A 57,671-nucleotide genomic window follows, 5' to 3' on the forward strand; every position below is an offset into this window, starting at 1 on the left:
AGGCGATGCGAGTTTGGGTCCCGGCCGCTCTTTTCGCCGGATCCCGAGGGGGTGTCGCCCCATCCGGCGCGCCTTCTTTGCCTACTTTCTTGGCAAGACAAGAAAGTAGGTCGCCTCCCCGCAGGGGAGGTGAAACTGCCTTTGACTTTGACTTTGACTTTGAAGACCTTGATTTGGACTTGGACGCCAAGGCCCTTGACGTCAAGCAGCCAACATTAAACCCAAAGTTAAACCCACCTACCTAACCGGCCGCCCAACCAACGGATAATTCGGATCGTTATACCCATGCGTAGAAGCATGCCCCGGCCTGACCAACCCATCCACCAACACCTCCTCCTCCCCCGAAACCCCCACCCCCACCGCCCCAAAATAATCCTCGAACTGCGCCAGCGTCCTCGGCCCCGCAATCACCGAACTGACAATAGGATTAGCCAGCACCCACGCCGTAGCGAACTGCCCCAGCTTCAGTCCGCGCGCCTCGGCGTGCGTCTTCAGTGTCTGCGCGATCACCAGCGATTCCTCGCGGAATTCAGTCTCCATCATGCGGCGATCGGCGCGGCCCGCGCGCGAATCCTGCGGCGGTTGCTGGCCCGGCAGGTACTTGCCGGTCAGCACGCCACGCGCAATCGGGCTGTAAGGCACCACGCCGAGTCCGAAATGCTGGCAGGCCGGCAGGATTTCCACCTCGGGCATGCGATTGAGCAGGTTGTAATAGGGCTGGCAGACAACCGGACGCGGCACGCCCAACTGGTCGCACAGCCGCGCGATCTCGGCGATACGCCAGCCGCGGAAGTTCGACACCGCCCAGTACCGGATCTTCCCCGCGCGAACCAGATCTCCCATCGCGCGCACGGGTTCCTCGAGGTTTTCACCCGCGTAGTCGCGATGGAGGTAGAGGATGTCGAGGTAATCGGTCCCCAGGCGGCGCAGGCTTTCCTCCGCCTCGCGCAGGATCCACACGCGCGAGTAATGCGAATGATTGGGCGCGGCCTGCATCGGGTTGCCGAGCTTGCTGGCCAGGATCCAGTCATGGCGGTCGGCGGCCAGCAGCTTGCCCACCATGCGCTCGGAGCCCCCCTTGCTGTAGACATCCGCGGTGTCGATGAAGTTGACGCCGTGCGCGCGGGCGCTGTCCACGATGCGGCCAGCCTCGGCTTCGTCGGTCTGGTCGGCGAACATCATGGTGCCCAGGCACAGCGCCGATACCTTCAGGTTGCTGGCGCCCAGGCGCCGGTATTCCATCTTGAACTCTGACATTGCATTCTTCCTTGATGCGGCGAGGGGAGGCCGGGTGCGAAAGCCTGAGAGCTTACCCCTTGCGAAGAAATCCTGCCTGCCGCACCAGCAGGCAATGCCCTCGGGCCGTGCCTATGCCAGAATGCTAGCCATCGTGATCCGGCGCCGCCGGGCGAAATCTAAATCCGACGACCATGCTCAGCCCATCCCTAATCGCGGCGATCGTGCTGGTGTTTCATATCCTCGGCGTCATCGCCGCCCTGCATGCGGTGATGACGGTGCRCACCGCCCCCGGCGCCATTGCGTGGGCGGGCTCGCTGGTGATGATGCCGTACTTCACCCTGATTCCGTACCTGATCCTGGGCAGCAGCAACTTTGCCGGCTACGTCAATGCGCGCCGCTTCAACAACGACCGGCTGCGCGAGGTGACGCACGACATGGATGCCGGCGAGCGCGAGGCGCGCGATGCCTGCGTGGTGCATTCGCCGTCCCAGGCTTGCCTGCGCGCCTTGCCCCGGCTGACCGGCATGCCATGCCTGGCCAACAACGCCGTGCGGCTGCTGGTCAACGGCGAGGCAACCTTCGCCGCGATCTTCGCTGCCATTGCCGCCGCGAAGAAGGTAGTCATCGTGCAGTTTTTTATCGTCCATGACGATGACCTGGGCCAGGCGTTGCAGCGCTTGCTGTGCGAGCGGGCCGCCGCGGGTGTCAAGGTGTATTTCCTTTACGACAGCATCGGCTCGCATGCGCTGCCGGGCAGCTATGTCAAGCGCCTGCTGGCGGCGGGGGTCGAGGCGCGCGCCTTTGCCACGCGCAAGGGCTTCGTCAATCGTTTCCAGCTGAACTTCCGCAACCATCGCAAAGTCGTGGTGGTGGACGGCGAATGCGCGTTTACCGGCGGGCATAACGTCGGCGACGAGTACATGGGCCTGCAACCGCCGCTGGCGCCGTGGCGCGATACCCATATCGAGATCCGCGGCAGCGCCGTGCTCGATATCCAGATGGTGTTTGCCGAGGACTGGTACTGGGCCGCGCGCGAAGTTCCGGTGCTGCTGCCGCCGCCGGCCGCCGCCGCCGGCGCCATGACCTGCCAGGTGGTTCCGTCAGGCCCGGCCGACGCGCAGGAAACTTGCTCCCTGTTCTTCGTCGAGGCGATCCAGGCGGCGCGCTGGCGGGTGTGGATCACCAGCCCGTACTTCGTGCCGGACGAGGCGGTATTCGCCGTACTGCGGCTGGCGGTGCTGCGCGGGGTGGATGTCCGCATCCTGTTGCCGGCGCGGCGCGACCATCTGGTGGTCTTCGCCGCCTCGACGCTGTACGCCTACCAGGCCATCTGCGCCGGCGTCAAGATCTATCGCTACCAGCCGGGTTTCCTGCACCAGAAGGTCATCCTGATCGACGACGAGGCCGCGGCGGTGGGCAGCGCCAATCTCGACAATCGCTCGTTCCGGCTGAATTTCGAGTTGATGGTGATGACCGCAGACCGCGGTTTCGCCGCCAGCGTGGCGCAAATGCTGGAACAGGATTTCGCGCTGGCGCGGCGGATCGACCGCAACGAGTACATCGGCGGGCCCAGGCTGCGCAGGGTGGCGATGCATGTGGCATCCCTGTTCGCGCCGATTCTCTAGTGTCCGGCGGCTATACCTCGGCCTGTGCGGCCTGTTTCGAGGTGCCAGTCTGCCAGTCTCGCCGCATGATGATGTACGTGAATGAGGTCGACCAGCCGATCAGGATCAGGCCCACCAGCGGCTCGATACTGGCGATCAGGCGCGTGGCCCCGACCGGCGAGATGTCTCCGAGGCTCTGCGTGGTGAAGGTTTCCAGCGAGAAATAAAAGTACACGATGGGCGCGATCGGGCCCGGGCCGGACAGCCCGCCCAGTCCGAGCGCAGAGCCCGACAACCAGTACCCTACCGCGAACACCAGGGCCTCCAGGATATGGGCAACGATGATGCATACGATCAGCACGCCCACATTGACGCGCCCGGTCCAGCGGCGGGGATTCATCCCCGACAACAAGCGCAGGGCCTCGTAATGCATGGCGACGACGGTCACTGTCAGGACGCTGGCGCAAGCCAGGGCCAGCAGGTCGTCGGTGGTGATTCCCATAGGCTTCCCTCGTCAGGCCGGGAACGTTGCCGTCGGTCGCGGCACGCTCACAAACTGTTTGGAATGTAATGGGGGATCACAAGGAAAGCCAGCCCGCGGACGATGCGCGGCCAAACGGAAAGCGGCGGCGCGACCAGGCCACCATGGGACCGGGCAAGGGAAATTTTTGCCACGGTTCCTCGGCTGCAGCCCGGTAGATCCGGTGAAAAGTACCGTATTCGGCATCATAGAGACGAGAGTGCGAACTGCCGTGCACCTGGAACCTTGCCCTCCAGGATGAAGTGGACGTCCCAGACATCGAAAGCCTGGCCCGGCACGCCGGACGGCGCACCAGCAGAATCAAAGCAGCCTGGGCAGGCCGGCTCAATCAAACTCTACGTAGATCTCGCCGCGCGGGCCGTCGTAACCCAGGCGTGGCAACTTGCCGTGCTCGCGGCTGGAGCGGGCGAGAGCGCGGAGCTCGGCCTTGCGGGTGGGCTCGCGCAGCATGCGGCGGGCACCGGTGCTGATTTCGGCGGGGCCGCACTCCGGGTTATGGCACTCGAACCGCACCCACTGCCCGTAGCTGCCGCGACGGGGCTGGGCTTTGGCCTCAGTGCCGCAAAGAGGACAGGTTTCTTGTTTTTCCTTCATAGGCTGATTCTATCGTCGAGACCATGCCGGACATTGCGAACAAGTGTGCGCAGTCCAGTGCCGCGCGGCTGCCCCTCTTCCGGGGGGATCGCCAGACGCGAGGTGAGTGCTTCTCACGGTGCAGACAACAGCCGTGCCACAGGCAGGCAGGCGAATCAACCCGCGCGGTACGCGTCGAGCCGGTTGTACAGCGTCTTGAGACTGATGCCCAGCGATTGGGCTGCCTGCCGCTTGTCGCCGTCGAAGCGCGCCAGCGTGGCGAGGATGATTTCGCGCTGGGCGTCGGCCAGCGACGTCCCGATGCGCACGTTGACGAAACCGTTCAGCGTCGCGGGGCGGGGCGGCTGGGTAGAGAGATTGGGGTTGGCGATATCGACGACACGGTCGGCCAGGATAAAGGCACGGTAGATGGTGTTCTTCAGTTCGCGCACGTTGCCGGGCCAGCCGTAATGCCGCAGGCGTTCCAGGGCGGTGGAAGAGAAGGTCTTTTCCGTCCCCTCCATGGCATTGAATTCCGCAAGGAAGTGCCTGGCCAGTTGCGCGATGTCCTCGCCGCGCTCGCGCAGCGGCGGAATGTGCAAGGGAAACACGGCGAGCCGGTAAAGCAGGTCTTCGCGCAACTGGCCGGCGCGCACGGCTTCGACCGGGTCGCGGTTGGTGGCGGCGAGAATCCTCACGTCGCACACGATCTGCGCGTCGCCGCCCACGCGGTGGAAGGTGCGCGTCTCCAGCACCCGCAGCAGCTTGATCTGCATGTCGGGCGCCATCTCCGTGACTTCGTCGAGGAACAGCGTGCCGCCGCGGGCCTGCTCGAAGTACCCGGCCTTTTGCTGGATGGCGCCGGTAAAACCGCCTTTCTCGTGGCCGAACAATTCCGACTCGATCAGCGTGGCGGGAATCGCGCCGCAATTGACCGCGACGAACGGCCCGGCCCGGCGGGCGCCGCGCTCGTGCACGGCACGCGCCACCAGTTCCTTGCCGGTGCCGCTCTCGCCAACCGCCAGCATCGTGACCTCGGTAGCGGCCACGCGGTCGATCTGCGCCAGGAGTTGCCGCATCACGGGCGAAGAACTCTGCCACAGCAACGCCGTGGGCCCGCCCGGGATAGCGCCACGGCGCGGCGCACCGCTGGCCGGCGCGGCAGGACGAGGGGAAGGGGCAGGGGGGTCGCAGCTTGTCATCGGCAACCAAGGGAGGGTTCAGGCTAATCCTATCGCCTGCGTTGACCTGAAGCCACTGTTTTGATCGGCTGGCACGCTTTCGTGCATTTGGTCCGATCCGCGCGTGAAGTTGTCAGACAGACACGGGTACCGCTGCCGGTGAAGCCTGCCTAGAATAAGACGTATCCCCGGATTCACCCTTGGCCCCGAGACGCATGCTAGCCGTATGTTCAGACATAGGGCCCGCGTTGTGTTTGCCGTCGCCCGCATGGAACATGCCGGAACGACGCACCCGGATTGCGCGCGGTCCCCGCGGCGCACCGGTGGCGTTGTACGCTGCCGATACGGAATATATGCCTCACATTCTGATCGTCGATGACGATGAAAATACCTGTGCTGCACTGTCGGAGATCGTGGCGACTGAAGGCTTTACATCGGCCACTGCCGGCGATCTGCGCGAGGCCTGCCTGCAAATCGGCTGGCAGATGCCCGATGCCGTGCTGGCCGACCTGAAGCTGCCCGACGGCAACGGCATGGACCTGTTCAACGAGGTCGGCACCGCAGGCGTCGAAATGATCCTCATGACAGGCTACGCCAGCGTGGAATCCGCTGTCGACGCCTTGCGCCGGGGTGCAACCGACTACCTGGTCAAGCCGATCAACGTGACACGGCTGCGCACCATCCTGAAACGCATCGCCACCACGGGCGACCTCAAGGCAGAGATCCACTCGCTGCGCGGCGAGTTGCGCCGCTACGGCCGTTTCGGCCGGCTGCTCGGCAGCTCGGAGGCCATGCAGGTGGTCTATGACCAGCTTGGCAAGGTTGCACCTACCGAGGCCACCGTGCTGCTGGTGGGAGAGAGCGGCACCGGCAAGGAACTCGCCGCGCAGACGCTCCACGAGCTATCGGCCCGCCGGCGTCAGCCTTTCCTGGCGGTCAACTGCGGCGCCATTTCTCCCGCGCTGATCGAATCCGAGATGTTCGGCCACGAGCGCGGCAGCTTCACTGGCGCCGAGCGCCAGCACAAGGGCTACTTCGAGCGAGCCGACGGCGGCACGCTTTTTCTCGATGAAATCACCGAGATGCCTATCGAACTGCAGGTCAAGCTGCTGCGCGTGCTGGAATCCGGCGCCTTCATGCGGGTCGGCACCAACCGCGAGCTGCAAGCCGACGTGCGCGTGGTGGCCGCCACTAACCGCAATCCGGAAGAAGCCGTGGCCGACGGCAAGCTGCGCGCCGACCTCTATCACCGGCTCAATGTGTTCCCGATCGAATTGCCGCCGCTGCGCGCGCGTGGCGACGATGTGGTGCAGATCGCCAATACGCTGCTGGAACAGATGAACGGCGAGCACGGCACCCAGCGCCGCTTCGCCCCGGAACTGTTGGACAGCCTGTTGCTGCATGCGTGGCCGGGCAATGTGCGCGAGCTGCGCAACTTCGTGCAGCGGACCTACATCATGGCCGACCGGGACTTGATTGCCGATGCCCATGTGCCGCTGCAGGTGGCGGCGGCGAACCCGGCCGCCACCGCCATGGTGTCGGTGCCGGTGGGCATATCCCTGGCGGACGCCGATCGCCAGTTGATCTTTGCCACGCTGGAGCAATGCTCCGGCGTAAAGAAGCATGCCGCCGAGATCCTCGGCATCAGCCTGAAAACCTTGTATAACCGCCTGGAAGAATATGCCTCGAAAGGCGAGCTACCCGAGTGGCTGCGAGCCAATGGCGCGGGCGCCGCGCAGAACGGAACCACGGCGCCGAACTAGCGTGCGGTGTGCGTGGCCTGGCCCGGCACGCGTCAAGCCTGCCGGACAAGCGCCTGATTGCGGCTTTGGTCCGCGCGCATGCGGCGGTTTCACCGCGCGGTATGCTAATTGCATGGCAACCGGGTGAGCACACCGCCCGCACAAGGTACCGATGTCGCAGCAACCCAACTCCTCCGAAGACCCCGGCGCACCCGGCCAGCCCGCATCCCGCGACGCGCATGAAACGCATGATGCATGCGAGCCACCGGAACCGGTCCAGAGCAGCGCCGAAGTCGCCACGCTGATCGGCCAGATCGCACATGACCTGCGCTCCGCGCTCAACGGGGTGCAGAGTTGGGCCTATGTGCTGGACCACTCGCTGGACATGCCACCCACCCCGGCGCAGCGCGCGCTGGCCGGTATCCGCACCGGCATGCTGCAGCAGCTGGGCCTGATCGAACACATGGAAGAGGCCGTCGCGCTGCTCACGAACGACAGCCCGCCGCAATGGCAACGCGTGGATCTGCTGGCGGCGCTGGAAGCGGCCATGGACGCGGCACGCTCCATGGCGCAAGCGCGTGCCGTGAACCTCGCGGCGGTAGATGTGGACAGCCCGGATGGCACCTCATCGAACCACGCATTTGTGATCGATGCCGACCCGCGCCGCCTCGAACCGCTGTTGCGATATCTGCTGCTGCATTGCATCCGCCACGCGCGCAGCGCGGATACCGTCGAAGCACACCTGAAGCCGGAAGCCGGCCGCATCCGCCTGCGGATCACCGAGAGCCGGGCTCCCAGCGACGCCCGCAGGGACGAGCGCATCGCCGTGCTATCCGACTTCTTCAGCAGGCGCCCCGCCGAAGGCGGCGCATCGGCGCCGCGCCAGGGTACCGCGTTGCTGCTGGCAAGGCGGCTCGTGGAAACCCAGGGCGCGCACATCGTGGCGGAAGGACAGGGGTGCTCCACGGACGGTAGATCCATATGCGTCGCAGTGAGTTTCCCGGTCCATGCGGAGCGGGGCTGATCTAGCCGGGACCCCGCAGTTTTTACCGGCTTCGGCATAAAGTGCATGGTGCCCGCATGCGCGGGCATCGTCTTATTTGCATGCCGTTGTGCCTTGCGTGGCGAACCGGTGGCTCCCGCAGGCCGTCATTCGCTGATTCCAGCAGAGGCAGCCACGGCCGCCACAGGCGGGGCCCCGGTGTTCTGCGTCCACTCAGGCGCGCTGCGGCGGGGGCGCTGGCAAATCCCCTGGAGGCGGGTCGCTGACCGGCGCCGGCGGATCGGGATCGGGCACTGCCGGTTGTGGAACGTCGGGGTCGGGTGGCGCCTGATCGGGTTCGGGCGTGATGTGGAACTGAATCCGCATAGGTCTCTCCGGGGTCTGTAGCACGGCCGGTAGCGGCGTAAACCGGGCCGCGGTCGATAGGCAAGGGCGGGGCAAGCGCCTGGCTCAGGCTCGGGCTCAGCCGGCTTCCCCCGGTTCATCCAGGATACGCGACAGCGCCTCCAGGTCCACCGGCTTGACCAGGTGGCGATCGAAACCCGCCTGCGTTGTACGCTGCCGGTCCGCCGGCTGGCTGTAGCCGGTCAGCGCCACCAGGCGTACATGCTGCAATTCCGGGATGGCCCGCAGGCGCCGGGCGATCTCGAAGCCGTCCATGGCCGGTATGCCGAGGTCGAGCAAGATGACGTCGGGCCGGGTCTTGGCCGCGCGCGCGATGGCGGCGGGACCGTCGATGGCGGTCACCACCGTGTGCCCCATGGCTTCGAGCGTAAGGGCTATGGCCTCCAGCGCGTCGATGTTGTCGTCCACCACCATCACCGTGCGCGGCGTGCCCGGCCGGGACCTGAGCTTGCCGACTTCTGGCCGCCAGCTCTGCCAGGGCTGGGCGGGCAGTTCCACCACGAAGGCGCAGCCAAGGCCAGGGCCGGCGCTCTCGGCATGGACATTGCCGCCATGCAGATTGACAAGCTTTTGTACCAGCGAGAGCCCGATACCCATGCCTTCCTGTCCGGCGGCGGCAGGACGCTTGTCGCCGTGATGCGCCGTGGCCGGATCGAAGATGGCCTGCAGCGCTTGCGGCGACAGCCCGGGTCCATTGTCCCGCACCTTGATGGTAAGCAGGCTGCCGTCGCACGTAACCTCAAGCGCGAGCTGGCCGTCCGGCTGCGTATAGCGCGCGGCGTTGTGCAGCAGGTTGCTGAAGATCTGGGTCAGCCGCACGAGGTCTCCGCGCACGGGCATCGGTCCTTCCGGTACGCTCAGCCGCAGCGAGTGGCCACGCGTGTCGATCAGCGGCCGCACGGCTTCCACAGCGGTGCTCAGCGCCGTGCGCAACTCGACAATATCGTTGCGCAGCACAATGCGGCCCTGGGTGAGGCGCGAGATATCGAGCAGGTCGTCGACCAGCCGCGTCAGGTGATGCAGCTGGCGGGCGATGATGTCGCGGGCCTTGAAGGTCTCCTCGCGCGTGGGCGCGCACCGCATCAGCAGGTCGACCGCGCTGCGCATCGGCGCGAGCGGGTTCCGCAGTTCGTGGGCCAGCATGGCCAGGAAATGGTCCTTGCGGTGGTCTTCTTCCAGCAGCATGCGCTCGGCGCGCTTTTGCGGCGTGATGTCCTGGCAAATGCCGGCCACGCGATAGAAGACGCCCGCCGTATTGGAGACCGGGAACGCGCGCGCGCGGACTTCGCGCACCTCGCCATCGCCCCGCACCAGCCGGAACTCGGCATCCATACGGCCGTCCGCCATCATCGCGCCGAAGGCCACTTCCATGCGCTCGCGGTCCTCGGCCTGCACGCAGTCCAGCCAGGTGCGCGGGTTGTGCTTCAGTTCCTCCATCGGACGGCCCCACAACCGCGCAAACGACGGGCTCATGTACAGGAACTGGCTCTCCGCCGGATCGAGGATCCACAGCGCATCGGAAAGGTTCTCGGCCAGCTGGCGGAACAATTCCTCGTTCTCGCGCAAGGCTTGCGAGGACTGGCGGAAAGCTTCCTCGGCCTTGCGCATGCGCAGCAGGGCCTTGATGCTCGACACCAATTCCTCCGCTTCCACCGGCTCGATCAGGTAACTGTCGGCGCCACCATCGAGCGCCTGCACGCGGTGGCGCGACTCGGTTAGCGCGGCGGAGGTCTGCAGCACCAGCGTACTGGCGGTTTCGGGATCGTTCTTGATCAGCCTGCACACTTCCAGCCCGTTGATGTCGGGCAGATTCACATCCAGCAGCACCAGGTCCGGGGCGTGCTGGCGGATCAGCGACAGCGCGGCCTGCCCGCTCGCAGCCTCCAGCACGGAGAAGCCCGCGCGTTGCAGGATGCGGCCCTTGACGTAGCGAGGCCCGTCGCTGTCGTCGACATTGAGGATCAGGGGCCGCCTGGCGGCTTCTGGAGAGGGCAGAATGTTCATGGCAAGCTCAGCGATATTGGGTATCGAACGAGACGGCCGGACGCGTGCGCGCGGGGTCATGGGCGGGGATCATCGGCGCATCCACGGGAGACGCGCCGGTGATATTGATGATGGCAGGTTCGCCTGCAAGAGCTTGTAAGAACTACAAGGAAGTCCGGGCTCTCATCGGTAGATTCTGCATGTAGTGTTCGCGCCACGATTTTCCCCTTGCTGAGCGCAATGCCTGTCGTTCCTTTTGCTGGCCAATGTTGGCGGGCGAGCCGTGCAACCAAGCCAGTCCGCTACGGCTCATGTGGCGGGCGGGATCGCAAAAATCGTGCAAAAGCCGTGCCCGCGTGTAGACACCAGGACACCAGGGGGACGCCCGCAAGGCGGCGGCAAGGGACGGCGTCACAGGGTGCCGTGCCACCCGTGAGGCCGGCGCCGCGCAGCCATAAGCGGCCGGATTGCCAAGTGCAGCAGGCGCGACCATACTGGCCGTTCCGCAGTGTCAGAGCCAGAACGAGCCCAACGCCGATGCGCCAGGATCCTCCCCACCCGCCGAACTCCCCGCAGGAAAGACCGACCGCTGCGCATGACCATGACCATAAACACGGCGGCAGCACGCTGTCCGAGATGGACCTGCGTGTGCGCGCGCTGGAATCGCTGCTGGTGGAGAAGGGTTACGTCGACCCCGCCGCGCTGGACATCTTGATCGAGACCTACGAGCAGCAGATTGGCCCGCGCAATGGCGCGCGGGTGGTAGCCAAGGCCTGGAGCGACCCGGCCTACAAGGCCTGGCTGCTGGCGGACGCCACTGCGGCGATCGCCTCGCTGGGCTTCAGCGGGCGCCAGGGCGAGCACATGATCGTGCTGGAGAACACGCCGGCGACCCACAATATGGTGGTGTGCACCTTGTGCTCCTGCTATCCCTGGCCCGTGCTTGGACTGCCGCCGGTCTGGTACAAGTCGGCGCCGTACCGCGCCCGGGCGGTGATCGATCCGCGCGGCGTGCTGCGCGATTTCGGCTTCACGCTGCCGGATGCGGTGCAGCTACAGGTGTGGGACTCCACAGCCGAACTGCGCTACCTGGTGCTGCCCATGCGTCCGGCGGGCACGGATGGCTGGAGCGAGGAAGCGCTGGCCGCGCTGGTCACGCGCGATTCGATGATTGGCACCGGGCTGCTACCCGACATGGTGGCGCCGGCAACGGCAAAGGAACCGGCATGAACGGCGCGCAAGACCTTGGCGGCATGCAGGGCTTCGGCCCGGTCCGCCCCGAACCCGGCGAACCGCCGTTCCACGCCGAATGGGAGCGCCGGGTACTGGCGCTGACACTGGCCATGGGCGCGGTCGGCAAGTGGAACATCGATACCTCGCGCGCGGCCCGCGAAAGCCTCCCGCCGGCGCGGTACCTGGGCAGCAGCTACTTCGAGATCTGGTTTGAAGGGCTCAAGGCCTTGCTGCTCAAGACGGGCCTGGCCGACGCCGGGGAGATCGCCAGCGGGCATTCCAGCGCGGCGCCGGTCCCCCTGGCGCGCGTCCTGGAAGCGGAGCAGGTAGCGCCCGCCCTGGCACGCGGCTCGCCCAGTGCCCGGCCGGCCACGGCGGAGGCGCGCTTCCACCTTGGAGAGCGGGTCCGTACCCGTCAGATGCATCCCGCCGGCCATACCCGGCTGCCGCGCTATTGCCGTGGCCGGCAAGGCGAGATCGTGGCGGTGCATGGCGCCCATGTCTTCCCCGATGCCAGCGCGGCCGGCGCCGGGGACCAGCCGCAATGGTTGTATACGGTGCGCTTTACCGCCAGCGAACTGTGGGGCGCCGATACCACCGCGGCTTCGGTCAGCGTGGATTGCTGGGAGCCTTACCTGGATCCGGCGGAGGCTGCCCATGGCTGAGCCCATTGCCGCCCCGCCGGCGCCGCCGGCCACCTTGCAAGCCATGCGCGCCGCGTTGCCGGCCTTGCCGTGCGACAGCACCGGCCCGGTCTTCCGCGAGCCATGGGAAGCCCAGGCCTTCGCCATGACGCTGGCGCTGCATGAACGCGGCGCCTTCACCTGGACCGAATGGGCAGCCAGCCTCTCCCAGGTCATCCGTGATGCCCAGGCCAACGGGGACCCGGACACCGGCCAGCATTACTACCTGTTCTGGCTGACCGCGCTGGAACAGATCAGCGCCGCCAAGGGCCTGGTCGACCAGGCCGCGCTGCTGGACCGGCGCGACGCCTGGATCGCCGCAGCCCGGCGCACCCCGCACGGGCAGCCAATCGAGCTTGGCTGAGGCCGCTCGCGGCAGCCTGGCCTCGGCAGCGTTATGCTTGTTTCCTGCCCGGCGCGCAGCGTGGAGCCGGCTTGCCGGCCGGGAGGTTCAAGGCGGACTTCCAGGCGGACAGGCATGGCTGCTTCGAGCACCGGATCAAGTGCCGAATCACGCGCCGCCTGCGGTCCGGCCCCGCTCGTGCTACCGTAGCGGGCTAGACGCTGCAAAGCGCCCCGATGCCGTGCCACCAAGGCCGGCGCCAAACTCCGACTGACATGACTGACACAGAGATCCAGCTGATCGGCTCCGCCCGCCTGCCGACCCGCTTTGGCGAATTTACCGCCCACGCCTTCAAGGGTGCCGTTTCGGGCACCGAACACCTGGCGCTGAGCGTCGGCGATATCACCGGCGAAGCCGTGTTGACCCGCCTGCATTCCGAATGCCTGACCGGCGACGTGTTCGGCTCGTGCCGCTGCGACTGCGGCGAGCAACTCGACCTGGCGATGAAGAAAATCGCCGAAGAAGGGCGCGGCATCCTGCTCTACCTGCGCGGACAGGAAGGGCGCGGGATCGGCCTGGGCCACAAGATCCGCGCCTATGCGCTGCAGGACGGCGGGCTCGACACGGTCGACGCCAATCTGGCGCTGGGCCAGGAAATCGATAGCCGCAACTACGCCTTCGCCGCCGACCTGCTGCATCAGTGGGGCGTCAAGTCGATCCGGCTGATGAGCAACAATCCCAAGAAGAAGCAGGCCCTGGAAGCCGCCGGCATCACGGTGGTGGAACAGATGCGCCACATCGTGCCGTCCAACGCCGAGAACCAAAAATACCTGGAGACCAAGCGCGAGCGCATGGGGCACCTGCTGGACTGATCGCGGCAGGCTGAGGCTGGACCAGCCCCGGTGCCAGGCCGACTGCGAAGAAGGGCCTGAGCAACTAAAAGCGCACAAAATCGGCAAGCTAACCGATTTATCCGGCTACACTTTCGTCTCAGCGCCACCATCCACAGCCATTAGCCGGTTCTCAACATGCTTGCCCAGATTCAACGCAGTTGCGGTGAAAGCGCGATGCGCCTGCGCCGGGTGCTTGCCAGGGAAGTTCATCTAGACATCCGCCAGCCGGCGCAGGTCAAGCGCATCCGTCTGCTGGGCTGGCTCGCCTTCATCGGGTTTCCGACCTTCTACGTGGTCTGGAAATTCGTCTTCCCCCAGCCGTATGAAAGCCTGACCCTGCGGCTGGTGGCGATGGTGATGTGCCTGCCACTGATCGTAAGCCGCGACTTGAGGGATAAGAAGTGGCTGCCAGTGCATTTTTGGTTGACGTTGACATACGCGTTGTCGTTCTTCTTCGTCTACATGTATTTGATGAATCACGGCAACCTGGTCTGGTCCCAGTCGCTCGTGATTGCCGTCATCATCCTGTTCAACTTCAGCGGCTGGCTGGGCGGCRCCACCTCGCTGGTGCTGGGTACGGCGGCGGCCTGGCTGGTCTATAACTACGTCACCCCTCCCCCCGCGGCGCTGCTGGCGGTGAACTGGCCGATGGAACTGCCGATCATCGGCTTCACCATCTGCACCATCGCCGTGCTCAAGATAGACCAGCGCATCCTGATCCAGGAAAAACTCGACGGCATGGCGATTGCGCTAGGCACCGTTGCCCACGAACTGCGCACGCCAATCCGCAGCATCGGCTCGACCGCGCTAGGCATGGGCCGCTACCTGCCAGGCCTGATCCGCTTTTACGAGGAAAATGAGACGCCGGAGAACTCGCTGAACCTGCCGCGTGCGCATTTCGGCTTGCTCAAGGATGCCTTGCCACGCATCCAGATGGAAGTCGACCGCATGAACCACGGCATCGACGTGCTGCTGGTCAACGCGCGGGTCAAGGCGCAACAAGGGCCCAGCGAGCATTTCCCGCTGGGCCAGGCGATCGAAGAGGCGCTGGCGCGCTATCCCTTCGAACCTGGCCAGCGCGACCTTGTGCATGCCGACCTGACGACGGATTTCCCTATCCACGCCGACCAGAAGCTGATGGTGATGGTGCTGTTCAACCTGCTCAAGAATGCCCTGCATGCATTGGCGCGGGCAGGGCACGGCGAGATCCGGCTGAGCCTGGAGCTAGGCACCCGGCGCAACCGCCTGATCTTCCGCGACACCGGCACAGGCGTGCCGGAGCGCGAACTGTCGTCCATCTTCAAGCGCTTCCATACCTATCCACGCAACGAGGGCACGGGCATCGGTCTGGCGTTCTGCAGGGAGACGCTTGAAGCCTGGGATGGCCGTATCCACTGCAGTTCGGTCGAGCACGAATATACGGAGTTCGTCCTCGAATTCCCGCCAGCCACGCCGCGCCGCGAAGGCGAAGGCGCGGCTGGCTGAAGGCCGCGGCCTCTCGCCGGCGCTCAGGCCGTGCCGTGCAGCGCTTCCAGCGTCTCGTGCAGCACGGACTGCCTGGCCATCGGCGGCCGTGCCACGGCCGCGCGCGGCTTGCGCTGGGAGGAACGCCAGCCCGCCAGGTTCACCTCATCGCGGATTTCCGCGCACACCTGGATCAGCCGCTCGATTTCCACGGCGGTCAGGCAGGCGTGCATGGTCAGACGCATCAGGGCGCGGTCGCGCGCCGTGGCCGGCGCGCAGAACACGGCGCCAAAGATGCCGCGCGATTGCAGGGCATTGCGCAGCACCAGGGTTTGCTCCTCGGTGCCGGATTCCAGCGCAATGATCTGCTCGGAACCTGCCGAGACGTTGTAGCCCAGCCCGGACAAGGCATTGCGCACCTGCGTCGAGACCACGTGCAACTGTGTGCGGCGTTCATCCGCCTCGGCAATGAAATCCGCGGCGGCGTCGAACCAGGCCAGTTCATGTTGCAGCAGGCCCGAGCTGAAAATGGCCGGGCGCGATTCCGCGGCGAAATAACCCTTGAACGACGACGGGCATGTGACCAGCCCGGCACGGCCGCCGAAGGCCTTGGCCAGGCTGGCGGTCTGGAAGTGAACCCGGCGCGAGAGGCCGAGCTGCGCTACCAGCCCGGCGCCGGCCGGGCCATGGGTGCCCAGCGAGTGCGATTCGTCGACCACGATCACGCTGCCCGTGCGCTCGGCCACCTCCACGAAATCTGCCAGCGGGCAAAGRCTGCCATTGGTGCTGTAAACCGAATCCACCACGATGATGCCCGGGCCATCCTTGCGGATCTGGCGCTCGGCGTGCTCGGCATCGTTGTGCATGAACGGCACGGCACGCGCACGTGCCGCGTGGACGCCTTCCCATAGCGACATATGGGCCAGCATGTCGAGATAGACCGGCGTGCGTTCATTGGCGATGCTTTGCAGCAGCCCTACATTGGCCGCCCAGCCTGACTGGCACAGGATGCTGTCCTCCGCGCCGCTGAATGCCGCCAGCTTGCGCTCGAGCCGGCTGGTGGGATTGTCGCCGTACTGGAAGACCGCCGACATCAGCAGTTCGCTCTCCGGCCCGCGCATCGCGGCCGTCTGGGCCCTGACCAGCTTCTCTTCGCCAAGCAGGCAAAGGTAGTCATTGCTGGAAAAATGGACGGCATCCGGTCCGGGTTGCCGGCCGTGCAGCAAATGGCTGCCGCCCCAGCGCTTTTGTACCCGCTCGACCTCGTGGCCCGCGACCCGCTGGGTGACGAATTCAGGCCAGGCGGCCACCGAGGCAGCGTGGGAGGTACGGTTAGTTTGCAGGCAACCCGAGTCCATATTGATCATTACATTCCCCTAGGAGGTACTCCGACAAAAAAGTCGGCCGGATGGCCGAAGACTGGTCGTGGCAACGCAGGCGCTGCCCGCGCCCTTTGTTTGCAATGTATTTCCGGGGCGGGCAAGGTGCCTGTTACGTCTTTCGAAATTCGAGTTTCGTGCTGCGCCGACAAGCTATTCTGCCGTGTGTCGGGGAGTTCGCCTCGTTCACTCGCGCACGACTGGCGTGGCAAAACCACGCTTGCGGTCACGCGAGGGCCGAGGCGGCTGTATCCGCGGGGTGGGAGGGACAAAGATTCAGCGGAAGATATTTCTCCAGGGCGGGTCCCGGCGCCCGGCGGAACAGCGCCGGGAAGCCAGTGGTGCTGCCGTGGCTGGCGCCACTCAGTAGATAAAGCGCTTAATAAGCCACTTCACTGCAGGGCTTGGCGGGGACCGATGCATGGCCAAGGTACAGCGTGGCCGATCGCAACGACCTTGCCATCTTGGAGGAAACCGGCAAGGGTGAGGATGTGGCCAGGAGAAAGCACGCGGGTGCGCTGCAGGAACAGGAACAGAGCTTCGATATCCGCGCACCGGTGGAGCGCCAGTACCAAGGCGCACCGCGCAACCGCGACCTGATCAGCGACGTGCGCAACCGTTATCGCACGACCTGAGGCCTGGCGCCCGGCCAGGTCGGCCGGCACGGTGCTCACCCTGGATTGGCATCCCCCCCGAAAGCCTTCTAAGATCAAAGTCCACCCCATCCAGGACCAGACGATGAGCAAGCCCGCCGCCCCGGCTCCGCCGGCATCACCAGCGCCCAAAGTTGCACCTGAGCCCGCCAGCAAGGACGACCATGTGGAAGACGAGTTGGACGAAGCGCTCAGGGAAACCTTTCCCGCGAGCGACCCGATTTCGGTGGACCATGGGAGCCCGGCCCGGCCTCGCAAATAACCGGCGCGCCGCGCCGCCCGGGCCGGGTGTGCCTAGACCAGTTGCCGCAACTGCGCGACGACCTTCATCAGTTGCCCGTGCGCGACGATCACGCCGGACTCGTCCTGCAGGGCTTGCTGGTAGCGATCGCGAAACGCCGGGTCGCTGTTGGGGCCGAACAGCTTCTCGGTGGCCGCGGCGACCGYGCGGCAGGTTTCATCGTGGTGCTCGGGCGCATCCAGCTCTTCGTCGATCTCGATAATCAGGCGTGACAGCGGATCGAGCCAGCGAAAATAGGTCTCCTCGGTCACAACCTGCACGAACAGTCCAGCCGGGATCGGGCCATGCAAGCGCTCGTACTCCGTGCGATTCAGTGCGATCACTTCCTTGTGCACTTTCAACAGAGCGGCACGCAACGCACGCAGTCCACTGCGGCGATCTTCCTGCTTGGCGAGGAACTGTTCGTGTGGCATATCCCTTCTCCTATTCCCATTTCTATTCGCGTTCCTGTTCTTCACGGCCTGGAGCGCGGGGGCCGCCTTGCGGCCCGCTAGTCAGTATAGGCAGGTGTGCAAGGCTGGCGGCAGCCCTGCACACTCGGGGGCATCCCTGATGGATTGTTTGCGAAATCACTGAAACCGGGCGGCTTCCGCCATGGGTTGCGGGTGATGGCCTGCCTTCCGGAAAGCCTTGTTTTCGTACATGGAGGCATCGGCCTCGGCAAGCAGCGCGGCGATGCCATCGTGGCGTGCCGGCTCGAACTGGATGGCCCCCACGCTGAACTCGATGGCATAGCCACGGGCGGCGTGCCGGTTGAACGCCGCCATCTCAGCCTCCAGGCGTGCCAGCGTGGCGCCGCACACGGTGGCATCGGCGCCGGTGAGCAATGCCACGAACTCATCGCCGCCCAGCCGGCCAACCACGTCCGAGTCGCGCAGGGCGTGGCGCAGTTGCGCCGCGAATGCCGACAGGGCACGGTCGCCCTCCGCGTGACCGAAGCGGTCATTGATGGCCTTGAATCCATCCAGGTCGAAGAACAGCAGCGTGGCAGACTTTTCCAGCCGCCTGCAAACGCTGAGCGCGTGTTGCGCCAGCGCGCAGAATCCACGGCGGTTGGACAGCAGCGTGAGTTCGTCCATATTGGCAAGCTGGAGCGCGGCAAGCTCCTGTTCGGCCATCCGTGCCAGGTCGCGCAGCAAGGCGCGGTCCTCTTCGCCGAACTCTCGCGGCTGCACGTCGATCAGGCACAGTGTGCCCAGCTTGCTGCCGTTGGCGACCGACAGCGGGCAACCCGCATAGAAGCGAATGCCCGGTTGGCCGGTCACCATCGGGTTATCGTGAAAACGTTCGTCCAGCAGCGCGTCCGGCACCATCAGGATGCCGTCGTCGAGGATCGCGTGCCCGCAAAAGGAGATTTCCCGCGGCGATTCGGTCTCGGACAAGCCGGCACACGATTTGAACCACTGCCGGTTGGCGTCGACCAGGCTGACCAGCGCAATGGGAACGCCGAAGAGGCGCCGGGCCAGGCGAGTCAGGCGGTCGAAGCGCTCCTCCGGGGCCGTGTCGAGGATACTCAGGCAGCGGAGCGTTTCCAGGCGAAGCGGTTCGTCGGCAGGTATGGCGGGATACTTCATAAGGGTTCAGCGTCTGGCAAGGGAAAAGGTGCGACAGCGTGAGTCCTTCCGCCGGTGACGGCAATCCGAACGGTGCCCTGGGCCCCGATGCAAGGGACAAGAGGCGTACCGGAGGTTGGAAGCCGCATTCCGGCACGCACGCCGCTTGGATGGATAACGGCATGCTCGGCGCGGATTGTAATGAATCGCCGGGTTCGTCCGGATCCGCATCCAAATTCAGGCGGGCATCAGACGGGCATCAGCACCGCAACCGAGCCTGCTGGTCGCGCAGCGCGCGATAGCGCCTGCGGTAATCCTCCTGCTCGGGCAGACGCGCGTTGCGCCGGACGCTGTAGTCGTAGTCCAGCTGGCGAATCTGGTTGCCCAGCCAATGGCACTGGTTGAGCTCGGTCCGCACCGACTCAGCCTGCTCGCGTGCGATGCGTGCCTGATATTCGTTTTCCTCCGCCTGGCGCTTTTGCAGGAACTGCTGGTTGGCTGCTTCCGTAGCCGGCTCCGGGCTGATGCGTGAGAGGTTGCCGCCCAGCACGGTGCCTTGCCAGCCCGGCGGGCAGGCTATATCGGTATAAAGCGTCTTGTTGCCGCTTACGCATTTGCCGGCATGGGCGGTACCCATGAAAAGGCCCAACGCTAGCAGGACAAACCATTGCCGCATGGCATTCCCCCGTAGATGCCGCTGTAAACCGCGGCCGTCTTGAACGCATCGAAAGGCCGGCGGGTGATCAAACGCGCTTGGTCCGCCGAGGACATTCAGGGATCTGGCGATGTGCGCGATCCGGCCCATATTCTTATGCGGCTGGCCCGGCTTGTCCAGCAGCGGCATTGCCTCCGCATGGAGCGGGCCGGCGGCAATTCAGCGCGGCGCGTCCTTGTCGCCTTCATCCTGGGTTTGACCCGCTTCCTGGCCGGGTTCCGGCACGCCGATCAGGTCCGCCGCCATCGAGCGCCGCGCGTCGGCCGCCCGGAAATACCGCACCAGCGTAGCCACGCTGGTATGCCCGGTCATGGCCATGGTCTCTGCCAGCGGCAYCTGGCGTGCAGCCGCCTCGGTGACAAAGCCTGAGCGTAGCGAGTGCGCCGAGAAGTCACCCCTCAGGCCTGCCGCCTCGCAACGCTGCCTGACGATTTTGCGCACGGCGGCGTCCGATAGTGCCTCGCCAACATGGCCCCCCCGGCGAACACGCCGGAAGATGGCGCCCTCGCCAAGCGCCGCCGCCTGCAGCCACGCCTCCAGCGCCGCGCCCGCGGCGCCAATGACCGGCTTGTCGTTGTCCGGCAGATCCGCGCCGGTCTGGTTGGTCTTCGACCAGCCCAGTTGATAGACGAACTCCCCGGGTGCGATGCGTGTGAGGTTGGCCAGCGTAGCGCCCGCCACCTCCGAACGCCGCCGGCCGCCGCTTGACCAGGCAAACAGCAGCAGGGCACGGTCGCGCAGGCCGATCAGCGAATCGTCGCAGGTTGCCAGCAGGCGGGACAGGGGTTCGCGCGTGAGCGCCGCCTTGCGCGCCGGGCGTTCGCCACGCTTCGCGTAAGCGCGCCGCGTGCGCGACATCAGTTCACGCACGGCAGGGTCCGCGCAAGGGTTATCCGCATTCTCCAGCCGGTGCGCCTTGGCGATGACCGCCAGCCGGTGCATCAGCGTAGCCAGCGCGGGCGGGCCGGTGCGCGCCTTGAGCCCGCGCGCCACCAGCGCGGCATCGATCGCCGGCGGCAACGCACTCGCCGGCCCCTGCGGCGTGGACCGGGTGGCGTGGTCTACCACGAACTGGATAACGACCGCCGGCAGCAAGGGAAGGGCGATCGGCTGGCCGTAGCGCAGAGCGAACCAGCCCGCCCAATACCGTAGGGCGGAACGATAACTGGCCACGGTGTTGGCGGATTCTCCCTCGCGGTACAGCGCCTCGGCGGCCTGGCGGCCAAGCGGATCGAGTTCGGACGGGTGAAGCGGCGCAGGAAAATCGGCATGAACGGGCGTCAGGCTGGAGGATTCGGGGCGTTTGGGCTGGCTTTCGGCGGGACTGCCCGGAAGCGGCTGCGATTTGCGAGTAATCATAATAAATATGATGTATGCTGTATTAAATTATACACCAAGAACGGATAAGGCGCGATAACTATTCCTTATCGAGCCTTATCCAAGTGGCGCGACCAAGAGGCGCCGAAAAACTTGCCCAACCATGCAAATTGCCAACATGCCCGCCGCAACGCGCTCCCGCTCCATCACCCAGCAAGACGTCTGGCAGGCCGCCGATGCCTTGCTGCTGGCTGGCCAGCGGCCCACCATCGAACGCATCCGGCTGCATCTGGGACGAGGCTCGCCCAATACCGTCAGTCCACACCTGGATGCATGGTTCGCCGGGCTAGGCGCGCGATTGCAGGATCCGCAAGCCTTTGCAGCCCCGGCCGGCCTGCCGGAACCGGTCAACCAGGCCGCCCGCTATCTGTGGGACGCCGCGCAGGCGGAGGCCAGGGCGGCAGTGGCGGCAAGCTACGCATCGCGGGAAGCCGCCCTGGCGCAAGCACGGGAAGCACTCGAAGCGGAGCAGGCAGCGTTGGCCCAGGAACGCGCCATCCTGCAAGCCAGGCTGGAAGCCGCGGACAACGCGCTGGCGGAACTCGGCCGCGCGCGCGACGAGGCCAGCGAACGCGCTGCCCACGCCGAAGCAAGGCTGCTGGCGCAGCAGGCCGACAACGAGACGCTGCGGGCCACGCTGGCGCGCTTACAGGAAGAAAAGGACGCGATGCTGCGCGACACCGCAGCCCAGCGCACCGCCTGGGACAAGGAACGCGAAACCATGGCAGAGCGTTCTGGCGCCAATGAACGGCGCATGGCGCTGGAACTGGACGCGGCGCGCGTTGCGGCAAGGGAAGGGCAGCGGTTGCTGGAGAGCCAGCGGAAGGCCGCGCAACAGAAGCTGATTGAAGCCGCCGACAGCGCGGGGCGGCAAGCCGAGGAAATCACACAACTCGGCAATGCGCTGGCCATGAGGGACGAGCGGGTCAGGCAGCAGGATGGGCTGCTGGCGGAATATCGGCAGTTGCTGGAGACCCGCGCCGAGGCGGAGGCGGATGGGGTGCGGTCCGCTAGCGCGCCCGGCCGGCAGAGTCCGGCCCGGGCAAGGCCGCTCAGGCCCGTTCGGCGGCCGCGCTTCAAGGTTTAGCGGAATATGCGCCCGATCAGGCGATCCGACGTGGCTGAAGAATCGGGAAAATACTTGAGCTTACAGCCTCAAGCATTTGATTTTATTACATAAAAAATGAATCATGAGCTGGCATCTTCCACGGATCGCGGGGCGGGTTGTTGGCGGCAAGCTCCGCACGGCCATCACAAGCCGGAAGGGCCGACAGATAGAATGTAAAACATCAAGTTATCGCTATAAAAAATTGATTTTATTCAGAAAATTTACAGAACAAGGGAAGCCGCCAGAACGCAAATAGCATGACGAAGCAAATCAAGATCAATCCGGCGATCTGGTCATCTTCGCCGCGACTGACGGCATGGACTCATCTCTCGCACCGCCCCCGCAGCAGCCGCCCCGGCAACGCCCCCGTCGCCACCTTGTTCTCAAAAATCGGCACGCCCGCCACCACCGTAGCGACATAGCCATCGGCTTCCTGCACCAGCCGCCGCCCGCCGGCCGGCAGGTCGAAAGCCATACGCGGCGCATGCAGGCGCAGGCGCGCGTAGTCGATAACGTTCACATCCGCCTTCATGCCGGGCAGCAGCGTGCCGCGATCGGTCATCCCGTAAAGCCGCGCGGTGTCGGCAGACTGGCGCTTGACCATGGCTTCGAGCGCGAGCCGCGGGCCCCGGCTGCGCTCGCGGGCCCAGTGGGTCAGCATGAAGGTTGGCATGCTGACATCGCAGATATAGCCGCAATGCGCGCCACCATCGGACAGGCTGTTGACGGTGGCCGGATGCTGAAGCATCTCGTGCAGGTGGGAGAGCGTGCCGTAGGAGTAGTTGAAGCTGGGGTAGTAGAGGATGGCCTTGCCGTCGTTGGCCAGCATCAGGTCATAGATGATGGCAAGCGGCTCCTGGCCGCGGCTGGCGGCGATGGCGGCGACGCTCTTCTCGGGCGCCGGTTCGTAGTCCGGCGATTCGCCCAGCGGAAAAATGCGCGGGTAGTTGGCGAACATGGATTCGATGCCGCGGTCCATGCGTGCGCGCGGCTCGGACAGGATGCGTGCACGCACCGCAGGGTCGCGCAAGCGGGCAATGCGCGCCTCGAAGGACAGGGCGGCGAGCTCGATAAAGGCCGGGCTGGCGATAAAGGGATGCAGGCTGCTTTGCCAGGAGAACAGCAGGCCCAACGGCCGGCCGCTGATGCCCCCATACAATGGCACCCCCTCGGCATGCGCGCGGTCGAGCGTGGTCATCAGGTCGCGCCACAGGTCCGGAGCCGGATCAGTCTGCTGCAGGTTGAACAGCACCGGCAGGCCAGTGTGGCGCGCCAGCCGTTCCAGCCAGGGCAGCTCGTTATCCATCGACACGTGATTGGCCGTCATCTGGAAGACCCCGTGCCCGGCCTCGCCCAGCACGCGGCCGAGCCGGGTGATTTCTTCTCCGGTGACGAAGGTGCCGGGCGGGTACTTGCGTTCATCGTACTTATGCAGGAAGGTCCGCGAGGTGGAGAAACCCAACGCGCCAGCGTCCATGCCCTGGCGTACCAGTTCGCACATCTGGTCGAGATCGTCGGGCGTGGCTTCGTCGTGATCAATGCCGCGATCGCCCATCACGTAGGCGCGCAGCGCGGCATGCGGAATCTGGGCGCCGATATCCAGCGCCTTGGGGCGACGGTCCAGCGCATCGAGATATTCCGGGAAGGTCTCCCAGTCCCACTGGATGCCCTCGGACAGCACCGAACCGGGAATATCTTCGACGCCCTCCATGACCTTGATCAGCCAGGCGCGGTCGGCGGGGCGCACCGGCGCGAAGCCGACCCCGCAGTTGCCCATCACGGCCGTGGTGACGCCGTGGCCGGTGGACGGAGAAAGGTAGGGATCCCAGGTGGCTTGCCCGTCGTAGTGCGTGTGGATGTCAATCCAGCCGGGCGTGACGAGAGCGCCTGCTGCGTCCAGCTCGCGCCGCGCGGAGCCCGCCTTGCCGCCAACCTGGCTGATCATGCCGCCGTCGATCGCGAGGTCGCCCTGAAAGCTCTCGCGGCCGGTGCCGTCGACGATGGTGCCGCTGCGGATGACTAAGTCATGCATGGAATCTGTTCCTTCTGTCTTGATGAGAGTGCAGTAAATTGCGGCCCCGGGGACGGGCGCGGATGGCCGGCTAATCGAGCTTCAAGCCGATCCGTTTGATCACCGCGCCCCAGCGGTCGTAGTCCTGCGCAACGATCTTCCTGAAGGYGTCCGGCCCGGCGCCGCTGAGATCGTTGCCCTGCGCGCGGATCATCTCGGCGATATCCGGCGCCTGCGCCGCGGCGCGGAACGTATCGGCGATCTTCTGCGCGACTGGCGCGGGCAGGTTGCCTGGGCCGAACAGGCCTTGCCAGCCGACGATGTCGAGTCCCTCCACGCCTTGCTCCGCCATGGTGGGCAGCTCGGGCAGCACCGCCAGGCGCTTGTCGGCGGCCACGCCAAGCAGCTTGACCTTGCCGGCGCGGGCGTTCTCCACGGCGGTGGCGGTGCCGTCGAAGTAGACCTGCACGTCGCCGGCCAGCACCGCGCGGGTGGCGTCGGCCGTGCCCTTGTATGGCACGTGGACCATCTGGATGCCAGCGCGCTGCTGCAGGATCTCGCCATTCAGATGCGAGGTGGAACCGAGGCTGTACGAGGCGAAGTTCAGTTCGCCGGGATGCTGCTTCGCGTAGGCGACCAGCTCACGCACATTGCCAAACGGCGCGTTGCGGTTGGCCACCAGCACGGTAGCGGATCGCACCAGCTGGACCACGGGGGTGAAGTCCTTGAACGGGTCGTACGGGAGCTTGCTGTACAGGTGCGGATTCTGCGTATGCGTGACGACGATGGTGTAGAGCAGGGTGTGCCCGTCCGCCGGGGCCCGCGCCACATCCTGCGCGCCGATGAAGGTGCCGGCACCGGGCTTGTTGTCGATGATGATATTGGCGCCCGACTGCTCCGAGGCACGCTTGGCGATCAGTCGCAGCAGGGCGTCGCCGCCGGAGCCCGCAGTAAATGGCACGACCACGCGCACGGGCTTGCCGGGCTGCGGCCAGTCAGTCGCTGCGGCCGCCCTTGCGATCGGGCTGCCCAGCATGCCCGCGGCGATGGCGAGCGCCGGGATTGACAGGCGCGACAGGGCGCGTCGCCTGGGATTGGGGCGGTTCATTTTGTCTCCTTCTCCATGTCTGGATGGCGCAGCCGTTGTGCTCTGGATGTTGGCGCGAGTGACGCCCTGGCCGGTCTGCGTGCTGAGTATAGGTATTGCGTTGCCGCCAAATCAAATGCATATTTATCGCCGTTTCGATAAATTAAATGCATATGCTTAGCCTGCGACGCCTGGAGCACTTTGCCGTGCTGGTGGAAGAACGGAGTTTTTCGCGGGCGGCGCGCCGGCTGAACCTGACGCAGCCAGCGCTGACGCGCAGCATCCAGACGCTGGAAGAAACCCTCGGCCTGCAGCTGGTGGACCGCGCCGCCAGCGGGTTGCTGCCCACCGAATCGGGCCGCATGGTACTGGCGCGCTCACAGCGCATGCTCGGCGACCTTCGCGCCCTGCAGCGCGAGGCCGAGCGCATGCGCGGCTTTGAAAGCGGCGTTATTGAATTTGGCGTGGGCTCGTTCCCCGCGGCGGCTTTCCTGGGCCCGGTGCTGACCCGCCTGGCGCGCGAGTATCCCGGGCTTTCGGTACGGGTAGAGACGGAGAGCTGGCGCCGCTTGCTGGAAAAGCTGCAGCGCGACGAACTCGACTTCGTGGTCGCGGTAACGCACAGCCTGCCGCCGCCGGCTGATTTCCAGGTGCGCGCGTTGCGGGCTCAGCGCATGGGCTTCTTCGTCAATCCTGGCCACCCCCTGGCCGCGCTGGCGGGCGATGAGATACGGGGCAGGATGGCCGGATACGGACTGGCGACGACCAAGCTGCCGCCCCGCGCCCGTGAGGAAGTGGCGGCGCTATTCAGGCTGGATGGACCCGAAGCGCTGCCAGTGCGGCTGGAGTGCGACAACGTCGAGGTGCTGTGCGAAGTGGCGATGTCTACCGATACCGTCCTGTTCGCGACGCACGAGGYCGTCCACGCGGAGTTGGCGGCAGGCAGCCTGCTGCCGCTGGCGCTGGACTATCTGTCTCCCGCGCCACTGCCCCTGATGCTGGTCTATCCGGGAGGCCGAAGCCTGTCCGGCGCGGCGGAACTGCTGATCGGCATGATCGAAGCGGCTGTGGGCGCGGGGGCGGCGAGATAAACAGGTGGCGGGCCCGCGGCCCGCCATCTTCATTTCACCCGCAGCAAGTGTTTCTGGATCTTCCCGCTCGTGGTCTTGGGCAGCGCATCCACAAAGTAATACCGGCGCGGCCGCYTATAGGCGGCCAGCCGGTCCCCGTGCACCAGGAAACCGTCGAGCACTTCCGCGCTGGCTTGCGCCCCCGCCTTGGCCACCACGTAGGCGCAGACCAACTGCCCCCAGGTGGCGTCGGCCTCGCCGATGACGGCGACTTCCAGCACGGCCGGATGCTCGATCAGCGCATCCTCCACCTCGCGCGGATACACATTCTCGGCCCCTGAGTTGATCATGTAGTCGATACGGTCGCGCACCCACAGGTAGCCGTCTTCATCCAGGCTGCCGAGGTCGCCGGTGTGGTACCAGCCGTGAGCAAGTGCGCGCGCGTTGGCGTCCGGACGGTTCAGGTAGCCGGCCATCATGCACGGCCCGCGCACCAGGATCTCGCCGACTTCGCCGGGCGCGCAACGCTCGGCCGGATCGGTAGGCGCGCCGTCTTCGCGCAAGGCCGCTACCACCAGATCATGGTTGAGCGAGGGCAGGCCGGCCGAGCCGGCGTGGCTGAGTTGCTCGTGCGGATACAGCACCGACATGCAGGGTCCCATCTCGGTGGTGCCGTAGACCTGCACCAGCCCGGCGCCGACGGTACGGTCCCACTCGCGGATCAGGTGCGGCGCCATCGATGCGCCGCCATACTCGACCAGCCGCAGCGACGACAAATCGCGCGTGTGGGCCTCCGGGTGGTTGAGCATCATGCCGACCATCGTCGGCGCGGCGAAAAAGTGCGTGACTTTTTCCGCTTCCACCAATTGCCAGGCTTCGCCCGCATCGAAGCGCCGCTGCAGCACCTGCGTGGCGCCCAGGTGCAGGCGCGGCAGGAAGCTGGTGTGCAGTTCCGCCGTGTGGTTGAGCGGGGCGATCGACAGGCCGACGTCCTCGCGGGAGAGCGTCATCGCCTGATGCATCATCGCGTTGTGTGCGAGCTTGCTGCGGTGGGTGTGCAGAACCCCCTTGGGCCGGCCGGTGGTGCCGCTGGTGTACATCAGGATGCAGGGATCGTTCTCCCCGACGGCAATCCCCGGCGCCTCATGCGGCTGGCCTGTGGCAAGCGTGTCCAGGTGATGCGTGGCGAAGGCCGGCGCGGGTTCGGGATCGGCATAGATCCAGCGCGTCGTGCCGGGCGCCAGCCCGGCCGCTTTTTCCACCACCTCCGCACCTTCCCGCTCGAACAGCAGGGCTTTGGCCTTGCCGTCTTCCAGGATGAACGCCAGTTCCTGCGCCGCCAGCCGGTAGTTGACCGGGTTGAAGATCGCGCCCACCCGGGCCGCCGCCAGCATGCTGAAAACGAAGGCCGGCGTGTTGTAGAGGAAGGCCGCGACCACATCGCCGCGGCCGACGCCGATCGACAGCAGGGCGTGGGCGTGGCGGTTCACCTCCGCGTCCAGTTCGGCATAGGTCCAGGTGCGGCGGCTGGCGCCCATGCCGGCAACCAGCGCGGTCTTGCGCGGCAGGTAGCGCGCGGGCCAGGAAAGGGTGTCGCCCAGCGTAAGGACGTGACTCAAGGCAATGCTCCGGCAGCGAGGATGAGGAGACGCCAGCGGCCACGCCGACCGGCGAAAACCGTCGAATATAAAGTCCGCGCCGCTTTTCTGGAAATAACGATTAGCACTGTGCATATATGAATCCGGCGGGGTGAGCGCCGTGCGTTGCCCGCCAGGCAGGAGCCAATTGACGCAAGACGTGCCGGCAGCGTCTGGCTATCGTGCCGGCGAGGGTCGATGCGACATGACAGGCCGACGCATCGGCGACACGCCAATCGCTAGCGGAAGGAAGAGGAAAGCACGTCCATGAACAAGCAAAATCGGCAGGGCAAGGAAACCGTAAGTATCGGCGGCGCCTCGGGCTTCTGGGGCGACAGCGGGATCGGACCGGTGCAGTTGGTGGAGAAGGGCGAGGTCGATTACCTGGTGTTCGACTATCTGGCCGAACTCACCATGTCGCTGCTGGCCGCCGCGCGGCTGAAGAACCCGGAAGCCGGCTATGCGCTGGACTTCGTCACCGGCGCCTTGCGCGCTGTACTCAAGCCTGCCCTCGCGCAGGGCATCCGTATCGTCGGCAATGCCGGCGGCGTGAACCCGCGCGCGTGCGCGGCAGCGGTGCGCAAGCTGGCCGAGGAACTGGGCGTGCCGGTGCGGGTGGCCGTGGTCGATGGCGACGACCTCCTGCCGCAGCTGGATGCGCTGCGGGAGTCCGGCGTGCGGGATATGCAGACCGGCGCCGCCATGCCCGCGCGCATCCTGACCGCCAACGCCTACCTGGGCGCCGTGCCGATCCGGGCCGCGCTGGATGCCGGCGCCGATATCGTGATCACGGGGCGCTGCGTGGACAGCGCGGTGACGCTCGGCGTGCTGATGCATGAGTTCGGCTGGGAGCCGGGGGCGTACGACCTGATGGCGGCGGGCAGCCTGGCTGGACACATCATCGAGTGCGGCTGCCAGGCCACCGGCGGCCTGCACACCGACTGGGAGCAGGTGCCGGACTGGGCCAACATCGGTTATCCGGTGGTGACCTGCCGTTCCGACGGCACCTTCCTGGTCGGCAAGCCGCCCGGCACCGGAGGGTTGGTGAATCCCGCCACGGTCGGCGAGCAGATGCTGTACGAGATCGGCGATCCGGCCGCCTACCTGTTGCCCGACGTGATCTGCGACTTCACGGGCGTCACGCTGCGCCAGGCCGGCCCGGACCTGGTGGAGGTGCAAGGCGCCAGGGGCCGCGCGCCTACCGCCAGCTACAAGGTGTCGGCCACATATGCGGACGGCTACCGCTGTTCGGCGCAACTGACCATCGTCGGCTTCGACGCCGTGCGCAAGGCGCGGCGCAGCGGCGAGGCTTTCCTGGAGCGCAGCCGCGCCTTGCTGGCCCGGGCCGGGCTGCCGGACTTCACCGAGACCCGGCTGGACGTGCTGGGCACCGCCGCGTCCTTTGGCCCGCACGTGCCGCAGCCGCCGTTGTTCGAGGCCGTGATGTGGCTGGCGGTGGCCCACCCGGACAAGCGCGCGCTGGAACTGTTCGCCCGCGAGATCGCGCCGGCTGGCACGTCGTGGTCGCCCGGCACCACCGGGGTGGGCGGGCGGCCTTCCGTCAGCCTGGCCATCAAGCAGTTTCCCTTCCTGGTGCCAAAGACGATGGTCCGGCCCGCCGTCTGGCTGGACGAACAGCCGCTGCCGTTGCCGGCGGCGTTCGTCCCCGGAGACGAAGCCCAGGCCAGCCCGGCCTCCGGAAACGGGGCTGCCACCGCATCCTCCGCGTTCGCCCCGGCGGAGCCCGGCGGAGACTGGGTCGAAGTCCCGTTGATCAGGCTGGCCTATGGCCGCAGCGGCGACAAGGGCGATTTCTCCAACATCGGCATCATCGCGCGCGATGCCGCCTATCTGCCGCTGATCGCGGGGCAACTCAGCGAGGCCGCGGTGGCCGCGTTCCTCGCCCATAACGTGAAGGGCAGGGTGACGCGCTATTTCCTGCCCGGCATCGGCGCCTTCAACTTCCTCTGCGAGCAGGCGCTCGGCGGGGGCGGCATGGCCTCGCTGCGCAACGACCCGCTGGGCAAGGGGATGGGGCAGGTCTTGCTGGCGATGCCGGTGCGGGTCCCGCCCGGGCTGGCCAGGGCACTGGGAGCATGAGCCAGTCCGCGGGCCATGCGGGCATCGGGATAAACCCCATCGGAGCGCTGTTCGGCCGGCTTCGCTGGCATGATGCTGGAGGTGCGGGAAGCCGCGGTGCGGCTGCCGGAGCCCGCGCCTTCTTGCCGAACCAGGTGCCAGCCGTCAGTCACTCGCGGCGCCGCGAACAGTGAGACCAGATGCCGCCAGTCTTGGAATGCAAGCGGGATACCCCGGCCCGGTCCTGCGACCGGCCGAGCGGAAGTTTCATGTGGATCGACCCCGACCGCGTGCTCTACGTCGGCCTGCTTGGCGCGCCGTCGGTGCGCTCCATCGGCGCCATCCTGCTGTATGTGGCGCTGGACGCGCCGTTTCGCCTGAGCGTTGCGCAGGGTGGGTGGGAGACGGCCGAAATTGCATTCGTGCCGCCCTATGTGCCGCACCGCATCGCGTCGGACAGCCGCACTCTCTGCGGCTTCCTGATCGAGCCCGAGACCGTCGATATGTCAGGCTTGCCCGCGCTGCTGCGCGGCCCCGGCGGCGCGCTGGCCGCGCCCCGCCTGGCCCAGCATGCGCGCGACCTGATCGCCCAGTTGCGCGGCATGCACCGGCCGGAACTGGATCCCCGCCTGCTGGATACGCTGTTGCTGGGGGAGCCGCTGCCGCCGCGCGCACTCGACCCCCGTATCGATGCGGCGGTGCGGCAAATCAAGAGCGATCCGGGGAGCCGCAGCGCGGCCACCGATCATGCGCGCGATGCCAACCTGTCGTTCTCGCGTTTCCTGCACCTGTTCAAGGAGGAAGTCGGTACGCCGTTCCGCACCTTCCGTACCTGGAAACGCGCCCGCAGCCTGCTGCACTACGTCACGCAGGAGGCCAACCTGGCGGAAGTCGCGCTGGATACGGGCTATCCGGATTCCACCCATTTCAGCCATTCCATCCGCCGTGTCTACGGCCTCAAGCCGCGGGACATCTTTGCCGGTTCGCGCAAGCTGGCGCTGCATGGGCTGCCGCCGCTGACAGCCTGCCGCCCGCTGTAGGCCGGCGGCGACCAGTTGGCGCAAGATCGCCGGGGCGCCTTGCGTCACAATGGCGGCCAACGACAATCAGCCCGTCAAGGGCAGCGGGATACCACCCCATGAAAGAGACCTGCCAGGACCTGCTGGCCGAATACAACGAGTTGCACGCGCTTGCCGCCTCGCTCAGCCCCGCGCAATGGCGCCAGCCCAGCGCCTTCCATGACTGGAGCGCGTGGGACGAGATTGCCCACCTGTGCTATTTCGACCAGACCGCGCTGCAGTCCGCCACCGATCCGGAAGCCTTCCTGCGTGACGCGCAGGCGCTCAACACGCTGATGGCGGCGGGCGGGCATATCAGCGCTGTGGCGCGGGAAGTCTACGGCCACCTCGACGGGCCGGCACTTCTGGCGTATTGGCAGCCCGTGTACGAGCGGCTGGTGCAGACCCTTGCCGCGCTCGATCCCAAAGCGCGCCTGCCCTGGTACGGGCCGCCCATGAGCGCACGCAGCTTTGCCACTGCGCGGCTGATGGAGACCTGGGCGCATGGCCAGGATGTCTGGGACACGGCGGGCCGGGCGCGCGCGCCCACGGCCCGCCTGAAGCATATCGCGCATATCGGCGCCACCACCTATGGGTGGACCTTCGTCAATCGCGGCGAGCCGGTGCCGGGGCCGGCGCCGTACGTGGAACTCAGCGCGCCCGATGGCGGGCAATGGACCTGGAACGAACCCCAGCCGGACAATTTCGTACGCGGCAGCGCGGAGGATTTCTGCCTGCTGGTCACTCAGCGCCGCCACCTGGACGACACCCGGCTGCGGTACAGCCCGGGCCCGGCGCAACGATGGCTGGCGCAGGCACAGTGCTTCGCGGGGCCACCCGCCACCGGACCGGCCGCCGGCACGCGTGTATTGCGCACGGCGCCCGCGGAGTGAACGGGTTCGCACTACCGCAGTGCGTGGCGGCCGGCGAACCGCTCACGCTGGCACTGGCCGCCGGGATCGATTCGGCCCTGCGTGCCCTCAGCGTGGACCCGGCCGAAACCTGCCTGTCCGAACACGCCTTCGCCAACCTGTATCTGTTCCGGCAAGCCCACGCCTACCGGTACTTTGGCGGCCGCTATCCGCATATCAGCGGCCTGACCTATGACGGCGCGCGCCACGCGCTGCCGCTGTTCGATCTCGCCACGGCGCCGCGCCACGTCCTGCAGGCGCTGCTTTGCGAGCACCATTGTTTCTATCCGCTTTCCTCGGCCCRGATGGCGCGCCTCGATCCCGCCGTCTTCACCGGGAACGAAGCGCGTGCCRACGCCGACTATCTCTATCCGGCCGCCAACTTTGCGGGCTATCGCGGTACCACCCTGGCCAAGAAGCGCAACCTCATGAAGCAACTGCTGGCCGCGCATGCCGTCACCGCGCGGCCCTACCACGCCGGACTCGCCCGGAAAGCCCTCTCCGTGCACGAAGGATGGATGCACGCCAGGCACAAGGCCCAGGGCGAGGCCGATGACGCGCCGTGCGGCGAGGCTTTGCTGCACGCCGGTGCGCTGGGGCTGGAAGGCTTCTTGTACGAAGTGGCCGGGCAACCGGTGGGCTTCTTGCTGGCGCAGGAGATCCGCCCGGCGGTCTTCGCCATGCGCTTTGCCAAGGGCCTGGTGGCTTTCAAGGGCATCTACCAGTACATGTTCCACCATTTCTGCACGGCCTTCGCCCGCCCGGTGGCATGGCTGAATTTCGAGCAGGACTTGGGGTTGGAAAACTTCCGGCAGACCAAGCTTTCGTATGCGCCCGGCGCCTTGCTGCCGAAGTACCGGGTGCGGCTGCGCGCGGACTGAATGGCGGCCGCTGGCCGGTTTGCGCTGGTTCTGAAACCGCACCCCCAAAGGCCCGAAGCAGCACAGCCAGTTCTCGCAAGACCGTACCGCCTCCCACCCCTACCATGACTTCACACCGGCGCACTGCCGCCTCGAGCAACGTGAAACCCACATGGCAAATATCGAATCCAGACTCTCCGCCGGCAGCGAAGCATTCCAGGCCAACCGCGCCGGCATGCTAGCCCTGCTGGAACGTATCCGCGCCTTCGAACAGCGTGCCGCCAATACGTCAGCCGCATCGCGCGCGCGCTTCGAGAAGCGCGGGCAGTTGCTGCCGCGCGAGCGCCTGGCGCTGCTGCTTGACCCGGGCGCACCGTTCATCGAACTGTCGTCGCTGGCCGGGCTGGGGCTGGACAACCCCGACCTGGACAAGAGCGTACCCGGCGGCGGCCTGATCGCCGGCATCGGCTTTGTATCGGGCCTGCGCTGCATGATCAGCGCCTCGGACGCCGGCATCAACGCCGGCGCCTTGCAGCCCAAGGGGCTGGACAAGCAACTGCGCGCGCAAGAACTCGCGCTCGAAAACAAGCTGCCGTACGTGCAACTGGTAGAGAGCGCCGGCGCCAACCTGATGACCTACAAGGTCGAGGATTTCGTGCGCGGCGGCAACCTGTTCCGCAATCTGGCGCGCCTGTCGGCGGCCGGCCTGCCGGTGGTGACCGTGACGCATGGCTCCTCCACCGCCGGCGGGGCCTACCAGACCGGTTTGTCGGACTACATCATCATGGTGCGGGGCCGTTCGCGCGCGTTCCTGGCCGGGCCGCCGCTGCTGATGGCGGCCACCGGCGAGGTAGCCACCGAGGAGGAGCTGGGCGGCGCGGTGATGCATACCTCGGTTTCCGGCCTGGGCGACTACCTGGCCGAAGACGATCGCGATGCGCTGCGGATTGCGCGCGAGATCCTGGGCAAGATCGACTGGAACCGCGACCAGCCCGCCGCCGCGCCGCGCGCGTTCAAGCCGCCGCGCTACGACGCCGAGGAACTGCTCGGCGTGATGCCGATGGACCACAAGCGCCCCGTCGACATGAAGGAGGTGATCGCGCGCATTGCGGACGATTCCGACTTCCTTGAATTCGGCGAGAACTATGGCGGCGCCACCGTGTGCGGCCATATCAAGATCGAAGGCTGGCCGCTGGGCATCATCACCAACAACGGCCCCATCGATCCCGCCGGCGCGACCAAGGCCACCCACTTTATCCAGGCCTGCTGCCAGTCGCGCACGCCCATCCTCTACCTGAACAACACCACCGGCTTCATGGTGGGCCGCAGCTACGAGGAAGCCGGCATGATCAAGCACGGCTCCAAGATGATCCAGGCGGTGAGCAACGCCACCGTGCCGCAGATCACCATCTACTGCGGCGCCTCGTTCGGCGCGGGCAACTATGGCATGTGCGGGCGGGGCTTCCATCCGCGCTTCTGCTTCTCCTGGCCCAATGCCAAGACCGCGGTGATGGGCGGCGAACAGGCGGCCCGCACCATGGCCATCGTCACGGAGGCCGCCATGAAGCGCAAAGGCGGGGAGGCTGACTCCGACCAGCTTGAGGCGTTGCAGAAGGGCATCGTGGAGCGCTTCGACCGCCAGATGAGCGTGTTCGTCACCAGCGCCCATGTGCTGGACGATGGCGTGATCGACCCGCGCAATACGCGTGCGGTGCTGGCCAATGTGCTGGCCGTCTGCCGCGAGGGCGACGCCAGGACACCGCAACCCATGCAATTCGCCGTGGCGCGGCCCTGACCTGAAGGCCACGGCCCCATCCGGAACATAAGACAAGAACACAGAGAACAGAGAACGGAGACCCGAGACATGCAACTCACCCCCGAACACGAGGCGCTGCGCGCCACCATCAAGCGCTTTATCGCCGAGCAGATCAATCCGTACGTGGATGCCTGGGAAGAGGCCGAGATCTTCCCGGCGCATGAAGTCTTCCGCAAGATGGGCGAGCTTGGCCTGCTGGGCCTGTCCAAGCCGGAGGAGGATGGCGGCATGGGCCTCGATTACTCCTACAGCGCGGTGCTGGCTGAGACGCTGTCCGATATCAACTGCGGCGGCGTGCCGATGGCCATCGGCGTGCAGACCGACATGGCCACGCCGGCCCTGGCCCACCACGGCAGCGCGGAGTTGCGCCGCGAATTCCTGGCACCCGCGATCCGCGGCGAGTACGTGGCCTGCCTGGGCGTCTCGGAGGTGGGCAGCGGCTCCGACGTGGCCTCGATCAAGACCACGGCGCGGCGCGACGGCGACGACTATATCATCAACGGCGGCAAGATGTGGACCACCAACGGCACCCAGGCGGATTTCTGCTGCGTGCTGGCCAATACGTCGGACGGGGCCCCGCACCGCAACAAGACGCTGATCGTGGTGCCAATGAAGACCCGGGGCGTCTCGGTGGCCAAGAAGATCCGCAAGATCGGCATGGACTCGTCCGATACCGCGCAGCTTTACTTCGACGATGTGCGCGTGCCGCAGCGCTACCGCATCGGCCAGGAAGGCATGGGCTTTACCTACCAGATGGAGCAGTTCCAGGTGGAGCGGCTGTGGGGTGCCCTGAGCTCATGCAGCCGGTGCGCCAAGGCCATCGACCTCACCATCGAGTACACCCGCGAGCGCAAGGCCTTTGGCCGCTCCATCCTGGACAACCAGTGGGTGCACTACACCCTGGCCGAACTGCAGACCGAGGTGGAAGCGCTGCACGCGCTGTGCTGGCGCGCCGTGGAGATGATGGTGCGGGGCGAGGATGCCACGCGCCTGGCCACCATGGCCAAGCTCAAGGCGGGCCGGCTGTCGCGCGAGGTAGCGGATCGCTGCCTGCAGTTCTGGGGCGGCATGGGCTATGTGCTGGAAAGCCCGATCTCGCGCATCTTCCGGGACGGGCGGCTCACCTCCATCGGCGGCGGCGCCGACGAGGTCATGATGCAGATCCTGTGCAAGTTCATGGGGACGTTTCCCCAGGCGAAGTAAGCGTTCAAAGCTAAAGACCAGAACAGGCCACCATGAAGCAGCCCACGCCATTCCACAAGATCCTGATCGCCAATCGCGGCGAAATCGCCCTGCGCGTGATGCGCAGCGCCACCGCGCTGGGCTACCGCACGGTGGCGGTCTACTCCAGCGCCGACGCCGATGCGCGGCATGTCCACGAGGCCGGCCAGGCGGTGCATATCGGCGAGGCGCAGCCGGCGCAATCCTACCTGCGCATCGACGCCATCATCGAGGCCGCCAGGCGTTGCGGCGCCGATGCGGTGCATCCCGGCTACGGCTTCCTGGCCGAGAACGCCGCCTTCGCGCGGGCCTGCCGCGAGGCGGGGCTGGTGTTTATCGGCCCGTCCGCCGAGTCCATCGTGGCGATGGGCAACAAGGCCGGCGCCAAGCGCCTGATGATGGCGGCCGGCGTGCCCTGCATCCCCGGCTACCAGGGCGAAGACCAGGATGAAGCGCGCCTGTGCGCCGAAGCCGGACGCATCGGCTTTCCGGTGATGATCAAGGCCACGGCGGGCGGAGGCGGGCGCGGCATGCGGCTGGTGCCCGATGCGCGGTCGTTCCCCGAACTGCTGCGTAGCGCGCGCTCGGAGGCGCAGGGCGCCTTCGGCGATCCGGAGGTGATTCTGGAGCGGGCCGTGATCGAACCACGCCATATCGAGATCCAGATCCTGGCCGACCGTTATGGCAACGCCATCCACCTGGGCGAGCGCGACTGCTCGGTGCAGCGGCGCCACCAGAAGCTGATCGAGGAAGCGCCATCGCCGGCGGTGAGCCCCGAGTTGCGGGCCCGCATGGGCGCCACCGCCGTGGCCGCCGTCAAGGCGATCGGCTATGAAGGCGCCGGCACGCTGGAGTTCCTGCTGGACCGCGACGGTAATTACTACTTCATGGAAATGAACACGCGGCTGCAGGTGGAGCATCCCGTGACGGAGGCGATCACCGGCCTGGACCTGGTGGCGCTGCAATTGCGGATCGCCGCCGGCGAGCCGCTGCCGCTGGCGCAGGAAGACGTCACCTTCTCCGGCCACGCCATCGAAGTGCGGCTGTGCGCCGAAGACGCCGACCGGGGCTTCATGCCGCAAAGCGGCGCCATTGCGTTGTGGCAGGCGCCGGCCGCCTTGCGGGTGGAGCATGCGCTGGGCAGTGGCGCGGCGATTCCGCCTTACTACGACTCCATGATCGCCAAGCTGGTCAGCCACGGCGGCACGCGCGACGAAGCCTGCCGCAAGCTGTCCCGCGGACTGGAAGACCTGGTGGCGCTCGGCGTGACCACCAACCAGGTATTCCTGGGCCGCTGCCTGGCGCATCCGGCCTTTGCCGCGGGCGAAGCCACCACGGCCTTCATCGGCCAGCACCAGGATGCGCTGTTGCGGCCCGACGCGCCGCTGCGCCGGCGTGCGGCCGCGCTGGCCGCGCTGCTGCTGTACGAGACTTCCCCCGAGCGTCAGCCCGGAGCGCCCGCCGCCAGCCTGGCGCCGACGCTGCCGATCGGCCTGCGCTACCGGCTCGACGGGGCGGAGCATCAGGCCACGCTGGCGTTCGGCGGCGGCAATCGCTTTGAAGTCGCCATGGGCGAAACACGTTTCGCCTTCGAGACCCTTGCGCTGGGCGAGCATGCCGTGCGGTTCCGCTGCGACGGCGTGGTCGAGAGCGCGGACTTCCATCGCGACGGCAACACGCTGCTGCTGCAATACCAGGGCGCGCCGCTGCGCGTCGAGGACCATACGCGGGCGGCGGCCGCGCGGGCCGGCGAAGCCGCCGGCGATGGCAAGCTGCGCGCCTCGATGAACGGCCGGGTGGTCAATGTCATGGTTGCCGCCGGCGACCAGGTCGAAGCCGGCCAGCCCATGGTGACGCTGGAAGCCATGAAGATGGAGCATATCCACGTGGCGCCCGCTGCCGGGCGGGTCGGCGCCGTGCATGTGCAGATCGGCGACCAGGCCGCGGCCATGCGCGTGATCGCGGAGATCGAGTTCGCGGCGACGCCGGCTGAGCCGGTGAAGGCAGCCGCTTGAACCGCCTCTGCCTCTTCCTTCTCCTTTTCCCGAACACAGACACAGCCTATCCGGCGGAGCACCATGAGCGAATCGGAAACCCCAGCCGTCCTGCATGAAAAACGCGGCGCCGCGTTCTGGATCACCATCAACCGGCCCGACAAGCGCAACGCCATCAACAAGGAAGTGGTGGATGGCATCCGCGCCGGCTACCGGGCGGCTCACGCCGATCCGGCCATCCGCGCCATCGTACTCACCGGCGCCGGCGACAAGGCCTTTTGCGCCGGTGGCGACCTGCAACCGGGCAAGGGCTTTGCCTTCGACCTGTCGCGGCCTAATGTGGACTACGCCGACATGCTGCGCGAGGCGCAGCAGGCCACGCTGCCCAGCATCGCGCGGATCAACGGCACCTGCATGGCAGGCGGCATGGGACTGCTGTGCATGACGGACATGGCGGTGGCCGCCGACAACGTGCTGTTTGGCCTGCCCGAAGTCAAGGTAGGGGTGTTCCCGATGCAGGTGCTGAGCCTGCTGCAGACGCTGGCGCCACCCCGGCTGGTGCGCGAATGGTGCATCAGCGGCGAGCCGTTTTCCGCCGCCGAGGCCAAGGCCGCCGGGCTGGTCAACCACCTGGCCGCGCCGGGCGAGCTGGACGCCCGGACCGAATGGCTGATCGCCCGCGTGGCCGACAAGTCGCCCACTGCGATACGGCGCGGCAAGTACGCCATGCAGGCGATGGCGTCGATGAGCTTCGCGGAGGGCATCGCCTATACCGAAAGCCAGATCGCGCTGCTGGCCATGACCGAAGATGCCCGCGAAGGGCTGGCCGCCTTCAACGAGAAGCGCAAGCCGGTCTGGACGGGGAAGTAGACCGCGAAGCAGATCGGGCAAATCGACGGGTAATCCGGGCGCCGGGCAGGGAAGGGCGCGCCGGTTGCCAGGTATTTGAGGAACGGGAGCCGAATATGAACGCAGCATCGTCCTTGCATCCGGCCCTTGCCGGCGCAATCCATGACAACAGCGACAGCGCGGCCATGCTGGCGCCCGGCATGGCGGAATGGCTGCGCCGCCGCGCCGCGCGCAGTCCGGACCGCCCGGCGCTGACCTGCGCGGGACGGACCTGGACTTACGCCGGACTGGTGGCGGACGTGGAACGGATGGCTGCCGTGCTGGCGGCCGGCGGCATAGGCCGTGGCCAGCGCGTGGGCTACCTCGGCCTGAACGATCCGCTGTTCCTGGTGACGCAGTTCGCCTGCGGCTGGCTGGGCGCCATCTTCGTGCCGCTCAATTTCCGGCTGACCGGCCCGGAACTGGCGTATATCCTCAACGATGCCGGCGTGCATACGCTGTTTGCCGACGAAGACCATGCCGGCCTGATCGACGAGGTGCGCGCGGGCCTGGAATGCCGGCGCTACCTGCGGCGCACCATGGCGCCGGGCTGGGAGGCACTGGTGCCGCTGATGACGCAGGCCAACGCCGCACCGCCGCCGGCTTCCACCCACCCCGATGAAGTGGCCGCGGTGATGTACACCTCGGGCACCACCGGCCATCCCAAGGGCGCCATGCTGACGCACGGCAACTTCTGGGCCAATAACCTGAACGTGATGATGATGAGCGACCTCGCCAGCAGCGATGTCGCGCTCAACTTCGCTCCGCTGTTTCACGTTGGCGGCATGTGCTGCGTGAGCTTGCCCATCCTGATGGCGGGCGGCCACCTTGTGCTGCAGCGCAGCTTCGATCCGGCCGGCGTGATGCAGGCGGTGGCCGAGCATCGCGTGACGGTGAGCTTCGCCGTGCCCGCCATGCTGCTGTTTGTCAGCCAGCACCCGGATTTCGAACGGGCCGATCTGTCCAGCCTGCGGGGCATCTCGGTGGGCGGCGCGCCCATGCCCGAGCCGTTGTTGCGGCTGTTCGTTGCGCGCGGCATCCCCGTCAACCAGGGCTACGGGCTGACCGAGACCGCCGCCGCGACCACCTTCCTGGACCCCGGGCGCGCGCAGGACAAGCTCGGCTCCTGTGGCACGCCGGCCATGCTGACTGAAGTCAGCATCCGCGATTTCGAGGGCAGGCTGTTGACCGAACCCCACGCGCGCGGCGAGATCTGCGCGCGTGGCGGCAATATCATGAAGGGCTACTGGAACCGCCCGGACGCCAGCGCCGCAGCGTTCTACGAAGGCGGCTGGTTCCGTACCGGCGACGTTGGCTATGCCGACGAAGAAGGCTTCTACTATGTCTGCGACCGCCTCAAGGACATGGTCATCACCGGCGGCGAGAACGTCTACCCGGCTGAGGTGGAGAGCGTGCTGTACGAGCATCCCGCCATTGCGGAAGTCGCCGTGATCGGTGCGCCCGATCCGCGCTGGGGCGAGYACGTGGTCGCCGTGGCGGCGCTCAAGCCGGGGGCCAGCCTGACGCTGGATGAACTGCAGGCCTTCGCGGAGCCGCGGCTGGCGCGCTACAAGCTGCCGCGTGCGTTGAGGGTGGTGGCGGCGTTGCCGCGTAATCCAACGGGGAAGGTGTTGAAGGTGCGGTTGAGGGAGATGGGATTGGAGTAGGGGGGGTGGCCCATGGTGGGGGGGGTCTGCTGCTTCTTTCGCTGATTCTTTGTGCGGCGTTGGTTTTTGGACCCAAGTGCGTACGACATCCCCCTGCGGGGGACGCCGGTCACTCTTCTTTGCTTCGGCAAAGAAGACTAACGAGAAGAAAGCCGACCCTGCCGGGAGCAGAACAATCAGGCTCTCGAATATCAATGATTTCGTCGTACGGCCCGGAGTGCCGGCGGGCTTCTGCCGGTACCGGCTTGACTGGCCACGATCCTGCCAGCTTCCGGGATTCGTGGTGCGGCCCCCGGTAGCAGACATCACTTGCTTCAAGCCGTCTGTCGCTCGCGTAGTGGCCGGCCACGAAGTTGCAGGCGCACCGGTTCCGTCGTGGGCGCGGTGGCACCGGATTGATATGCCCAAGACCGTGACCACCGCGCCCGCCCCACCACGAAACCATTGACGGGCGATGTGTCGTGATGGCGCGCACCGGTAACGGCAGATGGTCGAACGCTCACCGCACACGAGGTCAGGGGCTGTACCACGTAACCCATGGGTCATGCAGAAGCGACGTCCTTTGGGCCGGTGGGATCCGCCAGCCAGCACCTTGGGCCTGACGACGAAACCACCGACGCCCAATAGCCTGATTGCTCTGCCCCCGGCAGGGTCGGCTTTCTTCTCGTTAGTCTTCTTTGCCGAAGCAAAGAAGAGTGACCGGCGTCCCCCGCAGGGGGATGTCGTACGCACTTGGGTCCAAAAACCAACGCCGCTCAAAGAATCAACGACCAACGACCAACCCGCAAAGCACAAGGCCCATTCGCCCCACCAGACCAGAACCATCTGAACTCGGCTAGGAAATTTCGCAGAGAGAATATCTCGCAAAAGGAAGAGGAGCACCCAATGGCAGGACCAACCRTCGACTTCTGGCAAGCCCGCTTTGAATCCAGGCAAACCCCTTGGGAACGCGAAGCCGCCAGCCCGCAACTGGCGCACAGCGCCAGCCGCGTTATCCATGGGTAATCCCCAATCCATATACAGCCAGTCCACACAAGAGCCACACCGGTAGTTTTGTTACGGTGGCACCAGTCGCATCAGTCGCAACACGGCGAAGCGCAAGACGGCACGTGCCGCGCCCGATGCCATCGGGCGCGCGTGACCCACCCAATTCCGAGATCGACCCCGGCCACCCGCACACCGCGCGCGGCAAGGGGCGGCCGGCACAGGAGACAAGATTGGAGATCCTGCAATTGACGATCTCGGGCATCGCGCTGGGCTGCATCTACGCGCTGATCGCCCTGGGCTTTGTGCTGATCTACAAGGCCACCGAGACCGTGAACTTTGCCCAGGGCGAGTTCATGATGCTCGGCGCCTTCGCCGGCGTGGTGCTGACCATGCTCGGCCTGCCCCTGCTGCTGGCGGTGCCGCTGACGGTGGCGGGCATGGCCGGCTTCGGCATGCTGGTGGAACGCCTGGCGATTCGCCCCATCCTCGGCCAGCCGCAGTTCACGGTAGTGATGCTCACCATCGGCATGGGCTACGTGATGCGCGGCCTGATCACCATGGTGCCGGGCATCGGCGCCGGCACGCATACCCTGCCGGTGCCTTACCAGGGCATGGTATGGCGCACCGGCGGGCTGGTGCTCAGCGTGGAGCAGGTGGCGGTCATCGGCGTCACCGCCGCGCTCTGCGTGGTGCTGTACCTGGTGTTCCGCTACAGCCGCATCGGCGTGGCCATGCAGGCCAGCTCGCAGAACCAGCTGGCCGCCTATTACATGGGCATTCCGGTACGGCGGCTGAATGGGCTGGTGTGGGGGCTGTCGGCTTCGGTGGCGGCCATCGCCGGCCTGCTGCTGGCGCCCATCACCTTTGTCCACGCCAGCATGGGCATGCTCGGCCTCAAGGCATTCCCCGCCGCGGTGGTTGGTGGCTTCGGCAGCCTGCCGGGCGCGATCGTGGGTGGGCTGGTGATTGGGGTGGTGGAGTCGCTGGCGGGCTTCTACCTGCCGGAAGGCTTCAAGGATGTGGCGGCCTATGTGGTGGTGCTGGTCATGCTGGTGATCAAGCCCAACGGCCTGTTCGGCGAGAACCTGCGTAAAAAGGTGTAGAAACGCGATGCGATTCCTGTTCAAGACCGACTATCGCCAGGACCTCAGCCTGGCAAGGCACTCCGGCCACGTGTTCTGGTATGGCTTGCTGCTGGTTTGCCTGCTGATCGCGCCGGGCTGGGCCAGCAGCTACTGGATCGCGCAGCTTGGCTTCGTGCTGATCTACGCCATTGCGGGGCTGGGCCTGATGGTACTGTCCGGGTACACCGGGCTGCTGTCGATCGGGCATGCGGCATTCCTGGGCGTTGGCGCATATGCGCAGGCCTGGCTGACCAGCCACGGCGTGCCCTTCGTGCCGGCCTTGCTGGCGGCGGGGGCGCTGTCGGCGCTGGCGGGCGTGGTGGTGGGGCTGCCGGCGCTGCGGGTCAAGGGCATCTACCTGGCCATCGCGACGCTGGCCTTCGGGCTGATCGTCGAGGAAGTCCTGGCGCGCTGGGACAGCGTGACCGGCGGCAATGCGGGGCTGCCGGTGGCCGCGCCGCAACTGTTCAGCTACGTGCTGGAGGGGCCGGTGGCGTTCTACTACCTGGCGCTGGCGGTTTGCCTGCTGGCTACGCTGGCGGTGCTCAACCTGCTGCGCAGCGCCACCGGGCGGGCGTTCATCGCCATCCGCGATTCCGAGATCTCCGCGCAGAGCATGGGTATTCACCTGGCGCGCTACAAGACATTGTCATTTGCGCTGTCCGCCGCGCTGGTCGGCATCGCGGGAGCGCTCTACGCACACAAGCTGCGCTATATCTCGCCCGAGCAGTTCGGCATCGCCCAGTCGATCGACCTGTTGCTGCTGGTGGTGGTGGGCGGCCTGGGCTCGGTGCACGGCGCCTTCCTCGGTGCGATCTTCCTGATCGTCATGCCGCAGACGATCGTGCTGGCCAAGGATTTCCTGCCGCCGGCCATCGCGCAGGCCAGCGGGCTGCAGGCGCTGGTGTACGGGACGGTGCTGATGGCATTTGTCCTGTTCGAGCCGCTAGGGCTGTATGGGCGCTGGTGCAAGATCCGTACTTACCTGGAACTGTTCCCCTTCTATCGCCAGGGCATGTTCCGGCGCCAGAAGGCGTTCCAGCGCTCCGAGCGCCTGAAATAAGGAGGCCGGCACCATGACAGACACTCTTCTCAGCGTGCGCGACCTGTCGGTCCGCTTTGGCGGCGTGCTGGCGCTCAACGGCGTGAGCTTCGATGTCCGGCGCGGTGAGGTCTTCACACTGATCGGCCCCAACGGGGCCGGCAAGACCACGGTGTTCAACCTGATCAGCCGCATCTATCCGCCCACCAGCGGCGAGATCCTGTGGCAAGGCGAGGTGCTGACACAGTTGCCGCCGCACGCGATCGCCGCGCAGGGCATCGCGCGCACTTTCCAGAATATCGAGCTGTTCGAGCACGCCACGGTGCTGCAGAACCTGCTGATCGGCCATCACACGCATCGCGCCGCCGGGTTCTGGGCCGACCTGCTGTTCACGCCCGCAGCGCGCCGTTCGGAACTGGCCGCGCGCCACAAGGCTGAAGAAATGATCGAGCTGCTGGACCTGCAGGCACACCGCGATGCACTGGTGGCGGGCCTGCCTTACGGCGTGCGCAAGGTGGTGGAACTGGCGCGCGCCCTGTGCAGCGGCCCGCGCCTGTTGCTGCTCGACGAGCCGTCCTCCGGACTGAATGTGGAAGAGACCGAGGACATGGCCTGGTGGATCCGCGACATCCAGAGCGAACTGGGCATCACCGTGCTGATGGTGGAGCACGACATGAGCCTGGTATCACGCGTGTCGGACCGGGTGCTGGCGATGAACCAGGGCCAGGTGCTGGCGCAGGGCACGCCGGCCGAGGTGCAGGCGCATCCCGGCGTGATCGAGGCTTACCTGGGCACGGTGGACGACGTGGCCTCACTGCGGAGGGCGGCATGAACCTGATGGAAGGCACGGACAAGATGCGCAAGATCCAGGATGCCCCCGTGCTGGCGCTGGCCAACGTGGAAAGCGCATACGGGCCGGTCAAGGCGATCCGCGGCGTAAGCCTGGCGGTGCAGCGCGGCAGCATCGCCACCGTGCTGGGCGCCAACGGCGCCGGCAAGACCACCATCCTCAAGACCATTTCCGGCGTGCTCGACCCGACCCGCGGCAGCATCGCCTTCAAGGGCGAGAGCATTGCCGCGATGGACCCGGCGCAGATCGTGCGGCGCGGTCTGAGCCATGTGCCCGAGGGGCGCGAGGTATTCCCGCTGCTGTCGGTACGGGACAACCTGCTGATGGGCGCCTATACGCGGCGCGACCGCGACGGCGTGGCGCGCGACATGGAGGCGGTCTACGGCTACTTCCCGGTGCTGCGCGAGCGCGCCGGCCAGGACGCAGGCCTGCTGTCGGGCGGCCAGCAGCAGATGCTGGCGATCTCGCGAGCGCTGATGGCGGCGCCCGAATTGATCCTGCTCGACGAGCCGAGCCTTGGCCTGTCGCCCAAGCTGACCAAGGACATCTTCGACATCGTGGTGCGCATCAACCGCGAGCGCGGCACCACCATTCTGCTGGTGGAGCAGAACGCCAACATGGCGCTCAACGCGGCGGACTACGGCTACGTGCTGGAGAACGGCCGTATCGTGGCCGAGGACACCTGCGCCGTGCTGCGCGAGAAGGACGATATCAAGGAGTTCTACCTCGGCATGAAGGACAGCGGCGTGCGCGGCGAGCGCCGCTGGAAGAAGCGCAAGACCTGGCGCTAGCACGCGGCAAGGGCCTCTGCAACCGAAACCGATCACCCGTTTTTCCGAGAGCAACCAATGGCAATGGCGAGAGCGCACACCATGAAGCCCCTTTCCGAAGCGGCATTCGACACCCTGCCGAAAATGTTCTGGCATGGCGTGGCCGAGCGCGGCGACGCGGTCATGATGCGGCAGAAGGATCTGGGCGTCTGGCGCAGCTACCGCTGGCGCGAAGTGGGCGAGATCGTGGCCGATGTCGCCGCCGGCCTGGCCGAGCTGGGCCTGCAGCCGGGCGAGGTGGTGTCGGTGCTGTCCAACACCAACCGGGAATGGGTGTGGAGCGACCTGGGCGCCTTGACGGCCGGCGCCGTGGTAAGCGGCATCTACCCCACCGATTCGCCTGCGCAGGTGGAATACCTGTGCCACGACTCCGGCAGCGTGATGCTCTTCGTGGAGAACGAGGAGCAGCTCGACAAATACCTGGAAGTGCGCGAGCGGCTGCCACGGCTGCGCAAGGCGGTGGTCTACGACATGGAAGGGCTGGCCGGCTACGACGACCCGGACGTGCTCAGCTTCGACGCGCTGCTGGCACTCGGCAGGCAGGTGCGGGCGCGAGAGCCGGATCTGGTGGCGCAACGGCTGTCCGCCGGCAGTGCCGATGCGCTGGCGGTGCTCGTGTACACATCGGGCACCACGGGACGGCCCAAGGGCGCGATGCTGTCGCACCGCAATGCGCTGCGCAGCTGCCTGACGCTGCGCGAGTTCCTGCCCGCCACCACCATCGGCGAGCGCATGGCCTTCCTGCCGCTGTGCCACGTCTCGGAGCGGATCTTCGGCGAGTATTACTCGATCCTGTCCGGCGCCGTCATCAACTTCGTCGAGAACCCGGACACCATCTTCGACAATATCCGCGAGATCCAGCCCGATGCTTTCCTGGCGGTGCCGCGCGTGTGGGAGAAACTCTATTCCAGCGTCACCATCGCGGTACGCGAGGCCACCCGCCTGCAGCGCTGGGCCTATGACTGGGCCATTGCCGCCGGACGGGCCCGCGTGCACGAAGACGGCCAGGCAAAGCCACTGCCGCCCGGCGCGCGCCTGAAGCTCTGGCTCGCCGATACGCTGGTACTGGGTAACGTGCGCCGCATGATGGGGCTGAACCGCGTGCAACTGGCCGTGACCGGCGCGGCGCCGATCTCGCCGGACCTGATCCGCTGGTATATGGCGCTGGGCATCGTGCTGCACGAGCTATGGGGCATGACCGAGATCACCGGCGCGGCCACCTGCAACCCGCCGGGACGGACGCGGCCGGGCAGCATCGGCATCGCCTTGCCGCATACCGAGGTGAAGATCTCCCACGAGGGCGAGTTGCTGGTGCGCGGGCCGCAGGTGTTCATGGGCTACCTGAACCTGCCCGGCAAGACCGCCGAAACGATGGTGGACGGCTGGCTGCGCACGGGCGACGTGGGCCGGGTGGACGGGCAGGGCTATTTCTATATCACCGACCGCATGAAGGACCTGATCATCACCGCCGGCGGCAAGAACGTCACGCCGTCCGAGTGGGAGAACCAGCTCAAGTTCAGCCCTTACGTAACCGACGCCGTCGTCATCGGCGATCGCCGGCCCTACCTGAGCTGCCTGGTGATGATCGACCAGGACAACGTGGAACAGTGGGCGCAGGAGCACGACGTGCACTTCTCCGACTACGGCTCGCTGTGCCGCAGCAAGGAAGTGATCGCGCTGGTGGGGCAGGAAATCGACAAGGTCAACAAGCAGTTTGCGCGGGTCGAGCAGATCAAGGCGTTCCGGCTCATCGAGACCCGCCTCGGCGCCGAGGACGAGGAACTGACCCCGACCATGAAGCTCAAGCGCAAGCTGGTCAACGACAAGTACAGCGCGCTGATCGAGTCGATGTACCTGGCCAAGGTGGCCTGAACGCAAGCGGCCCCAACAGGAGGCGCCATGAGCGATGCAGACAAAGCGGTTCCCGTCAGCCTGGTGCGGCACGGCCGCATCGGCCTGCTGTGCATCGACCATCCGCCGGTGAATGCGCTCTCGGTGGCCACGGTAGCGGCGCTGGATGCCAGGGTGGCCGCCTTCGAGGCCGATCCCTCCCTCGATGGCTTGCTGATCTGGTGCGCGGGCCGGACCTTCGTGGCCGGTGGCGACATTGCCCAGTTCGACGCGCCGGATTTCTCCGCCGCGCCTTACAACCGCATCCTGGCGCGGATTGAAGCCAGCGAACGGCTGGTGGTGGCGGCCCTGCACGGCACCGCGCTCGGCGGCGGGCTGGAACTGGCGCTGGCCTGCCATTACCGGGTGGCCTTGCCCTGCACGCGGATCGGGCTGCCGGAGATCAAGCTGGGGCTGCTGCCGGGCTCGCTCGGTACCCAGCGGCTGCCGCGCGCCTGCGGGGCAGCGCTGGCACTGGACCTGATGCTGAGCGGGCGCCTGCTCGACGCCGAGGCGGCGCTGGCCGCCGGCATCGTCGACGCGCTGGTGCAGGGGGAGCCGCTGGCCGCGGGCCTCAACTTCCTGGAAGACCTGCTTGAGCGTCTGGCGCCGCCGCGACGCCTGTCCACACTATCCGTACCCGTGGCTGGCCTGTCCAAGGACTTCTTCCCGCAAGCCATGCAACATGCCACGCAGCAGCGCGCGCACTATCCCGCCGCCGCGGCCATCGTGCAAGCGGTGGAAGCGGCAGCGACGCTGCCATTCGCGCAGGGCGAGGCGATGGAGGCAGCCTTGCTCACCGCCTGCGTGGCCTCGCCCGAATCGCGGGCGCTGCGGCACCTGTTCTTTGCCGAACGGCAGGCGGCACGCGTGCCCGGCATGCCCGCGGGAGCGGCGCCGCGCGCGCTGCACACGGCAGGCGTGGTCGGCGCCGGCACCATGGGCAGCCGCATCGCCATGAGCCTGGCGGATGCCGGCTTGCCGGTGACGCTGGTGGAAGCCAGCGGCACAGCGCTGGCGAGGGGCCTGGCCTCGGTCCGCGCCCAGTACGAAGCCAGCGCGGCGGCGGGGCGGATACAGCCGGAGCAGGTCGCCAGGCGCATGGGCCTGATCGCGGGAACCCTGGACTATGCAGCGCTGGCCGGCTGCGAGTTGGTGATCGAGGCGGTGGACGAGGACATGGCGCTCAAGCAGCATGTGTGCGCCCGGCTCGGGCGCATCTGCAAGCCCGGCGCGATCATCGCCACCAACACCTCGACGCTGGATGTGGAAGTGCTGGCCGAGTCCAGCGGCCGGCCCGCCGATTTCGCCGGCGTGCATTTCCGCAATCCGGCCAATGGCGGGCGGCTGATCGAGGTGGTGCGCGGCAGCGCCACCGCGCCGGATGTGCTGGTGACGGCCATGCAGCTGGCCCGGCGGCTCGGCAAGGTGGCGGTGGTGTCGGGCGTGTGCTTCGGCTTTATCGGCAACCGCATGGCCGAAGCCTACCTGCGCGAGAGCGAGTTCCTGCTGATGGAAGGGGTAAGCCCGGCGCGGCTCGACGCCGTGATGCAAGCCTACGGCATGGCGATGGGCCCATGCCGCATGCTGGACCTGGCCGGGATCGACGTGGGCGCCAAGATCGTGCTGGAGTACGGCAAGGCCGGCGGGCTGCCGCCCGATCCCGCCTACCGCGCGGTGGTGCGCACGCTGTTCATGCTGGGGCGGCTCGGCTGCAAGAGCGGCGCGGGCTATTACCGGTATCTGGATGGGCAACCGGTGCCCGACCCCGAAGCGGAACGCATCTGCGCCGCGCTGGGGCGCGCGCACGGCATCGCCCGCCGCATGGATATCGCCGATGCCGAGATCGTCGAGCGCCTGCTCTATCCCCTGATCAACGAGGCCGCCAAGCTGCTGGAAGAGGGCGTAGCGTGCCGGCCCGGCGACATCGACATGGTGTGGACCGCCGGCTATGGCTTTCCGGATTACCTCGGCGGCCCGGTCTGGCAGGCCGACAGCATTGGCCTGCCGCGCATCGTGGCGGGACTGGAGCGCTATGCGCGGCTGCGCGGCAATCCTTACGACTACTGGGACATCTCGCCGTTGCTGGCGGCACTGGCGCGGGGCGGGCAGCACTTGTCCGGCTGGTCGGCACCGCCGGCCGCGGCCGATACGCCTGCAACGGCGGAGCAGGGCCGTCCCGCCATGCCCATCTCGTTATCGCCGGATCCGCTGGCCGGGCAAAGCCGGATCCAGTCTGGACCCAAGCCGCCGCAGAGCGTGCATTGACCAAGGCAGTCCGTCAGTTCCTATATCCATAGCGCCATAAAACAAGGAGACAACCATGATCCTGAAGACCACCATCGCCGCACTTGCCCTGGCGCTAAGCGCCGGGGCGGGCGCGCAGACCCGCGGCGTCACCGACAAGGAAATCGTGCTCGGCCTGATCACCGATATGTCCGGCCCGATCGTCAACTACGGCAAGGAATCCCGCAACGGCATGACCATGGCCGTGGAAGAAATCAACGCCCGCGGCGGCGTGCAGGGCCGCAAGCTGCGGGTGGTGGTGGAAGACAACGGCTACGAACCCAAGCGTGCCGTGCTGGCGGCGCAGAAGCTGGTCACGCAGGACGGCGTGTTCGCCATCATCGGCCACCTGGGCACCGCGCCCAATATGGCCACGCTGCCGATCCTGGTGCAAAGCAAGGTCTTCAACTTCATGCCGCAGAGCGCCGCGCGCGACATGTATGAGCCCGCCAGCCCGTACAAGATCGCGCTGGGGCCGTCCAATTTCCTGATGTCCACCACCATCATGGATTACTTCTTCAAGCAGAAGCCCTACCAGCGGGTGGGCGCGCTGTACCAGGACGACGACTACGGGCGGGAGTCGGTGGAAGGCGTGCAGGCCTATCTCAAGGCCAGGAACATGACCCTGGTGGAGAAGGTGTCGTACAAGCGCGGCGCCACCGATTTTTCCTCGCAGATGGCGCGGCTCAAGGCGGCCAACTGCGACCTGGTGTTCAACGCCTCCACGATGCGCGAGTACATCGCCTCGGTCCAGGAAGCGCGCAAGATCGGCTTCAACCCGGTTTTCGCCGGCACCTCGGCCAATTACGCGCACCAGGTGCCATTGCTGGGCGGCAAGGCCATGGAAGGCCTGCATGCGGCGGCCTTCATCATGCTGCCCTATGCGGATGATGCAAACCCGGCGGTGCGGCAATGGGCTGCCGCCTACAAGAAGCGCTTCAATGAAGACCCGGGCGTGTACTCGATGTTCAGCTACTACGCCTACACCACCTTCGCCACCATCGCCGACAAGGCCGGGCGCAACCTGACCGCCGAGTCCTTCAACGCCGCCATGGAGTCGACCAAGCTGCCGCAAGACACGCTGGGCAACCCGGGCTTCAATGTCTCCGCCAGCAACCGCCTGAGCAACGACCGCATCCGCATCATGAAGGTGGCTGGCGACAAGTGGATTCCCGCCAGCGATCTGCTGCCGCCGCCCAAGATGAACTGAGCGCGGCGAGCCACAACGGGATGGCGATCCCCGCCGCCATGACAGGCGGCGGGTCTGGAGCAACGGACAATTGGAGACAGACATGAGCACAGCAACGGAACAGGCGCGCGAGCGCATCGGCCGCATCGCCCTGGGCGATGTGGTCCACCGCTCCGCCCGGCGCTTCGGCGCCCGGACGGCGCTGATCGAGGGCGACCATAGCCTGAGCTATGCGGCGTTGAACGCCGCCACCAACCAGTTCGCCCACTACCTGCTGGCGCAGGGAATGCGCAGCGCCGAGCGTGTCGGCATGCTGTGCAACAACTCCATCGGCATGATCGTGGCGCTGCTGGGAATCCAGAAGGCGGGCATGGTGTGGGTGCCGATCAATACGGCCCTGGCGCCGGACGCGATCCAATACATCCTGGAACACGCCGAGGTCACGCGGCTGGTGGCGGACGCGTCAGTGCTGGCGCGGCCCGGCATCGCGGAACTGGTGGCGGCGCTGGGCATTCCCGTTGTGCTCCTGGAGCCCGCAGGCGAGGTGGCAGGCGACCTGGCGGGCTTGGCCGCGACGAAGTACTCCGACGCGCTGGCCGGCCAGCCGGAGGCGCTGCCCGACGTGGATATCGCCAGCGGCCAGCTGGCGCAGATCATGTACACCAGCGGCACCACCGGCCCGCAGAAGGGCGTGATGCATTCCCACGCCTCGGTGCACTCGGTGCTGTCCGCCAACCTGGTCGATACGGGCTGCGGCACGGCGCGGGAGGTCTTTACCTGCCTGCTGCCGATGTTCCACTGTGCCCAGCACGGCAATACCATGAGTGCGCTGCTAGGCGGGCACACCGTGGTGGTGGGTCGCGGCTTCGATCCCGCCCGCGTGCTGGCCGACCTGGCCCGGCACCGCGTCAGCGTCGTGGTGGCGCTGCCGATGATGTACCGGGCCATGCTGGAGCACCCGCAGTTCGCCAACACCGATCTTTCCAGCGTGCGGCTGTGCATCTACGGCATGGCGCCGTTGCCCAAGAACCTGCTGCTGCGCCTGCTGGATGCGTTCTGCCCCAACTTCGTCCTGTGCTCGGGCCAGACCGAGATGTACCCGGCGGCCACCATCTTCGAGGCGGAGGAACAGCGCAAGCGCTTCGGCGCGTACTGGGGCGTCGGCACGGTGGTCAACGAGGTGGCGGTGATGGCCGACGACGGCAGGCTGCTCGGCCCCGGCGAGCCGGGTGAGATCGTGTTTCGCGGGCCCAACGTGATGCTGGGCTATTACAAGGACCAGGAGGCCACCGCCCGCGTGCAGCGCTTTGGCTGGCATCACTCCGGCGACCTGGGCGTGCTGGACGAGGACGGGCAACTGCTGTTCCTCGACCGCATCAAGGACATGATCAAGACCGGTGGGGAAAACGTACCTTCGATCAAGGTCGAAGAAGTGCTGCTGCGCCATGCCGCCGTAGCCAACGCGGCGGTGGTAGGCCTGCCGCATGCACGCTGGGGCGAGGCGGTGACGGCGTTCGTCACGCTCAAGCCAGGCGCGGCGGTGGAGCAGGAAGAGCTGGGCGCCCACTGCAAGGCGCATCTCGGCGGCTTCGAGGTGCCCAAGGACGTGGTGCTGCTGGCCGCGCTGCCGGCGACTTCCACGGGAAAGATCCAGAAGTTCGAGTTGCGCCAGCGTTATCGGGAACACTACGATGTGGCGGGAGCGCCGGGCTGACCAGCGCACGGTCCGGCCCCTGGCGCCACCGGGCCGGAACGCCTGGTCATAGCCACCTGACGCAAGACGCAGCCGGCTGCTCCGGCTACGCTGCTTTTTGCGCCGCGGCACGGCAGCACCGCCCGGCCAGCGTCGTCCGAAGCACCCAGACCGCACAACCAGCAGGCCTGACGACGCACCAACCGGCGCGCGGACAGCGCCCGGCAGGAGACAAAGGACATGCAGATGCAAGCACAAGGCATTGCGTGCCCGCCAGCCATGACCTTGGCGCCCGGCGCCAGGGCAGGGACCGGCAGGGTAATGTGGCTCACGCCGGAGCGGCTCTTCTACGCCGGCCTGCTGGGCTCGCCCTCGGTCCGCACCATGGGCGGCTTGCTGATTTATGTGGCTTTGCGCGCACCCATTCGCATCCGTTTCGACGGCGGGCCCTGGGCGTCCACGGAACTGGCGGTGGTGCCAGCCTATATGCCGCACTCGGTGGCCTGCGATGACCGCATGATCTGCGACCTCGGGCTAGAGGCCGAGAGCATCGACCTCGCCCGCCTGCCGTCTGTGATCCGCGGCCGGGTGGGGCCGGTGGACGATGCGGCATTCGTGCGCCACGTGCGCCAGGCCCACGCCTACCTGAGCGAGCGCGGACGGGAACTGGACCTGCAGGCGGACAGCTTCGACCAGATCTTCTTCGGCCATGCGCTGGCGCCACGCCGGCTGGACCCACGCATCGAAGCCGTGGTGCAGCGCATCCGCAACGCGCCCTCGGCCACCGCCACGGCCGGGTCCTGCGCCGCATCGGCCCATCTTTCGTTTTCGCGCTTCCTGCATTTGTTCAAGGAAGAGGTCGGCACGCCGTTCCGCAGCTTTCGTACCTGGAAACGCGCCCGCAGCCTGCTGCACTATGTCACCCAGGACTCCAATCTGGCGCATGTGGCGCTGGATACCGGCTATCCCGACTCCACGCACTTCAGCCACTCCATCCGCCAGGTCTACGGGCTCAAGCCCAGCGACATCTTTGCCGGCTCGCGCAAGCTCGCGCTGATCGGCGAGCGGGTGGCGGTGGGCGGGGGTATGCCTGGCTAGGCTGCTCCCGCAACAAGCTCGGATTTCCTGCTCCGTAACACCTGGCAACCGGGCTTTGGCACGGCTTGACAGCGGTCGATCTCGCCCCTTCCTACCCACTAAATTGGTAAAATGCAAATACCCATTAAATTGGTATTTGCAGAATACCCACACTACTCATAAAATGATTTTACGCACATAACGGGTACGCCCGGACCACCAAGATGAAACAACTGCTCTCCACCGCCGGCCAGCTAGGGCAAGTGCTGCAATCCGCACGGCGTGCGGCGAAGCTGTCCCAGACGGACCTCGCCTCGCGCCTGGGCATCAGCCAAAGCCGCGTCTCCCATATGGAGCTGAACCCCGGCAGCATCAGCGCGGATCAGTTGCTGGCGCTGGTCGGCAGCCTGGGCCTTGAGCTGGTCGTCCAGGACAAGCGCCCGGCCGGCGCCGATTCCCCGACGGTGGAGTGGTAGGCATGGGCCGCAAATCGCATGCGCGGGCGCTTTCGGTGTGGGCCAATGGCGAGCGGGTAGGGACGTGGCGCATCCCCACGCGGGGCGATATGGAATTGCAGTACGACCCCGGCTGGATCGCCTCGCCCGCCGGCCGGCCCTTGTCCCTGTCGCTCCCCTTCGGCGTCGATGCTTCACCGCTGAAGGGCGACAGGGTGCGCAACTACTTCGATAACCTGCTGCCCGACAGCGACGCCATCCGCAAGCGCCTCGCCACCCGCTTCAAGACAGCGACCACGGAGGCCTTCGATCTGCTGGAAGCCATCGGCCGCGACTGCGTCGGCGCGGTGCAGTTGCTCGGCGAAAGCGAGCAGCCGGTGGGCCATGACCGCATCGACGGCACGCCGCAGTCTGATGCCGATATCGAAAGACTGCTGCGGCAAATGGTCGGCTCGGCCGCCCTGGGCGCACAGGGCGATGACGACGACTTCCGCATCTCCCTGGCCGGCGCGCAGGAGAAGACTGCGCTGCTGTGGCACGGCAACCAGTGGATGAAGCCCCACGGCGCCACGCCCACCACCCACATCCTCAAGCTGCCGCTCGGGCTGGTGGGCAACAAGCGGGCCGACCTCAGCACCTCGGTCGAGAACGAGTGGCTCTGCCTGACCATCCTCGCCGCCTATGGCCTGCCGGTCGCGCACAGTGAAATCAAGACCTTCGCCAGCCAGAAGGTCCTGAGCGTGCAACGCTTCGACCGGCAACCGCACTCGTCGGGCAACTGGATCCTGCGGCTGCCGCAGGAGGACTTCTGCCAGGCGCTGGGTGTCGCTCCTCACCTGAAATACGAAGCGGACGGCGGCCCGGGCATGCGCGATATCGCGCAGATCCTGCGGCAATCGACCCACGCCGACGAAGACCTCGAGTCCTTCCTCGCCACGCAGATCCTGTTCTGGATGCTGGCGGCACCCGACGGGCATGCCAAGAATTTCAGCATCCGGTTGCTGCCCGGGGGGCGTTACCGGATGACACCGCTCTATGACGTGATGTCGATCTGGCCGGTGGTCGGCAACGGGGCGAACCAGTGGTCGTGGCACAAGGCCAAGCTGGCCATGGCGGTGGCCGGCAAGAACCGGCACTACCTGTTCAAGGACGTGCAGCGCCGGCATTTCAACGCGATGGCGCCCAAGTGTTTCCACGGCCCGGATGCCGAGGGCATGATCCAGCGGCTCATCGCGCAAACGCCGGCGGTCATCGGAAAGGTCGGCGCGGCCTTGCCGGCTGGTTTCCCGCAGAAGGTGGCGGACAGCATCCTCCAGGGGCTGGAAGCTTCCGCCAGACAGCTCGAGGCAATGCCACCTGGATAGCGGCGGGGCCGGGCACCGGCGCGCCGACCACTTTGCGCAAGACGAAGTGCGCGGCGCAGCCTATGGTCGAGGCATGCCGGCAGTGCCGCATGGAATCGCCTGCCGGTTTGTGGCCGGTTCCCATGCCACATGCCCCCGACCCCAAACGGCAGCCACGCCGGCTGCCTGCCGACTGACAGGACCCACGATGAGCCTCCAGACCCTGCCGCCGCTCGCACACTATTTCACGGCCGAGCACGAACAGTTTCGCAGCACCCTGCGCGAATTCGTCGCCCGCGAGATCTCGCCGTTTGTGAACGAATGGGATGAAGCCGGGACCTTTCCCCGCTCGCTGTACCGGCGCGCTGCCGAGATCGGCTTGCTCGGGCTGGGGTACCCGGAGCGCTTCGGCGGCACGCCCGGCGACATCTTCTACCACCTGATCCAGGCCGAGGAATTCGCCCGCAGCGGCTCGGGCGGCGTCAATGCGTCGCTCCACTCCCACTCCATCGGTGTGCCGCCGATCGTCGCGGCAGGCAGCGAGGCGCTGCAGCAGCGCGTGCTGCCCGCGGTCATCGCCGGCGACAAGATCGCCGCGCTGGCCATCACGGAACCGGGCGGCGGCTCCGATGTGGCGAGCCTCAGGACCACGGCCGTGCGCGACGGCGACCACTACGTCGTCAACGGCGAGAAGACCTTCATTACCTCCGGCATGCGCGCCGATTTCATCACCACGGCGGTGCGCACCGACCCTGCCAACAAGGGCGCGGGCGGCATCTCCCTGCTGCTGATCGAAGGCAACCCGCCCGGCCTGACCCGCACCGGACTGAAGAAGATGGGTTGGCTCGCCTCCGACACCGCCCACCTGCATTTCGACAACTGCCGCATCCCCGCCGCCAACCTGATCGGCGAGGAAAACCGCGGATTCCAGATCATCATGCGCAACTTCAATTCCGAGCGGCTGGGGATGAGCGCAAGCGCCTATGGCTATGCCGAGGCCTGCCTGCAGGAAGCGCTGGACTGGGCGCGCCAGCGCAACACATTCGGCCAGCCGCTGGTGGAGCGGCAGGTGATCCGCCACAAGCTGGTCGACATGGCGCTGCGCATCGAGGCAGCGCGCAATCTCGTCTATGACCTGGCTTACCGCGTCCAGCACCAGGCGGGAGACCCCGCGCAACTGGTGGCGCGCACCTGCATGGCCAAGATCCAGGCCACGCAGGCGATGCAGTTCYGCGCCGACCAGGCCGTGCAGATCCTGGGCGGGATGGGTTTCATGCGCGGCACGCTGAGCGAACGTGTATACCGGGAGGTCAAGGTCATGATGATCGGTGGTGGATCCGAGGAAATCATGAAAGACCTGGCCGCGCGGCAGCTGGGCTTTTGAGGGGAGGGGCCCGGGTGGCATCGGCTTCCATGCCGCCCGCAGACCCGCCTTATAATCCGTCCGGAAAATCAGCCGCCGGGCCCCGCCGGCGGGCGAGCGCGTCCTGGAACCGGCCGAATGCCTTCGTACCCCCTCATCCTTTGTCTCACCTTTGCCGTCGTTGGCAGCCTCACGGTTGCCGTGGCCGCGTGGACCAGGCGGGACGACCCCACCGTCAAGGCCTTCCTGATGCTGGCCTTCGGCTGCGTGATATGGAGCGGCGGCCGCCTGCTGGAACTGAGTTCCTTCGACCTGGAAACCCGCGTGATGTGGGCCAGGCTGCAGTACTTCGGCATCGTCGCGGTACCGATCGCCTGGCTCTGCGCCATGATCCAGCTCAGCCGGCCCAGGTTCGTCATTCCCTGGTCATTGCTCTCTATGCCCATCGTGATCAATATCGTGACGCTGGGCCTCGTCTTCACCAACGAACGGCACCACCTGATCTGGGATTCGATCGCGATGGTACCTGGTGGCCGGCCACCCGGCGCGGTCTTCACCCATGGTCCGGCGTACGCGGTGGTGGCTGCCTATTCCTACCTGCTGTTACTGATCAGCCTTTACTTCCTGCTGACGGCCCGCGTGCCCAGCAGCAGCCTGACGCGGGGCGGGCGCGCCGTGCTGGCGGGCGGACTGGCGCTGCCGCTGGTGGCCAATATCGCATACCTGCGTGGATGGACAGGGCCGCTCGGGGGCGACCTGACCCCGGCCACCCTCTCCGTGATGACGGTGCTGGTGTGGATATGCGCGCTGCGCGGGCACCTGGATGACGTCGGGCACTATGCCAGGCTGCGGGTGTTCGATGCCTTGCAAGAGGGTTGCGTAATCGTGAATGCGGACGACATCATTGTCGATTTCAATCCCGCCGCCCGCCGGCTGCTGGAAGCCGTGGAACGCGGCAGCCCATACCCGGCAGCCTGGAATGACGCAATCGCCGCCAGCCGCTCGGGGATGCCCGGTAGCGGCGCATCCCACCTGATTTCGGAGGAGCGGGTCGACTACGAGCTCACCGTGGACCCGGTACGCAACCTCAACCGGCAGCCGGTAGGGCGCATTGTGTTCCTCCGCGACGTCACCCGTTTCCGCTCGCGCGAACAGGCACTGACTTCGGAAAACTCCACGCTGGCGGTGCGGCTGGGCGAAACCGAGGAAAAGCTCTCGCGCATCGAGGCCGACCTGTACCGCGACGCGCTGACCGGGGTGTTCAACCGGC

At 66.6% G+C, this 57,671-nt stretch carries 46 protein-coding genes (1 of these 46 running past the window's edge); 33 read left to right on the forward strand and 13 right to left on the reverse strand.

Translation table 11 applies throughout. The features are described from left to right. Positions 1-237: 237 nt before the first annotated feature. On the reverse strand, positions 238-1,257 hold the full coding sequence (locus AC1DN0_RS19865) for an aldo/keto reductase (protein ID WP_428179885.1): 1,020 nt from the start codon (positions 1,255-1,257) through the stop codon (positions 238-240). A 173-nt stretch (positions 1,258-1,430) separates the two neighbouring features. Here AC1DN0_RS19865 and cls point away from each other — a divergent pair, with 173 nt between their 5' ends. Next, positions 1,431-2,864 (forward strand): cardiolipin synthase, encoded by a 1,434-nt coding sequence (cls, locus tag AC1DN0_RS19870; protein ID WP_477145933.1) that lies wholly within the window; start codon positions 1,431-1,433, stop codon positions 2,862-2,864. 10 nt (positions 2,865-2,874) lie between these two features. Here cls and AC1DN0_RS19875 read toward each other — a convergent pair whose 3' ends face one another. The 3 genes from AC1DN0_RS19875 to AC1DN0_RS19885 all read right to left on the reverse strand — a co-directional run bounded on the left by AC1DN0_RS19875 (position 2,875) and on the right by AC1DN0_RS19885 (position 5,159). Then, the gene (locus tag AC1DN0_RS19875; RefSeq protein ID WP_045238737.1) at positions 2,875-3,345 is read right to left on the reverse strand and encodes an ion channel; all 471 of its coding nucleotides are present in this window, start codon (positions 3,343-3,345) and stop codon (positions 2,875-2,877) included. A gap of 363 nt (positions 3,346-3,708) precedes the next feature. Continuing rightward, positions 3,709-3,978 carry a hypothetical protein gene (locus AC1DN0_RS19880; protein WP_441629579.1) on the reverse strand — a complete coding sequence of 90 codons (270 nt, stop codon included), beginning with the start codon at positions 3,976-3,978 and terminating at the stop codon, positions 3,709-3,711. Positions 3,979-4,133: 155 nt separating this feature from the next. Further along, entirely contained in the window at positions 4,134-5,159 is a 1,026-nt protein-coding gene (locus AC1DN0_RS19885; RefSeq protein WP_441629580.1) for a sigma-54 interaction domain-containing protein, read from the reverse strand. 332 nt (positions 5,160-5,491) lie between these two features. Between AC1DN0_RS19885 and AC1DN0_RS19890 the strand changes: the two genes are divergently transcribed. Both AC1DN0_RS19890 and AC1DN0_RS19895 read left to right on the forward strand, forming a co-directional pair. Beyond that, a complete protein-coding gene (locus AC1DN0_RS19890; protein ID WP_441629581.1) occupies positions 5,492-6,901 on the forward strand; it encodes a sigma-54-dependent transcriptional regulator in 1,410 nt (469 codons plus the stop codon). Between the two features lie 151 nt (positions 6,902-7,052). Then, positions 7,053-7,904: a histidine kinase gene (locus tag AC1DN0_RS19895; RefSeq protein ID WP_441629582.1), complete on the forward strand. Its 852-nt coding sequence runs from the start codon at positions 7,053-7,055 to the stop codon at positions 7,902-7,904. 441 nt (positions 7,905-8,345) lie between these two features. Here the strand turns inward: AC1DN0_RS19895 and AC1DN0_RS19900 are convergent, their stop codons facing one another. Beyond that, complete coding sequence (locus AC1DN0_RS19900; protein ID WP_441629583.1) at positions 8,346-10,292, reverse strand: hybrid sensor histidine kinase/response regulator; 1,947 nt, start codon at positions 10,290-10,292, stop codon at positions 8,346-8,348. A 516-nt stretch (positions 10,293-10,808) separates the two neighbouring features. Between AC1DN0_RS19900 and nthA the strand changes: the two genes are divergently transcribed. From nthA to AC1DN0_RS19925, 5 genes are all read left to right on the forward strand, one after another. After that, positions 10,809-11,501: a nitrile hydratase subunit alpha gene (nthA, locus tag AC1DN0_RS19905; RefSeq protein WP_441629584.1), complete on the forward strand. Its 693-nt coding sequence runs from the start codon at positions 10,809-10,811 to the stop codon at positions 11,499-11,501. Further along, positions 11,498-12,169 carry a nitrile hydratase subunit beta gene (gene nthB, locus AC1DN0_RS19910; RefSeq protein WP_441629585.1) on the forward strand — a complete coding sequence of 224 codons (672 nt, stop codon included), beginning with the start codon at positions 11,498-11,500 and terminating at the stop codon, positions 12,167-12,169. The genes nthA and nthB overlap by 4 nt, the downstream gene beginning before the upstream one ends. Beyond that, positions 12,162-12,551: a nitrile hydratase accessory protein gene (locus AC1DN0_RS19915; protein WP_441629586.1), complete on the forward strand. Its 390-nt coding sequence runs from the start codon at positions 12,162-12,164 to the stop codon at positions 12,549-12,551. The genes nthB and AC1DN0_RS19915 overlap by 8 nt, the downstream gene beginning before the upstream one ends. A 254-nt stretch (positions 12,552-12,805) precedes the next feature. After that, on the forward strand, positions 12,806-13,402 hold the full coding sequence (gene ribA / locus AC1DN0_RS19920; RefSeq protein WP_477103958.1) for a GTP cyclohydrolase II: 597 nt from the start codon (positions 12,806-12,808) through the stop codon (positions 13,400-13,402). A gap of 156 nt (positions 13,403-13,558) precedes the next feature. After that, positions 13,559-14,908 (forward strand): sensor histidine kinase, encoded by a 1,350-nt coding sequence (locus AC1DN0_RS19925; protein WP_477145934.1) that lies wholly within the window; start codon positions 13,559-13,561, stop codon positions 14,906-14,908. Between the two features lie 23 nt (positions 14,909-14,931). Here the strand turns inward: AC1DN0_RS19925 and cqsA are convergent, their stop codons facing one another. Further along, positions 14,932-16,254 (reverse strand): alpha-hydroxyketone-type quorum-sensing autoinducer synthase, encoded by a 1,323-nt coding sequence (gene cqsA, locus AC1DN0_RS19930; protein WP_441629589.1) that lies wholly within the window; start codon positions 16,252-16,254, stop codon positions 14,932-14,934. 449 nt (positions 16,255-16,703) lie between these two features. Between cqsA and AC1DN0_RS19935 the strand changes: the two genes are divergently transcribed. Then, positions 16,704-16,901, forward strand: coding sequence for a ferritin family protein (locus tag AC1DN0_RS19935; protein WP_441629590.1), 198 nt, complete (start codon positions 16,704-16,706; stop codon positions 16,899-16,901). A gap of 312 nt (positions 16,902-17,213) precedes the next feature. On the opposite strand, the gene AC1DN0_RS19940 is transcribed toward AC1DN0_RS19935, so the two are convergent. The 4 genes from AC1DN0_RS19940 to AC1DN0_RS19955 all read right to left on the reverse strand — a co-directional run bounded on the left by AC1DN0_RS19940 (position 17,214) and on the right by AC1DN0_RS19955 (position 20,847). Next, the gene (locus tag AC1DN0_RS19940; protein ID WP_477145935.1) at positions 17,214-17,633 is read right to left on the reverse strand and encodes a hypothetical protein; all 420 of its coding nucleotides are present in this window, start codon (positions 17,631-17,633) and stop codon (positions 17,214-17,216) included. A 156-nt stretch (positions 17,634-17,789) separates the two neighbouring features. Next, positions 17,790-18,794, reverse strand: a complete 1,005-nt coding sequence (locus tag AC1DN0_RS19945) for a GGDEF domain-containing protein (protein WP_441629591.1) — start codon at positions 18,792-18,794, stop codon at positions 17,790-17,792. A 238-nt stretch (positions 18,795-19,032) separates the two neighbouring features. Further along, positions 19,033-19,617 carry a hypothetical protein gene (locus AC1DN0_RS19950; protein WP_441629592.1) on the reverse strand — a complete coding sequence of 195 codons (585 nt, stop codon included), beginning with the start codon at positions 19,615-19,617 and terminating at the stop codon, positions 19,033-19,035. Positions 19,618-19,647: 30 nt separating this feature from the next. Beyond that, complete coding sequence (locus AC1DN0_RS19955) at positions 19,648-20,847, reverse strand: site-specific integrase (protein WP_477145936.1); 1,200 nt, start codon at positions 20,845-20,847, stop codon at positions 19,648-19,650. Between the two features lie 121 nt (positions 20,848-20,968). Here AC1DN0_RS19955 and AC1DN0_RS19960 point away from each other — a divergent pair, with 121 nt between their 5' ends. Then, complete coding sequence (locus AC1DN0_RS19960) at positions 20,969-21,952, forward strand: DNA-binding protein (protein WP_441629594.1); 984 nt, start codon at positions 20,969-20,971, stop codon at positions 21,950-21,952. Positions 21,953-22,295: 343 nt separating this feature from the next. Here the strand turns inward: AC1DN0_RS19960 and AC1DN0_RS19965 are convergent, their stop codons facing one another. Beyond that, complete coding sequence (locus AC1DN0_RS19965; protein WP_441629595.1) at positions 22,296-24,005, reverse strand: N-acyl-D-amino-acid deacylase family protein; 1,710 nt, start codon at positions 24,003-24,005, stop codon at positions 22,296-22,298. A 70-nt stretch (positions 24,006-24,075) separates the two neighbouring features. Continuing rightward, a complete protein-coding gene (locus AC1DN0_RS19970) occupies positions 24,076-25,092 on the reverse strand; it encodes a Bug family tripartite tricarboxylate transporter substrate binding protein (RefSeq protein ID WP_477145937.1) in 1,017 nt (338 codons plus the stop codon). A 146-nt stretch (positions 25,093-25,238) separates the two neighbouring features. On the opposite strand from AC1DN0_RS19970, the gene AC1DN0_RS19975 reads away from it, so the two are divergent. Further along, positions 25,239-26,162 carry a LysR family transcriptional regulator gene (locus tag AC1DN0_RS19975; protein ID WP_477145938.1) on the forward strand — a complete coding sequence of 308 codons (924 nt, stop codon included), beginning with the start codon at positions 25,239-25,241 and terminating at the stop codon, positions 26,160-26,162. Between the two features lie 29 nt (positions 26,163-26,191). On the opposite strand, the gene AC1DN0_RS19980 is transcribed toward AC1DN0_RS19975, so the two are convergent. Beyond that, a complete protein-coding gene (locus AC1DN0_RS19980; RefSeq protein WP_477145939.1) occupies positions 26,192-27,760 on the reverse strand; it encodes a fatty acid--CoA ligase in 1,569 nt (522 codons plus the stop codon). A 285-nt stretch (positions 27,761-28,045) separates the two neighbouring features. Here AC1DN0_RS19980 and AC1DN0_RS19985 point away from each other — a divergent pair, with 285 nt between their 5' ends. From AC1DN0_RS19985 to AC1DN0_RS20090, 22 genes are all read left to right on the forward strand, one after another. Next, positions 28,046-29,878 (forward strand): acyclic terpene utilization AtuA family protein, encoded by a 1,833-nt coding sequence (locus AC1DN0_RS19985; protein ID WP_441629598.1) that lies wholly within the window; start codon positions 28,046-28,048, stop codon positions 29,876-29,878. Positions 29,879-30,126: 248 nt separating this feature from the next. Next, the gene (locus tag AC1DN0_RS19990) at positions 30,127-30,897 is read left to right on the forward strand and encodes an AraC family transcriptional regulator (protein WP_441629599.1); all 771 of its coding nucleotides are present in this window, start codon (positions 30,127-30,129) and stop codon (positions 30,895-30,897) included. Between the two features lie 98 nt (positions 30,898-30,995). Continuing rightward, positions 30,996-31,808: a TIGR03084 family metal-binding protein gene (locus tag AC1DN0_RS19995; protein WP_441629600.1), complete on the forward strand. Its 813-nt coding sequence runs from the start codon at positions 30,996-30,998 to the stop codon at positions 31,806-31,808. After that, positions 31,805-32,707 carry a phosphatidylglycerol lysyltransferase domain-containing protein gene (locus AC1DN0_RS20000; RefSeq protein ID WP_477145940.1) on the forward strand — a complete coding sequence of 301 codons (903 nt, stop codon included), beginning with the start codon at positions 31,805-31,807 and terminating at the stop codon, positions 32,705-32,707. Before AC1DN0_RS19995 ends, AC1DN0_RS20000 begins: the two co-directional genes overlap by 4 nt. A gap of 151 nt (positions 32,708-32,858) precedes the next feature. After that, positions 32,859-34,481: an acyl-CoA carboxylase subunit beta gene (locus AC1DN0_RS20005; RefSeq protein WP_276285952.1), complete on the forward strand. Its 1,623-nt coding sequence runs from the start codon at positions 32,859-32,861 to the stop codon at positions 34,479-34,481. Positions 34,482-34,550: 69 nt separating this feature from the next. Beyond that, positions 34,551-35,705, forward strand: a complete 1,155-nt coding sequence (locus AC1DN0_RS20010) for an acyl-CoA dehydrogenase family protein (RefSeq protein ID WP_276285953.1) — start codon at positions 34,551-34,553, stop codon at positions 35,703-35,705. Positions 35,706-35,737: 32 nt separating this feature from the next. Next, positions 35,738-37,738, forward strand: coding sequence for an acetyl/propionyl/methylcrotonyl-CoA carboxylase subunit alpha (locus AC1DN0_RS20015; protein WP_441629602.1), 2,001 nt, complete (start codon positions 35,738-35,740; stop codon positions 37,736-37,738). Between the two features lie 63 nt (positions 37,739-37,801). Continuing rightward, on the forward strand, positions 37,802-38,587 hold the full coding sequence (locus AC1DN0_RS20020) for an enoyl-CoA hydratase/isomerase family protein (RefSeq protein WP_441629603.1): 786 nt from the start codon (positions 37,802-37,804) through the stop codon (positions 38,585-38,587). 95 nt (positions 38,588-38,682) lie between these two features. Next, the gene (locus AC1DN0_RS20025; RefSeq protein ID WP_477145941.1) at positions 38,683-40,272 is read left to right on the forward strand and encodes an acyl-CoA synthetase; all 1,590 of its coding nucleotides are present in this window, start codon (positions 38,683-38,685) and stop codon (positions 40,270-40,272) included. Between the two features lie 1,217 nt (positions 40,273-41,489). Further along, entirely contained in the window at positions 41,490-42,362 is an 873-nt protein-coding gene (locus AC1DN0_RS20030) for a branched-chain amino acid ABC transporter permease (protein WP_428180351.1), read from the forward strand. A gap of 7 nt (positions 42,363-42,369) precedes the next feature. After that, a complete protein-coding gene (locus tag AC1DN0_RS20035; protein WP_441629605.1) occupies positions 42,370-43,446 on the forward strand; it encodes a branched-chain amino acid ABC transporter permease in 1,077 nt (358 codons plus the stop codon). Positions 43,447-43,459: 13 nt separating this feature from the next. Further along, positions 43,460-44,257, forward strand: coding sequence for an ABC transporter ATP-binding protein (locus AC1DN0_RS20040; protein ID WP_035863086.1), 798 nt, complete (start codon positions 43,460-43,462; stop codon positions 44,255-44,257). Further along, entirely contained in the window at positions 44,254-45,066 is an 813-nt protein-coding gene (locus AC1DN0_RS20045) for an ABC transporter ATP-binding protein (protein WP_441629606.1), read from the forward strand. Before AC1DN0_RS20040 ends, AC1DN0_RS20045 begins: the two co-directional genes overlap by 4 nt. Before the next feature lie 81 nt (positions 45,067-45,147). After that, positions 45,148-46,977: an AMP-dependent synthetase/ligase gene (locus tag AC1DN0_RS20050; protein WP_441629607.1), complete on the forward strand. Its 1,830-nt coding sequence runs from the start codon at positions 45,148-45,150 to the stop codon at positions 46,975-46,977. A gap of 27 nt (positions 46,978-47,004) precedes the next feature. Continuing rightward, positions 47,005-49,263, forward strand: coding sequence for a 3-hydroxyacyl-CoA dehydrogenase NAD-binding domain-containing protein (locus AC1DN0_RS20055; protein WP_441629608.1), 2,259 nt, complete (start codon positions 47,005-47,007; stop codon positions 49,261-49,263). A 55-nt stretch (positions 49,264-49,318) separates the two neighbouring features. Continuing rightward, complete coding sequence (locus tag AC1DN0_RS20060; RefSeq protein ID WP_441629609.1) at positions 49,319-50,491, forward strand: ABC transporter substrate-binding protein; 1,173 nt, start codon at positions 49,319-49,321, stop codon at positions 50,489-50,491. An 82-nt stretch (positions 50,492-50,573) separates the two neighbouring features. Beyond that, complete coding sequence (locus AC1DN0_RS20065; RefSeq protein ID WP_441629610.1) at positions 50,574-52,184, forward strand: class I adenylate-forming enzyme family protein; 1,611 nt, start codon at positions 50,574-50,576, stop codon at positions 52,182-52,184. A gap of 219 nt (positions 52,185-52,403) precedes the next feature. Then, positions 52,404-53,261, forward strand: a complete 858-nt coding sequence (locus tag AC1DN0_RS20070; protein WP_441629611.1) for an AraC family transcriptional regulator — start codon at positions 52,404-52,406, stop codon at positions 53,259-53,261. Between the two features lie 203 nt (positions 53,262-53,464). Beyond that, positions 53,465-53,716: a helix-turn-helix domain-containing protein gene (locus tag AC1DN0_RS20075; RefSeq protein WP_441629612.1), complete on the forward strand. Its 252-nt coding sequence runs from the start codon at positions 53,465-53,467 to the stop codon at positions 53,714-53,716. 2 nt (positions 53,717-53,718) lie between these two features. Then, positions 53,719-55,059 (forward strand): type II toxin-antitoxin system HipA family toxin, encoded by a 1,341-nt coding sequence (locus AC1DN0_RS20080; RefSeq protein WP_441629613.1) that lies wholly within the window; start codon positions 53,719-53,721, stop codon positions 55,057-55,059. Between the two features lie 187 nt (positions 55,060-55,246). Then, the gene (locus tag AC1DN0_RS20085; protein ID WP_477145942.1) at positions 55,247-56,422 is read left to right on the forward strand and encodes an acyl-CoA dehydrogenase family protein; all 1,176 of its coding nucleotides are present in this window, start codon (positions 55,247-55,249) and stop codon (positions 56,420-56,422) included. 117 nt (positions 56,423-56,539) lie between these two features. Further along, a protein-coding gene (locus AC1DN0_RS20090; protein WP_441629615.1) for a histidine kinase N-terminal 7TM domain-containing protein crosses the window boundary here: on the forward strand, positions 56,540-57,671 show its 5' portion. 494 nt of this gene lie beyond the right edge of the window; only the first 1,132 of its 1,626 coding nucleotides appear in the window; it begins with the start codon at positions 56,540-56,542; the stop codon falls past the right edge of the window.

Source organism: Cupriavidus sp. 05N39 (assembly GCF_056397325.1).

Coding starts and splice junctions, on each gene's coding strand:
- AC1DN0_RS19985 (WP_441629598.1), top strand. CDS start 28,046: ATGAACAAGCAAAATCGGCAGGGCAAGGAAACCGTAAGTATCGGCGGC.
- AC1DN0_RS20005 (WP_276285952.1), top strand. CDS start 32,859: ATGGCAAATATCGAATCCAGACTCTCCGCCGGCAGCGAAGCATTCCAG.
- AC1DN0_RS19990 (WP_441629599.1), top strand. CDS start 30,127: ATGTGGATCGACCCCGACCGCGTGCTCTACGTCGGCCTGCTTGGCGCG.
- AC1DN0_RS20010 (WP_276285953.1), top strand. CDS start 34,551: ATGCAACTCACCCCCGAACACGAGGCGCTGCGCGCCACCATCAAGCGC.
- nthB (WP_441629585.1), top strand. CDS start 11,498: ATGAACGGCGCGCAAGACCTTGGCGGCATGCAGGGCTTCGGCCCGGTC.
- AC1DN0_RS20035 (WP_441629605.1), top strand. CDS start 42,370: ATGCGATTCCTGTTCAAGACCGACTATCGCCAGGACCTCAGCCTGGCA.
- AC1DN0_RS20075 (WP_441629612.1), top strand. CDS start 53,465: ATGAAACAACTGCTCTCCACCGCCGGCCAGCTAGGGCAAGTGCTGCAA.
- AC1DN0_RS20080 (WP_441629613.1), top strand. CDS start 53,719: ATGGGCCGCAAATCGCATGCGCGGGCGCTTTCGGTGTGGGCCAATGGC.
- AC1DN0_RS19960 (WP_441629594.1), top strand. CDS start 20,969: ATGCAAATTGCCAACATGCCCGCCGCAACGCGCTCCCGCTCCATCACC.
- AC1DN0_RS19885 (WP_441629580.1), bottom strand. CDS start 5,159: ATGACAAGCTGCGACCCCCCTGCCCCTTCCCCTCGTCCTGCCGCGCCG.
- AC1DN0_RS19875 (WP_045238737.1), bottom strand. CDS start 3,345: ATGGGAATCACCACCGACGACCTGCTGGCCCTGGCTTGCGCCAGCGTC.
- AC1DN0_RS20060 (WP_441629609.1), top strand. CDS start 49,319: ATGATCCTGAAGACCACCATCGCCGCACTTGCCCTGGCGCTAAGCGCC.
- AC1DN0_RS19950 (WP_441629592.1), bottom strand. CDS start 19,617: ATGCCGCTGCTGGACAAGCCGGGCCAGCCGCATAAGAATATGGGCCGG.
- AC1DN0_RS20065 (WP_441629610.1), top strand. CDS start 50,574: ATGAGCACAGCAACGGAACAGGCGCGCGAGCGCATCGGCCGCATCGCC.
- AC1DN0_RS19915 (WP_441629586.1), top strand. CDS start 12,162: ATGGCTGAGCCCATTGCCGCCCCGCCGGCGCCGCCGGCCACCTTGCAA.
- AC1DN0_RS19965 (WP_441629595.1), bottom strand. CDS start 24,005: ATGCATGACTTAGTCATCCGCAGCGGCACCATCGTCGACGGCACCGGC.
- AC1DN0_RS20050 (WP_441629607.1), top strand. CDS start 45,148: ATGAAGCCCCTTTCCGAAGCGGCATTCGACACCCTGCCGAAAATGTTC.
- AC1DN0_RS20040 (WP_035863086.1), top strand. CDS start 43,460: ATGACAGACACTCTTCTCAGCGTGCGCGACCTGTCGGTCCGCTTTGGC.
- AC1DN0_RS20055 (WP_441629608.1), top strand. CDS start 47,005: ATGAGCGATGCAGACAAAGCGGTTCCCGTCAGCCTGGTGCGGCACGGC.
- AC1DN0_RS19945 (WP_441629591.1), bottom strand. CDS start 18,794: ATGAAGTATCCCGCCATACCTGCCGACGAACCGCTTCGCCTGGAAACG.
- nthA (WP_441629584.1), top strand. CDS start 10,809: ATGCGCCAGGATCCTCCCCACCCGCCGAACTCCCCGCAGGAAAGACCG.
- AC1DN0_RS20020 (WP_441629603.1), top strand. CDS start 37,802: ATGAGCGAATCGGAAACCCCAGCCGTCCTGCATGAAAAACGCGGCGCC.
- AC1DN0_RS19895 (WP_441629582.1), top strand. CDS start 7,053: ATGTCGCAGCAACCCAACTCCTCCGAAGACCCCGGCGCACCCGGCCAG.
- AC1DN0_RS20070 (WP_441629611.1), top strand. CDS start 52,404: ATGCAGATGCAAGCACAAGGCATTGCGTGCCCGCCAGCCATGACCTTG.
- AC1DN0_RS20015 (WP_441629602.1), top strand. CDS start 35,738: ATGAAGCAGCCCACGCCATTCCACAAGATCCTGATCGCCAATCGCGGC.
- ribA (WP_477103958.1), top strand. CDS start 12,806: ATGACTGACACAGAGATCCAGCTGATCGGCTCCGCCCGCCTGCCGACC.
- AC1DN0_RS19865 (WP_428179885.1), bottom strand. CDS start 1,257: ATGTCAGAGTTCAAGATGGAATACCGGCGCCTGGGCGCCAGCAACCTG.
- AC1DN0_RS19900 (WP_441629583.1), bottom strand. CDS start 10,292: ATGAACATTCTGCCCTCTCCAGAAGCCGCCAGGCGGCCCCTGATCCTC.
- AC1DN0_RS19880 (WP_441629579.1), bottom strand. CDS start 3,978: ATGAAGGAAAAACAAGAAACCTGTCCTCTTTGCGGCACTGAGGCCAAA.
- AC1DN0_RS20045 (WP_441629606.1), top strand. CDS start 44,254: ATGAACCTGATGGAAGGCACGGACAAGATGCGCAAGATCCAGGATGCC.
- AC1DN0_RS19890 (WP_441629581.1), top strand. CDS start 5,492: ATGCCTCACATTCTGATCGTCGATGACGATGAAAATACCTGTGCTGCA.
- AC1DN0_RS19995 (WP_441629600.1), top strand. CDS start 30,996: ATGAAAGAGACCTGCCAGGACCTGCTGGCCGAATACAACGAGTTGCAC.